The sequence below is a fragment of the Streptomyces sp. NPDC001668 genome, assembly GCF_042893155.1.
In the GTDB taxonomy this organism is placed as follows: Bacteria; Actinomycetota; Actinomycetes; order Streptomycetales; family Streptomycetaceae; genus Streptomyces.
The window spans coordinates 1,017,021-1,074,691 of the sequence record NZ_JBIAUQ010000001.1 but is presented as its reverse complement, the minus strand read 5'-3'; the positions used below and the strand labels follow the sequence as shown (position 1 = coordinate 1,074,691).

Genomic DNA, 57,671 nt, shown 5'->3' with positions numbered 1-57,671 from the left:
GGTCATGGCGGCGTAGTCCCTCAGGGTCTCGGGATCGACGGCCGAGCTGAGCACCGTGTGGTGCGGGGCGCCGGCCAGCAGCCAGCTCTCCGCGGACTCCGCGAGGGAGGGCCGCGGCTTCCACACGGCCCGGGCGACGGGGAGCTGGGGCAGCGGCTCGGCGGGGCCGACGACGTCGACCTCGTTGGCGGTGAGCCGGAAGCGGTCCCCGAGGTCGGAGAGGCCGACGACCACGGCGGGGCCGGGGGCGGCGTCGAAGACCAGCCGCACGGGGTCCTCGCGCCCGCCGATGGAGAGGGGGTGGATCTCGCAGCTGGGGCGGGCGGCGGCCACCGAGGGGCAGACCTCCAGCATGTGCGCGCCGAGGACACGCGGGGTGCCGGGGCCCAGGTGGTAGGTGTAGTCCTCCATGAAGGTGGTGCCGCCGGGCCGGCCCTGGCCCATCACCTTCAGCACCCGCAGCAGCGCGGAGGTCTTCCAGTCGCCCTCGCCGCCGAAGCCGTAGCCGTCGGCCATCAGCCGCTGCACGGCCAGGCCCGGGAGCTGGCGCAGGCCGCCCAGGTCCTCGAAGTTGGTGGTGAACGCGGTGAAGCCGCCCTCGGTCAGGAAGGTACGCAGGCCCAGTTCCTGGCGGGCCGCGTAGAGGAGGGAGTCGTGGCGGATGCCGCCGGGGCGCAGGGACGGGACGACGTCGTACAACGCGCAGTACTCGGCGGCGAGTTCGGCCGCCGCCTTGTCCTCGACCGCGTCGACGACGGCGACCAGGTCGTTGACCCCGTAGGTGTTCACGGAGAACCCGAACCGCATCTGGGCCTCGACCTTGTCGCCCTCGGTCACCGCGACATCGCGCATGTTGTCGCCGAAGCGGGCCAGGCGCAGGGTGCGCGAGGCGTGCCGGCCGACGGCGGCTCGCGCCCAGGCGGAGACACGTCGTACGACTCTGGGGTCGGTGGCGTGACCGGCGACAATCTTGCGGTCGACGCCGACCCGGGACTCGATGTGGCCGAACTCGCGGTCCCCGTGCGCGGCCTGGTTGAGGTTCATGAAGTCCATGTCGATGCTGGGCCAGGGCAACGACAGGTTGTACTGGGTGTGCAGATGCAGCAGCGGCACGTCGAGGACGCTGAGTCCGGCGATCCACATCTTGGCCGGGGAGAAGGTGTGCATCCACACGATCACGCCCACGCAGGTGTCGGACGCGGACGCCTCCTGGCACATCCGCCGGATCGACTCGGCGTCGGTCAGGACCGGCTTCCACACGATCCGCACCGGGACCTTCCCGGGCCTGCCCAGGGTCTCCGAGATGCTCCGCGACTGGTCGGCGACCTGGCGCAGCACATCCTCTCCGTAAAGACCCTGACTGCCTGTCAGGAACCAGATCTCGTGGTCGGGGTGGACGGGGGTGCTGGTGTCCATGGGGGTGGTTCCTTTCAGGAGGAGGCTTCGGCGCGGAGGCGGCGCAGGCGGTGCATGACGTCGTTGGTGCCGCGGCCGAAGTAGTCGTGCAGCAGCCGGTATTCGGCGTACAGCCGGTCGTAGGCGGCCGCCCGCTCGGGGTCCGGTTGATAGACGCCGCGGTCCGCCTTGCCCATGGACCGGGCGGCGGCCTGGATGTCGTCGTACGCCCCGGCCGCCACCGCCGCGTGCATCGCCGCACCGAGGGCGGGGCCCTGGGTGGAGCCGATGACGCCGAGGGGACGGCGGGTGACGTCGGCGTAGATCTGCATCAGCAGGGCGTTCTTCGTCAGGCCGCCCGCGATGATCAGTTCGCCGACCGGCACGCCGGCCGTCTCGAACGCCTCGATGATGGTGCGGGTGCCGAAGGCGGTGGCCTCGAGGAGTGCCCGGTAGATGTCCTCGGGGCGGGTGGACAGGGTCTGGCCGACGATCAGGCCGCTGAGGTCGTGGTCGACCAGTACCGAGCGGTTGCCGCTGTGCCAGTCCAGGGCGATCAGCCCGTGCTCGCCCACCCGTTGCCCGGCCGCGAGAGCCGTCAGGTACTCGTGCGCGGTCTGCCCGGCCGCCGCGGCCTTCTCGGCGTACTCGGCGGGGAATCCGGTGCGCACGAACCAGGCGAAGATGTCGCCGACGCCGCTCTGTCCGGCCTCGTAGCCCCACAGCCCGGGCAGGATGCCGCCGTCGACCACACCGCACATGCCCGGCACCGTCCCGTCGCGGTCGGAGCTCATCACATGGCAGGTCGAGGTGCCCATGATGGCCACCATCTGTCCCGGCTCCACCGCGCCCGCCGCGGGTGCCGTCACATGGGCGTCGACGTTGCCCACGCACACCGCGATGCCCTCGGGCAGTCCGGTCCAGGCCGCCGCCTCGGCCGTCAACCCGCCCGCGCGGGAGCCGAGTTGGCCGATCGGGTGCTCCAGCTTCTTGGTCACGAAGTCGGCGAAGCCGGGGTTCAGCGCCTCCAGGTAGGCGCGGGAGGGATACGCGCCGTCCTGGAGCTGCCCCTTGTATCCGGCGGTGCAGGCGTTGCGGACGTACGTCCCGCACAGCCGCCACACGATCCAGTCCGCCGCCTCCACCCACCGCTCGGTGCGGTGGTAGATCTCGGGGTCCTCCTCCAGCAGTTGCAGGGCCTTGGCGAACTCCCACTCGGACGAGATCTTCCCGCCGTACCGCGGCAGCCACGTCTCCTTCCGCTCGGCGGCCAGCGCGTTGATCCGGTCGGCCTGCGCCTGCGCCGCGTGGTGGCGCCACAGCTTGACGTAGGCGTGCGGGCGGTCGCTCAGACCGGGCAGCTCGCACAGCGGGGTGCCGTCGGCCAGCACCGGCAGCACCGTGCAGGCGGTGAAGTCCGTGCCGATACCGATGACTTGCTCCGGCCGGACACCGGAGCGCGCGAGTGCCTCGGGTACGGCCGTACGCAGCACGTCGAGGTAGTCGGAGGGCACCTGAAGGGCCCAGTCGGGCGGCAACCCGGTGCCGTCCGGCAGCTCCCGGTCCAGGACCGCGTGCCGGTACGCGTGCTCGGCCGTGCCCAACTCCGCGCCGTCCCGCACGCGGACCACCACGGCCCGGCCGGACAGCGTCCCGAAATCGACTCCTACGACGCAGGGTTCCGGGTGCGCGGCTGTCTCGTGTCCGGCGTTCACCGGCGCCTCCTCACAGTGCGGTGTTCGACATGTCGGTCTACGTTCAGAACAGCGGACCTGCGTTTCAGCTCCGGCTCCTGCCGAAGTACCGGGCGCGTGCCCGGTCGAGCAGGATCGCGACGCCGAGGACCGCTCCCTGGACGACCTGCTGGTCGTAGGGGCTGACCTTGAGGGCGAGCAGGCCGTTGGTGATGAACTCCAGCAGGATCGCGCCCGCCGCGATGCCCGCGATACGGCCCTCGCCGCCCGACAGCGACATTCCGCCGACCACCGCGGCGGCGATCGCGGTCAGTTCCCAGCCCGCGCCGACGGAGGGGTCGGCCACGTTCATACGGCCGATCACGAGGATGCCGACCAGGCCGGCGAGGGCGGAGCTGGCGATGTAGGTGGCGGTGACGCGGCGGGCGGTCGGGATGCCGGCGAGGCGGGCGGCCTCCTTGTTGCCGCCGACCGCGTAGATCTGGCGGCCCACGTAGGTGCGCTCCAGGACGAACCAGGCGACGGCGGCCGCGCCGACGAAGAACAGGGCGGGAACCGGGACTTGGCCGATGTAGTACTGGCTGAGGTTGCTGAACATCGGATCCAGGTTGTTGATGGGCGAGCCGCTGGTGATCGCGAGGGCGGTGCCCTGGGCGACGGTGTAGGTGACCAGGGTGATCACGAAGGGCGGCACGTTGAGGCGGGTGACCATGACGCCGTGCCACAGGCCGACGCCGGCCGTGATCACCAGCGTGAGCAGGATCGCGAGGGGCGCGGGCAGGCCCTCGTTGACGTTCATCCAGCCGGCCAGGATGCCCGCCAGACCGGCGAGGGCGCCCACCGACAGGTCGATGCCGCCGGTCAGGATGACCAGTGACTCGCCGATCGCGAGGATGCCGACCTGGGAGAGGTCGCGGCCCATCACCTGGAGGTTGCCCACCGCCGTGTACGTCTCGGCGTTGGCGGCGATCGCCGCGAACACCACCACGCAGGCGATGATCACGCCGGCCTCCGGGGAGGCGGCGAGTCTGCGGGCGAGGGTCTTCACGGCCGAACGGGACGGCGGCGCGACCTCGTTCGGGGCGAGCGTGGTCTGCGCGCTCATGCTGTGGCTCCGTTCGTCACTCGGTGTTCCTCAAGAGGCGCGGTGCCGGCCGCGGCCGTCATGATCCGCTCCTTGGTGGCGTCGGCCCGGTCGATGACCGTGGCCACCCGGCCGTGGTTCATCACCGCGACGCGGTGGCAGATCCACAGCAGTTCCTCCAGTTCGGAGGAGGCGACCACGATCCCCATGCCCTGCTCGGCCGCCTGGTCGATCAGCTTGTAGATCTCCGCCTTGGCGCCCACGTCCACGCCACGGGTCGGCTCGTCGAGCAGCAGCAGGCGGGGTTCGGCGGCGAACGCCCGGCCGAAGATGGCGCGTTGCTGGTTGCCGCCGGACAGCGAGCCGATCGGCTGCTCCACCGACCGCATCCGCACGTTGACGTTCTCGGTGATCTTCCGCGCCTCGGCGCGCTCCCGGCCCGGTCCGAGCAGGCCCCGCGTGCTGATCCGCTTCAGCACCGAGACGACGACGTTGGAACGGATCGAGGCGAACAGCACCAGCGACTGTTCCTTGCGGTCCTCGGGGATCAGCGCGATCCCGGCCGCCACCCCGTCCCCCGCGCCGCGCGGCCGGTAGGGCTCGCCGCCCAGCAGCATCCGGCCGCCGGTCGAGGGCTGTGCCCCGGCGATCGTGTGGACCAGGCGGCTGCGGCCCGACCCCATCAGCCCGGCCACGCCGAGGATCTCGCCCTCGCGCACCTCCAGGTCGACCGGTCCGAGGCCGTCGGCGGTCAGGCCCTCGGCGCGGAGCAGGACCGGGCTGGTGGCGGGCGGTGCCTTCGGTGCACCCTGGGCGACCTCGCCGCCGACCATCTCCCGGATCAGCCGTTCCTCGGTGGCCTCGGCCGGTTCGAGGTCGGCCACCAGCCTGCCGTTGCGCAGCACGAGCACCCGGTCGCTGATGTCCCGCACCTCGTCGAGGCGGTGGCCGATGAACAGCACCGTGCCGCCGCGTTCGGCGAGTTGACGGGCCAGGCCCAGCACCATCCGAGCCTCGACCGGCCCCAGCGAGGAGGTCGGCTCGTCCAGGATGAGCAGCTTGGGTTCACGGCCCCAGGCCTTGGCGATCTCGATCATCTGCCGGGTCGGCACCGGAAGAGTGCGCACCTCCCGGTTCACCGGGATCGTCTCGGCGGACAGCCCGATCTCCGCGAGCATCGCCTCGGCTTCGGCCCGCTGTGCCGTACGGTCCACCAGGAGCCGCCGCTTCGACTCGCGCGGACGGCGGCCGAGGAGCAGGTTCTCGGCCACCGAGAGCTGTCCGACCAGCGGGAACTCCTGGGAGACCATGGCGATGCCGAGCTGTCCCGCGGCCTCGGTGGATCCGGGGGCGAGCGGCTCGCCGTCGATCAGGATCTCGCCGCCGTCCCGGTGGACGGAGCCGGCCAGCGTGCCCATCAGGGTGGACTTCCCGGCACCGTTCTCGCCGACGACGCCGATCACCTGGCCGGCGTAGAGGTCGAGTTCGGGCAGGTCGAGGACGCGTACGGGACCGTACGACTTGTGGACTCCCCGCAGCCGCGCGGTGACCGCGCGGTCCGGGGCGGTCTTCTTGGCCGCCTTCGTGGAGGTCATGCTCAGCCGATTCCGAGCTGCGACTCGAGGGACTGGTAGGCGCCCAGGTCGGACTTGGTGACCAGGCCGACGCCGGAGCTCAGGGTCGAACCGTCCTTCTCCAGGTACGGCTTGACGAGCGCCATCGTCTTGTCCTTGCCGAGCACCTTCTCCGCGGCCAGGATGTACGCCCCGGTGTAGCCCTGCTGGTACGGCATCTGCACGACGGTCCCGGAGATCACGCCGGACTTGATGAACTTCAGCGTCTGGGCGTCGGAGTCGTCGGACACGATGTGCACGGATGCCGTCTTGCCGGCCGAGGTGACGGCCTGGGCCAGGGCGGGACCGTCGTAGGAGTAGACCCCGTAGAGGCCGTTGACGTCGGGGTTGTTGGCGAGGATGGTCTCCGCGTCCGAAGTGGCCGTGCTGGCCTGGAGGTTGTCGTTGACCTTCTGGGCGACGGTGATCTGGGTGCCCTTGAGCGCGGCCTCGAAGCCGGCGATCCGCTGGGTGGCGTTGGACGCGGTGAGCGAGCCGACCAGGATGGCCACCTTGCCCTTTCCGCCGAGGACCTGCTTCATCGCGGTGCCCGCCTGGAAGCCCGCGGTGTAGTTGGGGGTGCCGAGGTAGAGCGAGGCGGCGTCGGTGCCGGGCAGCGGGGAGTCGATCGCGAGGACGCCGATGCCCTTCTGGACGTCGGTGTGGATGGTGCCGGCGGCCGAGGTCGGGTCGATCGCGGAGATCGAGTAACCGGTGACGCCCTGCGAACGCAGCGTCTCCAGCTCGGAGTTCTGCTCGGTCAGCTTGCCGTTGGGCGGGGCGAAGTAGGTGCACTTGCTCTTCGCGATGCCGAGGTCGGAGCAGCCCTTGAGGAAGCCGACCTGGCCGGCCTTCCAGTAGTCGGCGGCCACGTTCACGACCATCGCGATGTCGACCTTGGACAGGTCCTTGCCGGCCAGCGCGGACTTCAGCGCCGCGTCGAGCTTGGCGAGGTTGGCCTGGTTGAAGGTGACCGAACCGGCCAGCGCGACGGGGGCGGCGGCCTTGGTGCCGCTGCCAGAGCCGGCGGTGTCGGAGCCGCCCGCGTTCTTGGAGCAGCCGGCGGCCGCGAGGGAGAGGAGGACGGCGGTCGCGACGGCTATGGTGCGGGACCTTCTGGTACGAGACATGGGTGATCAACGCCCTTCGGTTCATGGCGAGTTGAGGGTTGAGGAAGACGGGGATCGTGAGGGGCGCACGTCGGTTCACGGGCATGCCGGTGCGCGAGGGGGCGCAGCGGGGTGAGCGTGGCGAGGGCGCGAGGCTGCCTGACAGCAGACCTGGACGGAAAAGACGCCGACCTCTCGAAGCGAGGTCCGGGATGGAGATTAGGGCCACGTCATGGCACGTGGCTCACAAAGGGCCCCGTGGGTCAGGGCGTTGCTGTTCCGAGGTGCTCCGAGGTACTCCGAGGTGCTACCGGGGGTCGGTCATGTCGGGCTCTCTGTTCTCTGTCGCGGGCGGGTCGCCGAGGTCCGCACGACAAGGCTGGGCGGTATGACGATGTGGGGTCTGTCGCCGGACGCCGGGATCCCGGCGTCCGGATCACCGACGATCTCGATCAGCGCGCGCAGGGCGCGGCGGCCGAGTTCGTCGAAGTCCTGGCGGACGGTGGTCAGCGCCGGGCCGAAGTACTCCGCCTCCGGCATGTCGTCGAAGCCGACGACACTGATGTCCTCGGGCACCCGGCGCCCGTCCTGTTGCAGGGCCCGCAGCAGGCCGAGCGCCATGTGGTCGTTGGCGCAGAACACCGCGGTGACCTCGGGGTCGGCGGCGATCCGGCGGCCGTGCTCGTATCCGGTGCGGGCGGTCCAGTCGGCGCCTGCCAGCGGTTCGGGCACGGGCGCCCCCCGCTTCTCCAGGGTGGCACGCCAGCCGGTCTCGCGTTCCTGCGCGTCGAGCCAGGAGCGCGGCCCGGCGAGGTGGTGCACCGTGCGGTGGCCGAGGTCGAGCAGGTAGGAGGTGGCGAGTTCGGCGCCCGCCTCGTTGTCCACGGCGACCGAGACCAGCGCGGTGTGGGTGCCGCAGCCGACCGCGACCAGGGGCACGTCCGCCGGCACGTTGGCGAGCGCGCCCACCGCGGCGGTCTGCGGTGCGATGACGACGATCCCGGCCACGCCCTGGTTGCGCAGCCGCTCGACGGCGTCAAGGACCGAACTCCGGTCGAGGGTGCCGACGGCGGCAACGGTGACGACGTACTCGTGTTCTCTGGCGGCCTGCTCGATGCCGTAGAGCATGCAAGCGGGGCCGTACAGCGTGGTGTTGAAGCTGATCACACCCAGGGTGCGGGTGCGGCGGGTGGCCAGGGTGCGGGCGGCTGCGTTGGGCCGGTAGCCGAGTTCGCGTACGGCGGCGAGGACCCGTTCCCGGGTGCGGGGACGGACGTTGGGATGGTCGTTGAGAACCCGGGAGACGGTCTGGTGCGAGACGCCGGCGATCCGGGCCACGTCCGCCATCACCGGCGCGCGATCCGCGTCCATGGTCCGCCTCCTCACACACCGTCGTGTTGTGTACGTCGGGACGAATTGTTAGCGCACACATTCTTCAAGGGTCAAGGCTCGTCGGGCCCCTGGCACACGCTCTGCCCGACCATGCCGCTTTTGGCAAAGCCCTTCTGATCAGGCGTTACCTGTTCCTCGATGGCCTCTTCCGGCACAGCGGGGCGCCCGAGTAAACAGCGGGCACAGCTTTTGTTTCCGCACTCTTGACTGTTCGCCCGTGTTGACCCGGCATTCATCCAGCCGTAAAAAGACGGAGCCGCGAGAGCGACCGCTGGCCCTGACCGACTGCGCGGCCACCGCAAGCGCCCCAGGTCAGCGCTCCCTCCACCCCCCCACCCCCCACCCCCTGCTCCCCCACTCTCCCCCGCGCCTCGCATCACTGATGCCTCGTGAGGGCCCGAAATGTTAGCGCCCACATTTTTGCCCCCGGCTTCTCCCAGGCTCCTCCCAGGCTTCTCCCCGGCTACTCCCCGGCTTCTCCCCGACGGAAAGGGTCCACCGTGAAAGGTCCAGTGTCAGGCCGACGTTCGAGAGGGCTCCTGCTGACGGTCAGCGCGGTCCTCACCCTCCTCGCAGGCATCCTGGCCGGGATCGTCGGCACCGCCGGCACGGCCGCGGCCGCCTCGTCCCTGCCCTGCGACATCTACGCCTCCGCGGGAACACCGTGCGCCGCGGCGCACAGCACCACGCGGGCGCTCTACGCCTCGTACAACGGCGCCCTCTACCAGGTGAAGCGCGCGTCGGACGGCGCGACCACGAACATCGGCGTGCTCAGCGCGGGCGGCTACGCCAACGCGGCGGCGCAGGACTCCTTCTGCTCCGGCACGACCTGCACCATCACGAAGATCTACGACCAGAGCGCGAACCACAACGACCTGACGATCGAGGGGCCCGGCGGCAACGGCGGCCAGGACGTCGGCGCGATCGCCGACGCCCTCCCGGTCACGGTCGGCGGCCACGCGGCGTACGGCGTCTTCGTGTCGGCGGGTGTCGGCTACCGCGACAACAGCACCACGGGCATCGCCACCGGCAGCTCCCCCGAGGGCGCGTACATGGTGACCAGCGGCCACCACGTGAACAACCGCTGCTGCTTCGACTACGGCAACGCCGAGACCTCCGGCAACGACACCGGCAACGGTCACATGGATGCCATCAACTTCGGTACGGAGTGCTGGTTCTCGTGCACCGGCTCGGGTCCGTGGGTCGAGGCGGACCTGGAGAACGGCCTGTTCTTCGGCGCGAACGGCTCGTACTCCGGCAACACGGGCATCTCCAGCGAGTACGTCACCGCCCTGGAGAAGAACAACGGCACCACGACGTACGCGATCAAGGGAGGCAACGCCCAATCGGGCTCCCTCAGCACCTTCTACAACGGGGCGCTGCCCACGACCAGCGGATACGCCCCGATGCACAAGGAGGGCGCCATCGTCCTCGGCACCGGTGGTGACAACAGCAACGGCTCCGACGGCTCCTTCTTCGAGGGCGTCATGACCTCCGGCTACCCGACCGACGCCGCCGACAACGCCGTACAGGCCAACATCACGTCTGTCGGCTACACGACCCCGACGCAGACCTTCCCGGTCACCGGCACCGCGTACCGCCTCACCAACGCCAACTCCGGCAAGGTGCTGGACGCGGTCAACTGCGGTACCGCCAACGGCACTTCGATCGACATCTGGGCCTCGCTCGGCAACACCTGCCAGCAGTGGAAGTTCGCGAGCGCGGGCAACGGCCACTACACGATCACCAACGTCAACAGCGGCACGGTCCTCGACGACAAGAACTGCGGCCAGTCCAACGGCACGGCCGTCCAGCTGTGGGCGTCGCTCGGCAACACGTGCCAGCAGTGGGACGTCACCAAGTTCGGCAGCCACTACACGATCACCAACGTCAACACCGGTATGGCGCTGGACGTGGCGAACTGCGGTACGGCCAACGGGACGGCGGTCCGGCAGTGGCAGCAGCTGGACAACAGCTGCCAGCAGTGGAACATCGCGCCCTGATTTGACGGTCATCGCGGCAGCGCGGGCCCGTCGGGCCTCCCCGCCGACGGGCCCGCGCTGTGGTCCCGCCCTGGCCCCTCCCCCTCATTCGTATCCTCCGAGCAAAGGAACCGCGCATGCCCTCAGAAGCCGGACCGTCCCGCAGGACAGTCCTGTCCGCACTCGGTGTCGCGTCCCTGGCCGGGACCTTCGCCGGGTCCGTGCCCGCCGTCGCCGCCCCCACGACCGGGACCGCTCCCGCGCCCCTCCCCGCCGCGGCCGCGCACTGGAGCTTCGACGAGGGCTCCGGCACCACCGCCGCCGACTCGTCCGGCAATGCCCACACCGCCACCCTCCAGGGCGCGGCCGGCTGGGACACCGGCAAGGTGGGCGCGCACAGCCTGAACCTCACGGCGGGCGGCAACGCCACCGCGTCGGGACCGGTGGTGGACACCTCCAAGGCGTTCTCGGTGTCCGCCTGGGTCAACCTCGCCCAACTGGGCGGCTACCAGACCGCCGTGAGCATCGACGGCAAGGTGGTCAGCGCCTTCTACCTGGGCCTGCGCGACGACACGGGCACCTTCGCCTTCGCCCGCCTGGCGTCCGACGCCACACAGGGAGCCGCGGTGGCGGCGGCCGCCTCCGCCCCGACGGCCGGCACGTGGACCCACCTGGTCGGCGTCAGCGATCCCGCGGCCGGTGTCACCCGCCTGTACGTGAACGGCGTACTGGAAGGGGAGACGGCGTACACCGCGGGCTGGGCGGGCACGGGGGCCACGGCGATCGGCCGCGCCCTGTACGGCGGCGGACAGGTCGACCAGTGGCACGGCCTGATCGACGACGTACAACTGTTCCCGACCGCCCTGACCTCCGACCAGGTGGCCACCCTGGCCGGCGTCCCGGTGGAGTCCACGACACCGCTGCTGAGCGTGGATGTGGCGAATCCCGCCCATACGGTCTCCCCCATCCTCCCGGGCCTGATGTTCGAGGACATCAACCACTCCGGCGAGGGCGGCATCTACGCCGAACTGGTCCAGAACCGCTCGATGATGGCGAGCGACACGGATCCTGTGCACTGGTCGGCGGTAGGTGGATCGACCCTGGCACTGGACACGACGGCGCCGTTGAACGAGGCGCTGAACCGCTCGCTGAAGGTGGTGCTGCCGAGCGGCACGGGACCGGGACCTTCGGGCCGGGCCGGTGTCGCGAACGACGGCTTCTGGGGCATCCCGGTACGCCCCCGAACGACGTACACGGCCCGCCTGTTCGCGAAGGCGTCCCGCCGGGTGGGACCGCTGACGGTGGCGATCGAGTCGGCGGACGGGAGGACGGTGTACGCGTCGGCGCGTCTGCCGCACATCGGCACGGAGTTCGGTGACCGCCCCTACGAACTGACCCTGCGCACAGGGGCGGACGCCCCGGTGACGGGCGACGCTCGACTGACCGTCACCACCACCGACCCGTCCGCCTCCGGCGAGACGCTGTGGCTGCAACACGTGTCCCTCTTCCCCCCGACCTACAACAACCGCCCGAACGGCCTGCGCATAGACCTGATGGAGAAGTTGGTAGCCCTGAAGCCGAAGTTCCTGCGCTTCCCGGGCGGCAACTTCCTGGAGGGCAACACGATCGCCACCCGCTTCAACTGGAAGAACACGATCGGCCCGGTCTGGGAACGCCCCGGCCACATGGACGACGCGTGGGGCTACTGGTCGACGGATGGGCTGGGCCTTTTGGAATACCTCCAGTGGGTGGAGGACATGAAGGCCCAGCCGGTCCTGGCGGTCTTCGCCGGCTACACGCTGAAGGGCGACCACGTCACGGGCGACGCGCTCCAGCCCTTCGTCCAGGACGCGTTGGACGAGATCGAGTACGTGACGGGCCCGGTCACCAGCACGTGGGGCGCCCGGCGCGCGGCGGACGGCCACCCGGAGCCGTTCCCGCTCGAGTACGTCGAAATCGGCAACGAGGACTGGTTCGACGGTTCGGGCTCGTACGACTCCCGCTTCACGGCGTTCCACGACGCGATCAAGGCGAAGTACCCGCACCTGAAGCTGATCGCGACGACAACGGTCACGAGCCGCACCCCGGACCTGATCGACGAGCACTACTACCTGGCCCCGTCGGCAGCCCAGGCGGCAACGCACAAATACGACAACAGGGACCGCGCGTCGACGAAGGTCTTCGTGGGCGAGTGGGCGGCACAGGAGGGCCGCCCGACCCCCGACCTGAATGCGGCGCTGGGCGACGCGTCGTGGCTGGCGGGCCTGATCCGCAACTCGGACCAGGTGTTGATGGAGTGCTACGCGCCCTTGTTCTCCCACGTGAAGAACAACGTCTGGGCGACGAACCTGATCGCCTACGACAACCTCACGAGCTACGTCTCGCCGAGCTACTGGGCGCAGCAGATGCTGACGAGCAAGCTGGGCGAGAGGGTGCTCCCGGCAACGGCACGGGCGTTGCCGGGACTGGCGACGGTGGCGACGCGCACCGGCAAGCACGTGTACCTGGCGGTGGTGAACTACGGGACGGAGACGTTGGATGTGCCGGTGGAGCTCCAGGGGCTGGCGAAGGGGGTCCGGAGGAGCGCGACGGCCACGATCCTGACGGGCCCGTCACCGACGGCGACGAACACGCTGACCGAGCCGACGACGCTGGTGCCGAGGACCAGGGCGGTGACGGGAGCGGGGCAGACCTTCACGACGACGCTGCCGGCGCTGTCGGTCACGGTCTTGGAACTCACCTTGATCTGACAACGGCCACGGGAGGGCTCCAGGATGACCATCCTGGAGCCCTTCGATGCGGTGCGTACCACCGTCACCAGCAGGCGAAGCGCCGCTTCACAAAGGGGGCTTGACCCCGGGCACCCACTCGAAGCCGAAGCCGTACGCCCGGTCGATGAGCTGCTGGTTCGACGACGGAGGCCTGGCGGTGAACCAACGCACCTCGCGCCGCAGGTCGAGGGTGTCTTTCCCCGGCGTCAGCAGGGCAATGGCGCACGACGTGGCTCCGGCCGGGGAGTCGTCGAGGTGGATCCGCCACGTTCCGCTCGGCGCACTGATGGTGACGATGCCTCCCAGCGTCCGGAAGTCGGCCGCTCCCTCGTAGATGTACACATAGACAAGGAGCTTGGTGAACTGACGCCGATGCTCCAGGCTGATCCGCAGCGTCTCTCCGTCCGAGGTCTCCCCCGTCCGGTCGTCCTGGTCGAGACTGACGTACGGCCAGGCGTCAAGAGCGCCGAACTCCGCACCCAGAGGCTGCACGGCAGCACCCATGCCGTCACGGGTGAGGACCATGCAGCCCAGATCGAGATCAGCCTCGGAGGCGACCGACCAGTTGAGGTTGACCTGGAGGACGCCCCGGCCTGTGATGCCGGCACGTGGTGTCTGCCGGGTGAGTTCCACCGTTCGGGAGGCCGGTTCTCGCGCCGTCCGACTCGCGGACTCGATGGGAGCCCCGCCTCCGCCCAGCTGGATGACACCCCGTCGCCTGTCGTCACCGCTCAAGAAAGCCCCCTGGTTCAGCATTTCGCATGACCGCTTCATGCCACGCCGTCCGCCGATGAGATCGTCGTCTATTATGGCGCGACTGGTGAAGAAGATGTAAAAGTCTCCATCAGTTCGTTCTGCGCAGCAGGGGGCATGCGCCGCTGGTCTCAGTCGACCGTCGCTGCGCGCGGAGATGCGAGAACGTCCCGGCGTGACCGGGCAGGGGTGGGAATGTTCGCGGGGATACAACTCGACCAAGGCGTGACGGCACGTCACCTCGAAGACCTGGCGCGGGACCCCGCGCTCGCACCGCGCGCCGAGGAGCTGCGCGCACTGGCACAGGCGCTCCTCTCCACTGACACGCAGGCCCTCGACGCTTGGGCCGACCTCGACCTGATGGCACACTTCGCCCGGCCCGAGAGCGTCGCCGAGTCAGTGGTCGACAGCCGAGGTACGAAATTCAACTCGGCACTGGACTGGGTTCTGGGGGCCTTGGTCTTCCTGCCTCTGCTGTTCACCTGGTTCGGCCTGTGGCAGGCCTCCAGTGCCTACGGGGCGCTCACGGGCGACGATCCCAAGGCCGCCGGCCGGCCGTTCCTTCAGTTGTGGCAGTCCGGGTTCGACGGACATCTGGGCGAGGTCTTCCGGTTCGGGCACGTCGCCGTGTTCGGTTGTCTGACCCTCGCGATGCTCTTCGTTCTCACCGCGGTGCACGGCTACCGGCGTACCGCTGCCGAACGCCACGAGGAGCAGGCTCGCGGACGCAGCCGTGCGACCCTCGCCCGCCTGACCCCGGTCCTCACCCGGGCCCAACTCTCCCTCAACGCACATCGGTTCGCGTCTCCGCAACGCTTCGCCGCAGAGCTCAACTCGGCGGCGGGCCGACTGCAACGCATGCAGACCAAGGCCATCGCCACGCAGGAGGAGCTCACGCGGGCCGCCGAGGTGGTGGGCGAAGCCATGGACAAGGCAGAACAGCGTCTGGCCCAGGCAGAGTCGTATGTGCGGCCGATCGAGCAGGTGGTGCTGCGCATCGAGGAGACCGTGCGGGACAGCGGAACGGCCATCCGGACCGCCGTACAGAGCCTGGACGACCCGGTGACACAGGCCGGCCGGCGGCTGGCCGACGCGGTCGGCGGACAGACCAGCGTGCTCGACAAGGCGCTGGAAGAACTGCGGGCAGCCGGGGACGGGACGCGCGATCTCCTCGCCCGGACCGCAGACCGGCTGGAGGCAGCGGTCGGCGCCAACGGCAGCAGCGTCCACAAGGCGCTGTCGGACGCGGCGCAGCAGGTCGAGGACTCGCTGACCGTGCTGGCGGCCTCGCAACGCGGGTTCACCACCGGCGTCGAGGTCGTCGCGGACGTCAACGGCCGACTGCTCAACGACCTCGGCACGGTGGCCGAGCGCACCGGTGAGGCCGCGGAGGTCTCGCGCGAGGCCCTGCTCGGCATCGAGGCCCGCAGCCTCGCCCTCCACGAAGCGGCCGACCGCTTCACCGGCGTCACCGAGGCCCTGTTGCGGGCACTGCGCGAGACCGAGACGGTCCGCGCCGAGACCGAGACGGCGCGGACCGAGGCGGAGGCGGCGCGAGCCGGAGCCGAGGCGGCGCAGAAGCGGGCCGAGGAGGAACTGCGGCAGGCGAAGGAGCTGCGGGCAGGAATCGGATCGGGGCGGTGAGCCCGGTGGGAAGACGATTCCGCTTCACCCCGCTGCATCTCGCCGGGTGGCTCTTCGCCGACATGCTGCTGGTGCTCGCCCTCGTGTCCATGGGGGACCGGGGCGATCCACTGGCCGCACAGGCCGCCACCCGTCCTTCCCCGTCCCCCTCGTCCGACGCCGAGCCGTCGCCCGAACCGAGTCCGAGTCCGCAGGGCCCCCGGTCGGTGGAACGCAGGCCCGTGAAGGTCCATGTGGCGGCAGCTGTCGGTGACACGGCACGCATGGTCAAGCAACTCCGGTCGGCCACCGCCCCCTACAAGGGTCGCGCCGCCGCCTTTGTACTGACCTTCGGCCAGGCCGTGGACCCCAGTGACGGTCAGGCATACGCGCGCGAGATCAACAAATCCCTGCGCAAGGCGCGACCGGACATGTTCACCGACGCGACGACACGGGACTTCTGGAACGGCGGTGCCGCGGGCGCGGCCGACCTGGAGATCTACTTCTACACCCGTTGACGGCTGCGCCGTCACCTACGCTCAGGAGACCTCATGCAGATCCTGCCCTTCTACATGGTGTGTGACGAGTCGGGTTCCATGGCGGGAACCGGCGTGGACGCCATCAACTCGGCCCTGCCCGACCTGCACCACGAGATCAGCACCAATCCGAGTGTCGCGGACAAGACGCGTTTCGCCCTGATCGGGTTCTCCACCCAGGCGTCCGTGCTGCAACCGCTCGCGGACTTGAGCGAGTTGACGCAGCTGCCGTCTCTGTCGGCGGGAGGCGTGACGTCCTTCGGGGCTGCCTTCACCCTGCTGAAGGACACCATCGAGAAGGACGTCGCGGCGTTGAAGGCCGACGGCCACGACGTGTACCGCCCTGTGGTGTTCTTCCTGTCCGACGGCATCCCTACGGACGACGGTTGGCGCACCACCCTCAAGGAGTTGAACGGGTTCCGCTACGCCCCGAAGATCATCGCCTTCGGGATCAGCGACGCCGACGCCGCCATCATCACCGAGGTGGCCAACTTCAAGGCGTTCATCCAGCAGGACGCGTCCATCACTCCGGCCGTCGCGCTACGTGAGTTCGCCTCCAGTCTCACCCGGTCCATCGTGAGTTCGGCGACCAGCATGGCCTCGCAGGGCGGCGATGGATTCCAGCTGCAGGTCGACGAGCAGGTGCCCGGCTTCACGAGCCTTTCCCTGGACAAGCTGTGAGCGGCCCGGTGAACTACGACGAATCCCGCGGCGCCCACAACGATCCGGGGCATGGCCACCGTGGCGGAACGGGCACCCCCGATCCTGAGAGCTTCGACGCGCACATCGCCGGCCTGCCGTACGGAGTCATGACCCGCGAGACGGTCGGTCGGTTCCCGGAGGCGGAGGCAGAGGTGCCGCCCATACCGTCGGCTCCTCTGCCACCCGAGAACCCCGTGCCGTCCACGGAGCCCAGGACGGAGCTCCCGCGGGGAGTGCCGCCGCACGTGGGCAACCGTCCTCCCAGCTATCCGCCCCACCCCCTGGGGCGCCCCTCCGTGCGAGAGGCGGACGCGTTCGCTCCCTTCTCCCCCGTCGTGCTGCTGGACGGTGCCCAGGTCGGGCGGTTGACGGTGCGTGCCGCCTCCATGCGGGGCGACTCGCACAACTGGGAGGGCAGTTGCCGTCAGGACGCCATGACGGTGACGCGGATCGGCCCGCCGGAGGCGGAGATGCTCCTGCTGGCGGTCGCCGACGGGGTGGGCTCCGCCGTGTACTCGCATATAGGCTCGTACGAGTTCGCACGCCGGGCAGCCGTCTTCCTGGACCGGGAGGCGGAGGGCATCCACGCGGCGGCGTGCGCGCGCGACGAGAACGAACTTCGCGTCCTGGCCACCAAAGCGGTCGCCGGCGCAGCCGCCGAACTGCGCTCCGAGTGGGCACTGGCCGCACAGCACAAGCCCCGCCCCTACGCCGACCAGGACTACGCCACCACGCTGCACGTCCTCCTGATCCCCACGGACCCGCGCATCCGCGAGCGGGTTCTGTGCAGCGTCGGCGACGGTGGTCTGTTCGTGCTGCGTGAGGGCGGCTGGGTACACGGGGACCCGGACGACGGCGAAGGACTGCTCGACCCCCGCACCGAGGCTCTCCCCCACGCCTACCGCAGCGTCAAGGCCACGTTGCTGTGCACCGTGCCGGGTGAGGTTCTCCTGCTGGGCACCGACGGCATCACCAACCCCCTCACCCAGAAGGATCCGGAGTTCGCGCGCCGCCTTGCCGACGCATGGGGCGGGCCCGATGTGCCGTCCCTCTCCGACTTCCTGTGGCAGGCGCAGATGCGTGCGAAGTCCTACGACGACGACCGGACCGTCATCTGCGTGTGGGAGGACCAGGCATGAGCGCGGAGGATGGCGCCGATGTCACCCGCCCCTCGCTCACCCTGGGAGACCGGGCGGGCAGCGGCGGCCAAGGCGAAGTGCACACCGTCGGCGACGGGTCGCTGCTCTACAAGGAGTACAAGAACCCGTCCACGGTCAACGGTCATGCGCTCGCGGACCTGGTCACGTTCCGGCAGCGACTCGGCGAGGCCGACCGGACCCGCCTGGACACCCTTGCCGCGTGGCCGCTGTGCCGAGTGGTCGAGGGCAGCCGGACACTCGGTTTCCTCATGCGGCGCGCACCATCCTCCATGACCTGGCGCACCACGACCGGGGCGACGAAGCTCCTCGAGTTGCAGTATCTGATCAGGCCTCCGAAAGTGGCCTGGCAGGAGGTGCCGCAGCCGTCTCCTGAGCAGCGCAGGGCTCTCGCGTTGGCATGCGTCGAGGCCATCGGCTGGTTCCATGACGCCGGACTGGTGATCGGGGACATCTCGCAGGCCAATATCCTGTGGTCCCTCACACCGGGACCCGCCATCCACTTCCTGGACTGCGACGGCTTCCGCCGGGTGGGAAGGGCCGCCGTCCAGACCCAGGCCGCCACTCCCGACTGGAACGACCCGCTCGCCCCCTCCTCCGAGGCGAGCGTCGACACGGACGCGTACAAGACGGCCCTCACCGCGGGGCGCATCCTCGCGCAGGATCCGTACGCCCGGCCGGACCAGCAACTGCGGCCCGTCGCCGGCTGCCTGAACGAGCGTCAAGCCACCGCGTCGGGCAGGCTCTTCGCCCAGGCCGCCGGCGAGCGCGGTACCCGGCCCCGCCCGGGCGAGTGGCGGACCGCGCTGAGCGACCGCGGCACGATCACCCTCACCGCGGCCGCGCCCAGACCCCGGCCCGCCATCGACCACACGGTCCTGGACGGGTTGCGCGACCGTACGCCGATCAACCTGCGGGCACCAGGGCAGTAGCGAGAGGTCCGGCTCGGCCTGCGGCGAGTGGCTGTCCGGCCTTCTGCGACTACGCGAGGACTACGCGAGCCGATACACGGCCTGATCCGGTGCCGGCCTCACGATCAGACCGTCCTTGGCGAGCTCGCGCAGGTTGTGGCGGGCTTCCTTGCCCGCGGCTTCGTCGTTCGCCGGCCGGTACCCGGCTACTCGTAGAGCCAGTACGGCACGTTCCGTGTCCCACGTGCCTCCCAGCGCCTGAATCACCGCTGCGAGCGCCTGCTTGTGTGTCAGCGGCTTCTCGGTCAACTCACCCTCCCCTGTCGAAAACCGCCACAGCATGACACACGGCAGCAGGGCTCCTCCTGGCCGGGAACAGCTCAGAAGCCGAGCCAAACCACGGAAGCGTGGAACGGCAGACCAGTCGGGTTGTACGTCGAAGAAGGACGCCTGTGTAAGGAGGCGCCCCCACCCTGGACGGATTCCCCGAGGCAGCGGGCCTCGCACTGGCAGGGGCAGGTGTCGATGCGGTGGCGTGCCGCCACGAGAACGTCCCGGAAGGTCGCCGGGTCGGCGAGGCGGTGCGGATAGCCGGTTCCGCCGGGGAGGGTGTCGTACACGACGAGGAAGCGACGCCGGATTTCGCTGCCGCCCGACTGGTCGGGCATGGAGGCCACGACGGCCTCCAGGTGGTCGGGGTTGCCGCCGTAGGTCTCCGCGACGCCCGCCCGCAGCAGCGCCTTGAAGGGGGACAACCGTTCCTCCACGTGGGTCGTGGCGGCGGGCAGCAGGACGCGCAGGGCCTCGGTGTGCAGTTCGTGGGCGAGCAGAAGGGAGACGTCGCCGTCCGGGCGGCCCCGGCCCCGGCCCCGGAATCGAGGGCACCAGGGCCGGTGGTGGGACCGGTCCGGGCGGCGGGCGAGGGACGGGCTCAGGGCGTCCGGGGACTGGTCGGGCGCGGGGCGTCCCTTCGCCGTGGCGCCCCCCCCTCACTGGGTGCGGCTGAAGTCCAGCCGAAGGTGTCCTGTTGGTGCCGCCACGCGGACTCGATGTCCTCGGTGGGGATGTCGACGGCGGTGACGACGGTGTGCGTGAGCCTCTCGCGGTCGTCGGACTCGCCCTGACCCGGGCGTCGTCGCGCCGGTCCGGGAGGTGACACGGGTGGGCTGCAGTACCCGGTGCAGACAGCCGCGGTCACCGATGGCGCTGCCGTGACAGCGCGGGCAGGCAGTCGTGTCGTCCTCGGCCCCGTGTGCATGGACGTAGCCGCAGTTGGGGCACACCCGCCACACCAGCCACTTGGGGCGTTCGGCACTGCCTACGTCCAGGCCGGAGACCCGGTGCTTGTACCCCTTGAAGTAGAAGAGGTTCCCGGGGGCGTAGTCCGTGAGTGCCGGCCGGGCCGCCCGCTCGTGGCTGACGACCTTGCTGCCGTAGGTGGTGTTTCCGTCCTCGATCTCCTCGGTCCAGGACGTGCTCGCGGGCGGGACACCGGAGCCTGGGAGCAGGCGGGGTCGGGGGCGGAAACGCACGCCACAGGCCCGCGAAGAGGCGCCGCTGCCCCCTACTCCCACCCCGTCGCCGGCACCGGTCGCGCAGACCGCTCCGGTTGCGGCCGGGGCCAAGCGGCCGGAGGTGCCGGAGGTGCCGGAGGTGCCGGAGGGTCAGGAAACGCGGTTCTGACACCTTGGACCTGCACCTACTGGGGTCGACCGACCTGCATCTTCACTCCAGCGACCCTTGGGCATCACGGTTTCATTACATTCGGCGAGAGACATAAAGAGCCTCTGCCTGGAATTCATAGGGCCGATAAACGTCACTTCTCGGTAGATTTCGGAACCGGATTGTCACCCAAATCAGACATCGCGTCATGCCGACTTGGTCTGGACCGAGTTGGGTCGAAACTGCGAGTTGTCGCGTACGCGCCATGCGTGTCGGTTCGTCAACTCGCCTTGCTGACAGTGGACTTTGTGAAGATTCCCCAGGCCGGACGCGCTTTGCCGGCATGAACAGGGGAGGGGTCGCTGATGCGACACGAATTCAGACCCGGGCGTAAGCGCGGGTGCAGGCCAACGCGCACCACAGCCGTCACTGCGGCGATGCTGGTGCTGACCCTGACTGGTGGTGTTCTGTCATCTGTCGGCCAGGCGGCGGCCGACGACACGCCTTCTGACTCCACCGCTTCGGCTGCGGCCGAGCAGCGGGACTTCGGTCTGGCGGAGGCCGAGGACGAGAGCACGGCCCGTGTGCTGGCCCAGGCCGAGAACCGCCGCATCGAGATCCTCTCGGAGCGTACTGAGACGGGCTCGACGTACGCCAATCCCGACGGCACGCTCACGGCGGAGGCGTTCGCCGCGCAGATCCGGGTGAAGGAGAACGGCAAGTGGGAGGACATCGACACCACGCTGTCCGACACCGGTGCCGACCTCACGCCTGAGACGGCCGCTGCGGACATCACGGTCTCCGACGGCGGTGACACCGATCTGGCTTCAGTGTCGGACGACGGCAAGAGCTTCGGGCTCGGCTGGCAGGACAAACTGCCCACACCCACGGTGGACGGCGACACCGCCTCGTACGCACTGAACGGGGGCGAGACACTCCAGGTGACCGCGCTGCCCCAGGGCTTCTCCCAGAACGTGCTCCTCGACCGGGCACCGGACGGACCGGTGTCGTACCGGATCCCCCTGGAACTGCACGGGCTGCGCCTCTCCGAGGCCGACTCGGGGCACCTGCTGCTCAAGGACTCCTCCGGTGACCTGGTGGCCGAGGCGCCCGCACCGATGATGTGGGACTCCAGCAAGGACGAGCTGTCCGGCGAGCCGGAGAACCAGGCCCGGGTGGACGCCGACATCGATACCGCTGCAGATGGGTCGCAGACCCTGGTCCTCACCCCGGACGCGGACTTCCTGGCCACGGCCACCTACCCGGTGACGGTGGATCCGACCTCCACCCTCGCGGTGACCACGGACACCTGGGTGGCCACCAACTACACCGACTCACAGATCTCGTCGACCGAGTTGAAGTCGGGAACGTACAACGCGGGTTCCACCAAGGCCCGTTCGTACCTGAAGTTCGACGTCTCGGACTTCGCGGGCAAGCACATCACCGACACCGACCTGGCCCTGTACTCGTACTGGTCCTCCTCGTGCTCGACATCGGGCGCGGGCACCCAGGTGCGGCGGATCACCTCGTCCTGGTCATCGTCAAGCGTCACCTGGGACGACCAGCCTTCGACGACCACCACGGGCGCGGTGACCAACACCGCGGCCAAGGGCTACTCGGACGACTGCCCGGCCGGCACGATGAACTTCGACATCGACGACATCGTCCAGTCCTGGGCCGATGGATCCACGAACTACGGCATCCAGGTGCGCGGCGCGAGCGAGACCGACTCGCTGACCTGGCGCCGCTTCCGTTCCGCGAACTATGCCTCGGGTGACTCGGCCACCGAGCCGCACCTCACCGTCACCTACAACTCGTACCCGAGCACCGCCGTTCAGTTCTTCCCGCTCAGCGGAGTCGTTACTGCCGACGCCACCCCCACCTTGTGGGCCAGGGCGACGGACGCCGACTCCGACCAGCTCCGCTACACCTTCGAAGTCTGGGACAGCGGCCTGACGACCCGTAAGACCACCGGCAACTCCAAGTACGTACTGTCCGGACGGATGGGCACCTGGACCTCGGGCACGCTGTCCGCGGGAACGTACAAGTGGCGGGTCATGGCGTACGACACGACCGACCTGTCGAAGGCGTGGTCGGCCTGGCGCACCCTGACCGTCGACCCGACGGCTCCGGCCACACCCGCCATCACCAGCAGCAGCCACGGCTCGCCCGCCAATTGGTACGCGTCGAACCACTTCACCGGCACGCTCACCGCCGACGACACCAGCGGCATCAACGGGTACGCGGTCAAGGTCGACAAGAGCCCGGCCACCAGCGCCGGCACCACGGTCACCCAGACCTCCACCGCCGTGTCCGCCACGGACCGGACCGACGGCACCTGGTACGTCCACGCGGCGGCCCGGAACGCGGCCGGCCTGTGGTCACCGACCCAGACCTTCCCCTTCAACGTCGACACGACGGCCCCGGGCGCGGCGACCGTCACCTCGTCCACGCACCCGCTGAGCGCGTCCACGTATGCGAGCCGGACGGCCGCCTTCGCCTGGACCGCACCCAGCGACACCTCCGGTGTGTCCGCGTACGCGGTCACCGTGGACCAGAGCAGCACGACTCTGCCCAGCAGCACCGGCACCACGCAGAGCGCCGCGTCCTACACCACCACGGTGAGTGCCGACGGCATCTGGTATCTGCACGTCCGGGCCAGGGACAAGGCGGGCAACTGGTCCGCGTCCGCCGCCCACTACGCCTTCACGGTCGACTCCACCCTGGGTCTGCTGCCGACGGTCGCCTCCTCCACCCACCCCGACCAGACGGCCGCCTACAAGGCGACCGCCTTCAAGGCGACGTGGACGACCAGCGCCACAGCAACCGGCTACAGCTACACCGTGGACTCCAGTGCCACCACGGTCCCCGACACCACGGCCGACTCCACGACCGCCGGCTACGGCGGCGCCGTCGCACAGGGCACCTGGTACCTGCACGTCCGCGCCGTCAACTCAGCCGGAACCTGGGGACCAGCGGCCCACTACCGCTTCACCGTCGACACCACCGCGCCCGCCGCGCCCGCGGTCTCCTCACCGGACTTCCCGGACGACGCCTGGGCCGGTGACGCGGGCGACACCGGGACGTTCACGCTGACGTCCGCGGACAAGGGCCTGGACACCTTCACCTACGCCCTCGATGGCGGTACGGCCACCACGGTCGCCGCGTCTGCCGCGGCCGCCGCGATCGACCTGACCCCGGCGAGCGAGGGCAGCCACAGGCTGACCGTCACGGCCACCGACAAGGCCGGCAACACCTCCGCCGCGACCGTCTACACCTTCCACGTCGGCGCCGCCGGCCTCACCACACCACTGTCCGGAGAGGAGGTCGGCCACTCGGTCACCCTCACCGCGGCAGGACCCGCGGACCTGACCGGGGCCACGTTCCAGTACCGGCGCGCCGACAGCGACAGCTGGTCGGACATCCCGGTTTCCGCCGTCACCCTCGCCTCCGACGGCACCGCCGTCACCTGGCCGGTCACCATGACCGCCGGTGTCACCCCGGCGCTCACCTGGACCACCGACGCCGTCACCGACGACGGAGACCTCCAGCTGCGAGCGACCTTCACGGGTGCCAACACCCCGGCACCCTCCGCGTCCGTCGCCGTCCTGCTGAACCGGGTCGAGGTCACCGACGATGGTACCGACCTCGACAGCCTGGCCTCACCGACCTCCGTCGAGTCGTACGCGCTGGAGACGGCCGAGGACCGAGCCGAGGCGTCTCCCGACACCCTCGCACCGCCCTACCTCGACCAGGACACCGGCAAGATCGTCGCCCCGGTCACGGACAGCGGCGCGCAGGCCGATGCCACCGCGACGATCTCCCTGACCGACGTACCGGTCGACGAGGGCGGCGACGACACCACGGTGGACGACGCGGACGAGGCCGCCGACGGTACGACCACGACCGAGGACGACGTGGCCGCCGCGGTCACCACTACCGACGCCACCGTGGTTCCCACGACCAAGGTCGTCGATCACAGCCAGGCCGAACTCGACTCCATCGCCGACGAGGTTCTGCTGCTCGACGACGATGACCTGTCCGGTGCCTCCGCGCTCGCCAGTGCGGAGGTCGACGCCGAGACCAACAAGGTCGTCGTCGAGATCGTCGCGGACAACCCCGAACTCGCCGACGGGCTCGGCCGGCGATACGGCACCGACACCGTCACCGTCCGCGTCAACCCCGGCGTCACCCAGCTCCAGGAGACCTCGACCCGCTGGACTGACAAGAACCCCTACAAGGGAGGAGCCGGCTACGAGTCCCACTGGGCCGCGGGCGACGCGGCGGGGAAGATCAAGGCATGCACTACCGGCTTCGCCTGGACGTACAACGGCAATCCGTACATCGTCAGCGCCGGGCACTGCACCTATGCCGACGGATACATGGACAGCTGGGACAACAGCGGGACCGACAACTCGGTCACCGTCGGCTTCGTCAACGTCGACAACTACGCCAACGGCAGGGGCTCGGTGAAACTCCGCGGCCAGAACTACTATTCGGGAGACCTTTCGCTGATCAAGGTCCTCGAGAACAGGTACAACGTGTCCGCACGTATCTACCAGCACGACAGCGTGATGCGGCGGGTGGACAACCGGTTCACCACGCGGTCGTCGAAGGGACAGAAGTTCTGCACCGGGGGTGGCCGCTCCAGTGAGGTGTGCGGCTGGAAGGTGACGGAGACCAAGAAGCGGTTCAAGTACAGCGGCGGGGACGTGGTGCACAACATGACCGTGGGCCAGAAGAACTCGGGATCCTGCGTGATCTCCGGTGACTCCGGCGGCCCCGTCTACACCGTGAAGTCCAATGGCCACGTCAACGCGAAGGGCATCATCTCGGGCGCGGGCTGCGACTCGGTGAGTGACGACGGCGAGTGCAGCGACGGGTGGGACGGCAAGTGCACGGTCTTCTTCACGGACATCGCTCTGGCAGAGAAGGCACTCCCGGGAGGGGTAAAGAAGTGGTGACACGAACGGTGAGGCTCGGGGTCCTCGCGATGATGTCCGTCGTGGCGGTGACCGCGTCGGCGTGCAGCAGCTCCAAGCCGTGCGCCGGCGTCGGCGTCACCTCGCAGATCGGAGTGATGTTCCTCCAGCAGGGCTACACCGACCTCGCGGGCGCCTCCTACGAACTGTGCGCAGGGGGCAAATGCGTCAAGGACAAGCTCGAACAGGAAGACATCACCCGAATCAACCTGCCTCTCCCCGACGACGTGGACGCCGACCTCGGCACGGTCCGCTTTCGCGTCACCCCGAAGGGAAGTGGCAGTCCCGAGATCGACGCTTCCTCCGACGTGAAGCTCACCCGCCAGTCCGACGGCTGCGGTGGCGGCGCCTACAGTCAGGGCCTCGCGTTCACCAAGAAAGGCGGGCTGACCACGAAGATCCCGTCAAGTGTGACCGCTGCCTGGCGCGATCACCTCAAGTCGCTGGCCTCACCCTCCGAATCCTCCTGACACACACGCCCCTCCACCGCCGGGATCCGGCGGTGGAGGGGCGCTGCTCAGGTCAACGCCCCACCGCGCCACACACTCTGGGTACCGAGCACCATCGGGCTCGGGTCGCTTTTCCGACGCGCCATTTCCCGCACCTGCCGACGCAGCAAGTCGTGAATGGCCTGGTCGATGCCCTCGGCACGCCAGGTGTAGAAGTGGTACTTCACGCTCAGGGTGGCGGAAAGTCGTGTGGGGCTGCTCCCACTGGCGACAGGTCCGACCCTGGGGATGCGCGTCCTCCACACGGCGATCACAGGTTCGGCTTGCGCTCGTTCAAGGTGCCCGGACCCAAATGCCCATGGCCGCCTACCGGCCGGGAAGCCGGCGCCAGGCTTCAGGGTCGCCGTCCTCGATCGCTTCCACTTCCGGGGACATCGTCATCACGAGGGTCAGGGCCAAAAGCGATCGAGTGGCTTCTGCCGGAACTACGGAAACGGGCATCTCCCAATCCGCGGTGAGATAGCGTGCCGGATCGCTCAGCAGCCGGCCGACCAGATGTCCTAGCGCGAACAACAGGTCGAGGTCGGGGGCGACTGAGAGACGAAAGCTGCTCGCGTCGGGAGGGGGTGCCGAGCTCCGGAGACAGATCAGGTGAGTGGCTAGCTGTATGACCTGCGTAAACATGCACTCTGGAGCCCTTCATGGCTACGCTGACGGCTACTTAACGGCGCTCTGAAGAGCTGCGGGGCTGATGGACGCTCGGGGCCGGTAGTGGGTTGCGTTTCCAACCCGAAACGTCACATCCACGATCAGGCAGCTGCCGATCCGGACGGCGGTCCATCGTGCCTGAGCAGATCCGCGGCTCGATAGGCAATCTCGTCTGCATCGGCAGGAAGGAACCGGCTGGCCCTGCCGCTCCACGTGACGACGAGCTCATCGCGCGCACGAGTGGCGGCGACGAACACGAGGGAACGAGCCTTCTGCTCCTCCTGCTTGTAGCGATCGGGGTTGGTGACCCGGTACTGCTCGATGCGCTGGTGAGGCACCTGGCCGTCGCCCACGGAGGTCAGGAATACGCGCTGGAACTCAAGCCCTTTGAACCGATGCATGGTTCCGATACGCACCCCCTCGACGTCGGACCGCACCCCTGCCTTGCCAAGTTCCACGGCCGGAAGGTGAAACTCCTTGACGAGGACGTTGGCGAACTCAAGGACCGAGTCACGGTCGGGGGCGCTGACCGCCATCGCCGAGTAGGGCGTCCCGTGGCTGTCGTGACGCTCCTTGATGAGAGTGGCCACAGCACGCATTTCGGTCAGCCGGTCGGGTGCGCGCCAGAACTGGGGCGCTAGCCCGGTCAGCACCGACCGGTAGCCGTCGAGAGTGTCGGTGCCGGCGTCGAGGTCATCGAAGGGGGCTCCCTCGATCAAGCGGTTGGCGCTGCCCAGGATCTGCCTGGTGGTGCGGTAGTTGAGAGTCAGGCGGCGGGAAGCGCGGCCCCGGATCTCGATGCCCTGGTGGCCGAGAACGACCCGGCTGCCGTAGATGCGCTGGTGGGCGTCTCCGACGAGGAAGATGTCGTTCGGTCCTCTGCGCACCATGGCACGCAGCATCCGCCAGTGCGAGGCGGACAGGTCCTGCGCCTCGTCCACCACGATGTGCTGGTAGCGCGGCTTGAGCCACATGCCGCTGCCTGCCTCCCGGTGGACGAGGTCCCGGCCGCCCTGTTCATCCTTGTAGCGTGCCTGTTCCTCGACGCGGGCCATGCGCCGCTGTTCGAGTTCGGCCGCCTGGTCGGCGATGAGCGCGTACGTCGTTCGTCGCGGCGGTGTGTCCAGGTGGTTTTTGTAGGCCTGCACGAGTTGCCATACGTCGTGCTTCTGGGCGTTGCCGAGACGCGGCCGCCCCGGTCGGCCGACGCGCCGGTAGGTCTCCCAGGAGCCACACCGGTTCGCGAGAATCACGTGCTTGAACTCGCTGTCCAGGAAGTCGGTGTCGTACTGCGGCAGGTTCAATTCGGTGCGTACGAGATACCACAGGTCCATGGCCGCGTCGTCGCCGAGCGGCCGTCCCACGTCCAGGCGGGACTCCTGGACGATCTCGTGGGCGAGTGCGTCGACGGACTTGACATCGACGCGGCGCAGCAGTTCGTCGCCGCCCAGCAGACGCAGCCGCTCCTTGAGGTCGAGAGCAAGGTTGGTGTTGTAGGTGGTGAGCAGCACCGGGCGGGAGTGGCCGGGTGGCAGCCGGTCGACGAGGTGGCGTACGCGATGCAGGGCGACGACGGTCTTGCCGGTGCCGGGGCCTCCGGTCACCTTCGCCGAGCCCTTGAAGTCAGCTACGGCAAGGCGTTGTTGCTCGGGATGGAGGAACAGCCGCCAGGCGTCGAAGCTGCGGCCCAGCGCGCCGAGGACGGCGTCGTCGTCCGTCTCCGCCTGGGAGACGGGTCGCCTGGCCGCCCGCGCCCAGTCGTGGGTGTCGACGTCGTCGTCGGCACGCCACTCGTCGGTGATGTGCCGTTGTACGTCCTCGGGTTCGACGTGGTCGCGCAGGGCGAGCAGGACGTCGCGGGTGAGTTCGGGGAGATTGTGCGTGAGGAGCTTCGCGAACTGTTCGTCCGTGGTGACCTTGCGAACGGCCGGCAGCAGCGAGTGGATTACGCCGAGGTCGATCAGGGTCTGGTCGTCGTACGCGGCGAAGAGAGGGGTGGCCCGGTCCGGCAGAGCGACGACGTTCTCACTGACCTCGCTCTGGTCGACGACCTCGACGGCCCCGGAGACGGCATTGATCTCCACGGTGAGACGGGCGAGTTCGTCACGGGCCCGTACTCCGTCCCGTACCGCGAGGACCCGCATCTCGTCGCCACCGTCGGTCGACAGGAGGAGCACCATGCAGTGCGTGTCGGGATGCGCGAGAAACAGGTCTCCGTTGTCACCCGCCTTGCGCAGGAAAGCCAGGCGCAGGGCTCGGTTGTTCCGGTTGTCGCGAAGCCGCTGGACGAAGTCACCCACCGCGTCCGCCACGGCCGCGTCCCGGTGTTCCAGGTCTCCGTGCGCCTGACGGTTGACCTGGACCCGTGTCCTGACCCGACTCCCCGGACGACCCGCTCCTGCCCCGTAGCTCATCCCACGCCCCCCTCCTCGCCCACCAGACGGGCGAGTTCCTCCACGTCCCAGCCCTGCGGCGCGCGCACCTGCCAGCCGGCCGCCGAGCACCGGGCCATGTAATCCGCGTCCTCGGCATCCTCCGTCAGGACGATTCCGATCTTAGGGCCGGGCCAGGCGAGTTCCACCGTGCGTGACACACCTTCGACGTCCCAGCTCGCCTTTCCCGCCGGGACGTCTCCACGGCCGGCCAGGGCTTCACCGAGCGCTGCGACTTCCGGGTCGCCCCACTTTTTCAGTTCCTCAAGGACGAGTTCCCAGGCAGTTCGCTCCAACGGGGTCATCTCATCCACCTGTTCGGGTGCCGGCTCCGGTTCCCGAGCCCGGTCCTCGGGCAGATCAGGTCCGTCCTCGGGCAGGTCCAGGCCCGCATGCGGAGCGTCGTCGCGCAGGGCGGCCAGCAGCCCACTGACCGGTCCGGCCGTGGCGGCGAGCAGTGCCGCGTCGAAGGTGTCGAGCGTGGTGCGGGCCAGGGCGATGCCGTCGGCCTGACCTGTTCCGGTGGGATCGAGGAACTGGATGAGGTTGCCCCAGCACAGCCACGCCTTCCACCGTCGGCGATGATCGTCCCGGTCGCCCTCTACGGCCTCGGGCCGGTCGTCGAGAACGGCGAGGGCGCTCCACCGCAGCCCCTTGCCGTCCGGGCGCCGGGCTCCGGCGAAGACGAGCGGCAGCCCAGAACCGTCCCGGAAAGGAAGGAGTTTGAGCCCCTTGCCCGAGACGGCGGGAGTGGGCTCGTCGCGCAGGGCGGCCTCGATCCAGGCGACGGCCGTGACCGGGTCCGCGTCGACCAGGTCGCGCCTGCGCTGGGCGGCGGGCGCGCTGACGGCGAGCGTCGCCAGCTGCTGCCACTTGTTCAGCCGGGGGTCGCGCAGGAATCCCAGCAGGGAGGGGATCGCCCCGGCGAACAGGAGCTCGTCGATCTCAGCTGGGTCGCGCCGTACGGTGCGCCATTGCTCGCGCACCATCGCGCCGGGGCCAGCGACCGAGGTCACGTCGTACGGCGGCCAGGCGGCGTCGGCGGCACGGCCCGCGATGACGGCGTCGAGGGCATCGGCCGGTGCGTCCGGGTCACGTGCCGCCTCGCCCTTCAAGGTACGGTCCCAGGTCGCCACGTCGTCCCAGGTGATCTGCCAGACGAGTATCCCGTCGGCGCGCAACCGGGCCCGCTTCGCCGCGTCGGAGGCGATCCGGTTGGTGCGGGACGAGGCGTGCCAGCGGTATCCGTCGAGATAGATGGCGATGGGCAGGGGCGGGGCCCCGTCACTGCTGGTGTCTCCGGCGACGGGCCGGAACAGCAGGTCCGGGCGGGTGCGGTAGCCGTGCAGGTCCTTCTGGGCGACGACCTCCCAGTGGACGGGGCTGCCGTCGGGTCGGGTGAGGGTGAACTGCTTGCCGTTCCGTCCGGTCGGTGTCGAGGTGTGGCCCGCCTCGGCCGCGTTGCCCGGGATCGCGAGCCAGCGGTCGAGGCATTCGATGAACCTCCGCTCCAGGTCACTTTCGGCCTGGTCGGCGAAGCGGAGTTCGGCGTCGGCCGCGTCCTTGCGGACATCCCATCCGCTGCTGCCGTCGGCGCCCAGAAGACTGTCCAGCATCCACAGGGCTTCTTGCCGGTTGAGGTCCTTGTACTCCCGCTCGGGGCCATAGCCCAGCAGACAGCGGTGGCAGGCGGGGCGGCTCGGGGTGTCCTTGCAGGGGCAGGCCCGCAACTCCTGCTGGGCGGCCGCCAATACGGCCCGGAACTCCTCCCCGTCGCGGTCGACGAGGCGCTGTAGGTAGCCGGTGCCCCCGGGCAACGCGTCGTACAGGACGAGGTAGTTGCGGGTGAGGTCGCTCTCGCGGTCGGGCTCGGTGGCGGGGGCGGAGCGGATGTGGGCGGGGTCCCCGCCGTAGCGCAGGGCCAGGCCCAGGTGGAGGGCGGCGGAGAAGGAGGCCAGACGCTCCGGGACGTTCAGCGTGGCGGCCGGCAGCAGGATGCGCAGGGCTTCCGTTCTGTGCTCGGTGGCGGTGATGACCGGTACGTCCTCTGGCCTGGCCTGCTTGTCGCGGCGTCGGGTGGCGCACCACGGCCGGTGGTGGGCGAGTTCGGCCCGGCCGAGCAGGGACTGGCTGAGCGTGTCCTGGGCGGGCCCTTGGCCGGACTCTCGGTCGGTTGCGCCGCCGCACCGCGGGCACACGGTGAACCCTGTGATGGCCACCTCGGTGCCGGCGAAATAGGTGTCGTTGCGCCTGCCGTGGCGGCTCTTGCCGAGGTTGAAGCGGCGGATGACCGCTTCGCGGACATGGTCCACGCCGAAGGTGGTCTTCTGGTGCCGCCAGGTCTGCTTGATGTCGGCCGGGTCGATGTCGACGGCGGTGACGGTCGTGTACTGGGTTCGTGTGCGGCTTTCGTGGTCGTCGACGATGCGTGCGTCGTCCCGCTTGTCGTGGGCGGTGACCTTGCGCGGGACCACCACCCGGAACAGGGCCGTACGCCCGCCGATCCCGGGTCCGCCGCAGCGGGGGCAGGGTGAGGTGTCCTCCTCGGCGCGGTCGCCGGTGCGGACGTGACCGCACTCCTTGCACACCCGCCAGGTCCGGAGCCCGACGGGCATGCCGTCTGGCGAGTCCTGGGGGACGGGGCCGAGTTCGAAGCCGTCGACGACGTGCCGGTAGCCGCGGACGTAGTAGGCGTTGCCCGGGGCGAGTTCGGTGAGGGCGGCTTCGGCAGGGCGGTCGTACGTGCGCGGGTCGTTGCTCCAACGGGCCTTGGGTGCCTCACCCGCCCCCGCCTCACCTGCCGGACGCGCCTTCCGCGCGGGCTGCTTGTAGCTGAGCTGGGCCTCCAGTCGTACGCCGTCCTCGACGAGGCTGTAGTTGGGCAGCAGCCCGTGCTCGACGAGGAACCCCTGAGCGTCCGACTGCGCCATCCTCTGAAGGATCTTGGACACGCCGGCCGCTTCGCGGTTCAGGTTGCGCTTCTCGCGGGCCTCGTCCTCCACATGCTCCTGGAGTGAATCGGCCGCGTCATTGATCAGGCCGCGGCGCCGGACGAGTTCGGCGCGCTCCTCCTCCCACGCGTCCCTGGCCCGGTCCAGTTCGTCGGCCAGCTTGTACTCGGCGTAGCGCCGCAGCGTCTTGCGGGCGTCTCGGGAGACACCGGAGCCTGGCACCCCGTCGATCTCGGGAAACAGGCTCAGGAACTCGTCCGCGAGGTCCACGCGCCCCTTCGTGGCATCGCGGAACGTCTTCAACCACCCTTCCCTGCCGACCAGTTGGGTGGTCCGGTCGGGCAGGGGGATGACCCCCGGCAGAGCGCCCCGGGCCGCCCGGTCGATCAGGAACGCGGTGTACTGGCGGCACAGCAGCTCCCCCGCGGACAGGAAGCAGCCGGGGGGCAGGATGGGGCCGGCGATGAGGTGCTGCGGTTCTGCGAGGTGGTACAGCGCGCGGGGGCTGGTGTCGGCCAGGGTGACCATGAAGGCGTTGCCGGTGGCGCGGCCCGCGCGGCCGACCCGCTGCACGTAGCCCGCGGTGGACGGCGGCAGCGAGGCGAGGATGACCGCTTCCAACTGGCCGATGTCGATGCCGAGTTCGAGGGTGGGAGTGCAGGACAGCACATTGGGGTCGGTGTGCCGCAGCCCCAGCCGGAAGCCCTTCTCGACCTCCTCGCGTTCCTTGCGTGCCAGGACACCGGTGTGCTCGGCCGCGACGACGCTGTACGGCTCGGCCTCCCGGTACAGCCGCCGGTAGTAGTCGGAGCGGTAGTCACGAGCCGCACGACCGCCCGCCTCCTCCGAGGGCCGGGCGAGGGTCCCTTCGCAGCGCTTGAGCGGGCAGTGTGTGCCCTGCCAGACTGACGCACGCTCGGGCGGCACGGTCTGGGTCCAACCGCACTCGGGGCAGGTGAGCGCGGCGAGCGCGGTCTGTTCGTCGTCGAGCGGCCGCACCCTGATGTGCCCCGGTGTCAGTCCGTAGACGCCGTGGCCCTGCTGTCTGTCCGCCTGGTCGGTCCGCCGTCGGGCCAGGGCACCGATGTCGTCACGGGCGAGTTCCTGGAAGAGTTCCGCCAGGTACCCTCCTGCCGCCTCCCGGTCCAGGCCGAGGCACCGCCGGGTGAAGTCGGCGTACCAGCTGTCCCTGCTGTCCACGCGCTCGAAGTCGGTACGACCGCTACCGGCGCCGACGAGTACGAATGCCGGGGCCTCGAAGTCACGGCGGTGGCCGAACGAGGGCATGCCGGGAGCACGACCCGTGGAGACCCAGTGGCGGTTGCGGCCCTCTTCGTCTATGAACTCCTTCAGCCACTTGTGGTTGATGCCGCCGATCTGGCGGATGTGTTCCAGGAGGCCGCGCACGTACCCCTCGAAGTAGCGCAGCCGCTCCGCGCCGCCCTCGGCCGGCACGAGCGCCTTCTCGCCCTCCTCCAGGTCCGCGGCCAACGGCAGTTGCCTGGCCCGCTGCCTCTCCAGATGGACGCGGTACAGGGCTTCCGCCGCCTTGGCCGCCGCCTCCGGGTCGGGCAGGTGGACCTCGGCGGCGACCGTGCGGGTGAGCTCCAGGGTGCGGCCGAGGCGGGAGTAGAGGCCGAACTCCAGCAGGGTGTTGAAGGCGAGCCGCTCACCGACGAGTTCCCAGGTGGACTCGGGGATGCGCTTCTTGCCCGCGAGCAGCCGCTTGACCGGGTCCACGTCGTGCAGGTCGGGCGGTACGACGGAGGCGAGCAGCCGCTGCCCCGGGGCAGCGGCGCGGCCGACCATGGAGGCGATCAGTTCGTTGAGCGGGACGCCGTCGGACGCGAACTGCGTCTCGGCAGCGGTGCGTTCGGTCAGTTGCTCATGGATGAGGGAACGCAGGGAGAACTTCCAGGACCGGCTGGCGACGAAGCCGGCACGGTGGGCGGCATCCTGCACCGAGTCGTTGAAGATCAGTGTCTTGCGTCGATCGCGCTTGTGCTCGTCCTCGCTCGGCAGCTCTCCGCCGGTGAACAGCTGGGTGACGACCACGGAGGCGAGCGGGGCGACACCGGCACCGAGGAAGCGGATGCCTTGGGCCTGGCCGCAGGCCGGGCAGCGGTCCTGCTTGGCATAGTCGCTCTGTTCCTGGTTGTCGAACCAGGTCCACACATAGACGCCGTTCTCCGGCGCCGGGGCGATCTGTTCATCGTCGAGCAGGACCTCGTCCGGATCGAGCCTGCGCAATGCCTTGCCGTTGTCCTCCAGAACCAGCAGGGTCGCGTCGTGCGCGGCGCCCCGGCGGGCCCGGCGGGCCGCCCGGCGCGCCCGGATGGCACGGGCTTGTTCGGCGGCCTCGGCCGGAGTGGCGGCGATCATCGCCCGGACCCGGCCCTTGGCGGCCCCGCCGGCCACGCTGGCGCGGTAGATCTCGTCCGGCGCGTGCACCAGGTTCTGCGGATTGCGGTCGGGGCAGATCGCCGACCAGCCGGAGCGCCCGCAGTGCCGGCAGTAGGCGGCGGGCAACCGCCCGGACCGCTGGACCCGGCACCGCCGCTCGACCTGGGCGGCCATGCTCAGTGCACGCCGCTCGGCGTTCGCGCGGTCGGCATCGGCAGCCGCTCCGGCGGTCTCGGTGAGGGCGGCCTGGTCGGCGTCGGACCAGGAGAACACCGGCTGGGGTGCGACGAACCGCAGTACGCGCGAGAGCGACCGCAGCCACAGGTGTGTCTCCACGAGGAGCAGGGGCCGCTCGGTGTCGGCGGGCGCCTTGGGGTCGCGGGCCACCGAGATGAGCGCGACGAAACGGGCCAGGGCGGTGGCGGCGGTCTCCGGGTCCTGCTCGGCCGCCGCGCGCCAGGCCGAGGCGTCGGGGAACGCCTGGAGCGCCGCGCCCGCCGTCAGGGGCGCGTCCTTCGAACGCAGCAGTGCATGGGTGAGGGGATGGGCCAGCAGCCGTCGCCCCAGCTCACGCGGATCGGCGGTGTCGCATCCGACGGTCGTGCGGGCGACGGTGTCCAGGCCGTCCGGTGTCCTCGCGGGGTCGGGCAGAGCGGCGAGTGCCTCGGGAGACGGCAGGGGCAGGGAGTGATCGACGCCGGACAGGAACTCCTCGACGTCCCGCCGGTCCTCCCCCACCACCGCGTCGTCCGGAAAGCGCGTCCCGAACACCTGGGAGGCCACGTTCAGCATGGCGCGAGGCCCGCCTGCCGCGGTCCCGGAACCGAGGGTCGCGGAGGTTGCCACGGGACAGATCGACCCCAGCGGCCGCCCGTCCTCGGCGGCACCGACGACGGCCGCGAGCCGCCGCAGCAGCATCGCCACGTCCGTGCCCTGCGCACCGTCATAGGTGTGGAACTCGTCGATCACGACATACGCGAGGTCCGCGTCCCGCCACAGGGGGGCGTCCTGCTGCCGCTGGAGCAACAGGTCCAGCATCTTGTAGTTGGTGATCAGGATGTCCGGCGGGTTGCGGCGGATCTCGGCCCGGTCGACCATGACCCGTTTGTACGGAGCACTCCCCCGCGCCGAGGCCTCGCCGATGTACAGCCCGGCCGTGACCTCCCGCAGACGGCCGTCCTCCAACTGGTCGCCGAGACGGTCCGCCTGGTCGCCGGCGAGCGCGTTCATCGGATACAGCAGGATCGCCTTGATGCCCGCCTTTCCGGCTTCCCTCTCCCGACGGCAGTGATCGAGTACGGGGATGAGGAAGGACTCCGTCTTGCCGGACCCGGTACCGGTGGTCACGAGCGTCGGCTGGGGCCGGTGCCCGTCCTTACTGCTGAGCCGGGCGAACGCCTCCGCCTGATGGGCGTACGGCGGTGGGAAGTCGGCCGGATACCAGTCCAGATGCCGCTGCCACCCGTCCGCGGCGGGCCGGAACGGCCGCCGGATCCGCAGATACGGCCCCCGGAAGAGCCCGTCGGCCGGATCGGTCAGGAAGTCCTCCAGGGCCTCCTGGGTGTCGGGCTCGGCCAGCGCGAAGGTCGTGGTCAGATACTCGACCGTCGTGTCGCGCAGTGTCTGCGCCGCGAGTGTGGGTCGCATGGCGTGCCCCGGCCCCCTGTCTACCGATGTCGCCCCGCTGATCGGAATCGATCACGTCCCACTCTACGAGGAGGGACTGACAGATCGCCTGGAGATGCCGACCAAGAACCACACTTCCTTCTGTACTGAATCCTGTACAGAATTCTGCCCTGATTCTGGGTAGAGTGAGGTTATGCGCGTACCCGAGATCGTCACCGTGAGCGACGCCCGCAGCGGCCTGTCGCGGATACTGGCCGAGCTGGCCGAGGCCGGCCCGGAGGCGGAGCCCGTGCTGATCGGGGCCCACCGCAAGGCACAGGGTGTACTCCTCTCGATCGAGGCGTACGAGAGCCTCACGGGCCGCGCCGCCCGCAGGGAGGCGGTCGAATCCGCCACGGGTTCCCTGGCCGCCGAGAGCCTCCGACCGACAGCCGCGTCCGATCAGGACGCCGAAGCCTACGTACGCGGCTCTTTGTCGGCCGAGGAGATGGTCGACCGCGCCCTGGCCCGGCACCATCCCAAGACCCGTCGGGAAGCTGGATGACCGACCCGTACGTCCTGCCGAACGGCGTCCTGCGCAACCGCCTCGACATCGCCGACGCCGTCACGCTCGCCGCTGCCGAGGCCGACATCACGCGCGCGCGGCTTCTCCAGGTCAGCGAACAGGCCCCACCCGGGGAGTTCGACCTGGCGCACTTATGCCGCTTCCACGCCAAGATCTTCGGCGACCTGTACGACTGGGCGGGCGAGCTGCGCACGGTGGACATCTCGAAGGACACGCCGTTCTGCCCGGTCCAGAACCTCACCACGTACGCGGCGGAGGTCTTCGGCCGACTCGCCGCAGCCGACCGCTTTCGTGGTCTGGCCCGCGGTGATTTCGTCCGTGGGGTCGCCGAACTCTACGGCGACATCAACGCGTTGCACCCCTTCCGCGAGGGCAACGGCCGTACCCAGCGTGCGTTCCTGGCCGAACTGAGCAGGCAGGCGGGCTGGTTGATCAACTGGGCCGCGCTGGGCGCCGAAGAGAACCGGGAAGCATCGATCAAGAGCTTCCGGGGTGACAACCAGCCGCTGGAGCGGATGCTGGACCGGCTGGTCAGTCACGAGCCGAGCTGACAAGGGCCGGCGGGCTCGGAAGCTCGTACTCGGCCCAGACCGTCTTCCCGGGCCCCTCCGCGCGCGGGTGCCAGTCCCAGCGGGTGGCCAGACGCGATACGAGGAGCAGCCCGCGGCCGCTCTCTTTCGTGCCGTCGGCTTCCGGGGCGGTGGCGTGGCGGCGGGGCAGGCGTTCAGCGCGGGTGTCGGTGACCTCGATGCGGACGGTACGGCCGTCGGCCAGGACGTGCACGCGGAGGTGGAAGTCCCGGCCGGGGACATGGCCGTGCCGTACGGCGTTCGCGGTGAGCTCGGCGACGATCAGCACGAGGGTGTCGTGTGGGTCGGTGCCGTACGGGATGCCCCATGCGTCCAGGCGGAGGGCTGTGAGGCGGCGGGCGAGGCGGGCGCCCCGGGGTGTGGAGGTGAAGGGCATCTCGAAGGTGCGGGTGACGGGCCCAGGAGTCAATGGCCGGGTGGGGGTGGCGGGTTGAGTGATGCTCGTGGGGCCCGCGGGTTTGGTCGTCATACCGACAACGGTGTCGCCGGTCGCGTAGCGTGACCAGTGGTGACGCACCGACGCGGACCGGCTGTACGCGCGGTGTCGGTACGGGTACGAGGCGCGCGGCGTTACGGCGTCCGGTTGGCGGGCGTTGGGCCGGGGAGGCGGTGGTCGATGACCGAGGGTACGACGGGTGTCATGGCGGAGGGCGGGGTGCTTCCGGGCGCCGGTGGTGAGGCGGGCGGGGTCATGAGCCTCGGGGACGGGTGGGAGAACGACGACGGGGGCGGGCGGCGACCGGAGGATGGGGCCGGGAAGGGGCTCGTCGTCGCGTTCGGGCTGACCATGAAGACGCTGCGGGTGCGGGCGGGAATGGACCGGGAGGAGTTCGGGCGGCGGATCGGGTACTCGGCGTCGACGGTCGCGTCGTTCGAGCAGGGGCGGAGGATTCCGTCGCCGAGGACGATCGACGTGGCCGATGAAGTGCTCGGGGCGGATGGGATGTTGCGCGTGTGGAAGGAGGAGGTGGAGAAGGCTCAGTATCCGGTGTTCTTTCAGGGGATGGCGGCGTTGGAGAAGGAGTGCCTTGAGCTGCTGTCGTACAGCGCGCTGGTGTTCAACGGTCTGGTCCAGACCGAGGAGTACATGAGAGCGCTGCTTGCCATGCGGCGTCCCGCCCTGGACCAGGAGACCATCGAACAGCGGGTTACGGCTCGCCTTGCCCGTCAGGACATCTTCGACCGCTCACCCGGGCCGCTGCTGAGCTTTGTGATCACAGAGGCGGTGCTGCGGCACCGATACGGGGGCAAGGGCGTTCTGCGGGGGCAGCTGGAACATCTGCTCCTGATCGGTCAGAAGCGGGATGTAGAGATCCAGGTCATGCCGACCGACTGCGAGGACAACGCAGGCGTGAACGGGCCGTTTACAGTCGTTACGCGGAAAGATGGCAAGAAGTTCGTCTACGCCGAGACTCACGCAACCAGCACTCTGGAGACCGACCCCGAACAGACAGCTCTCGCCGCTGCCCGCTATGGGATCATCCGATCACAGGCTCTCACTCCGCGAGAGTCACTCGAGTTCATCGAAGGATTGCTGGGAGCGCTATGAACAACGCTGAACCCTCGACCGTCGCCTCCGGCCTCGCCTGGTTCAAGAGCAGCTACAGCGGAACCGAGGGCGGCGAATGTGTAGAGGTCGCGGCCGGTATGGCAGTTGTGCACGTCCGGGACTCCAAGGCCGAGGCCGCCGGGCCCATGCTGACGGTGTCGCGTGAGGCGTGGGCTGGGTTCGTCGGGCTGGTCTGACGTTCGTACGGTCGCGAGAGCCCTGCCGGTTCCTGTGGGACGGCAGGGCTCTCGTGCGGGTGGGATGTCCGGTCAGCCAGCCCCGTTCAGGCGGCGGGTGAACTCGGCGTGAGCGGCGCGCATTTCCTTCTTGCGGTGGGCTCGGTAGAGGGGGCCGGTGTAGCCGGGCGGGACGTTGGCCTTCTCCGGGAAGTACTCGTGTGAACTCAGCTCCTTCCAGGCGTCCTTGGGCTGGCCATAGCCGTGCTGCTGGTGCGCCTTCGCGATACGGCGGCCCGTAGCGTCGAACCACATGTTCTCCTCGTACTGCTGAAGTACGGGGAACCGGGCGTCGTACATCGCCACGAGCTCGTCAGCGCTGATGCCGAGCCAGACAGCGACGAGGGCGTCGATCTCGACGAGGGCCGCGCGGCGGGCGAACTCCGTGCGGAGGGGGGTGTCGCCGGTCCAGGCAGGGGTTACGCCTACAACAAGCGAGGGTGCGGTGTCGGGCCAGGCTGCGGCCCAGGTGTCCTGGTCATAAGTGGAGTCGTACAGGTCCTTCCAGAGGGGAGCGTAGGCGTTGGTTTGGCAGTTGAGGCGGAGAGTGCGGAGGAGCAGAGCATGCTCCAGAGGGTGCCCCTCGTTGGGTCCGGGCATGACCTTAGTGTCGGAGGTGTCGAGGTGTCCGCGCCCTGAGCTGCGGAGGAAGTAGTCGAGCGGCAGTGATGCGAAGAACCCGGCCATGAGCGCGGTGAGTCGCAGTGACGGCATCGCTGCGCTCCGCACAGCATGGATGTGGGTGGCGCCTGGCGGGAATAGCGCAGCGAACAGGCTCCGCTCGGTGTTGGTGGCGATCATCTCGCGCCATGCCACCCGGTAAAATTCCGAGTACGGCCGCATACTCGCCGCCTGCAGCAGCGCATCGACAGCCTTGTCGATGTCGTCGTCCTCCAGCGCAGCACCCTTCGCCTGGACGTCAGCTTTCGCAGCCGCGACCGCTGCGGGATCGCCCCAGAGCTGCGCGAGCCGGTCGTGGTCCACCCAGCGGTCCTGCGCACCAACGAACCGCGAATGCGCGCCTGCAGGGCGGTAGTTCGTGCGCGGCACTGCGTCCACCGCCAGGTTCAGGTAGTCCCAGGGCTCGTAATCGCGCATGCTCTTCGAGCCACCCTCAGGCGGCTGCTTGTGGTAGGGCGTGGCGATGTTGATCAACGGTCCCTGAAGGATGACATCCTGCCAGGTGTCGACAGCGCCGGGAGTCCAGGTGAAGTAGCCCGCTGTGCGGTCGTTCTTCTCATCGAACCCCCGGCTGATGCGCCTATCCAGCGCGGCGAGTCGATTTGGCCACTTCGATAGGGCCACGATGGCCGACTCCTCCGACCTAGTCACGGGGTACAGGAGCTTGACCTGCTCGACCGGCGGCGGATTCTCCTCGCCCGCTAGAGCACGCCACTCGGCGAGACGCGCCTCATCTACAGTGATAATTCTGTCCTGGTGCGGACGCAGATCCCACTTACCTCTATCCTTCACACCCGGCACCGGGCCTTCCCCATCGTGCCGAACGGACTTGACCAGCACGCTCGGATGTAGGAGCCAGCTCATGTGCTGGAACTGGATGTCCTTGTCCCTGCCATACACATTGACGCTGAAGTGGCTGCTGTTGCCCACCGGGTTGGCGAAGATGAGCAGCTCGTTGGTGAAGTCTGCATGGAACCGCAAGTGCCGGTATGCCGCGCCGCGCAGCACCCCCTCCTTCGCCCCCGTCAGATGCGTAGACGGATGAATCAGCCCAGCCGTCCCCCGCTCCCCCACAGCCCGCCACCCCAACAACATGAACGCCCGATACAGATCCGGCTGCGTCCCGACCAGCTCGGGATACGTATCCACCGACGCCAGGAACCCGGACATCGCCGCATGGTCCGCCAGCTCCCCCATGAAAGCTGGCCGAGCCCCCGGCCACCCCATCACCTCTGCCTTGCGCTCGTCCCAAGCCTCATTGCTCGGCTTCTCCGCCAGCTCGAACCACGGCTCGAACTCGGCGAGGACCCCGCTCTCCTTCCACTCCTGCTTGACCCACGGCGGATTCCCCACCATCAAGTCGAACCCGCCCTCGCTGAAAACGTGCGCGAAGTCCAACTCCCAGTGGAAGAACCCCCGTTCCTCAGCGATCCGCACGACCGCCCCATACCAGGGAAATGTCGACCCCAGGTCCGTCGGCCGCGCCCACGCCAGTGTCTCGATCATCTTCTGGTCGAGTTCACGCTCCTTGTCATCCAACTCCTCCAGACTTTCGACGCCTTCGAAGGTCAGGAACGACCCCTGCTCCCCCTCCCCCGTGTCGACGTCCACCCGCCCGACGACGGCCTCGGCGAACTCCAACCAGTCCTCCAGGGACCGCAGCGGCACCGTACGCCGGGGGTCGTCCTTCCTCAGCGCGGTGCGGTCCTCACCACCCGGCCGGTACTGAAACTCGTCGGAGCCGTCGAGCAGTCCGATCTCCTCCAGCGGCCAGAACCACAGCGCACACCACGCGTCCATGACCTGCTTGAGCCGCCAGTAGGGCGTGCCCTTGCGATGCAGCGCCTCCAGGACCGCGTCCCGGTCCATCGACCCACGGCCACCCTGACCGTCCCGCGGAACCGCCGCGCCCCAGACATCGACATGCCGTGAGATCTCCTGCTCGGACAGCGTCAACCGCATCACGACGAGGTCCCACAGGTACTCGACCCGCCGAGCGAGCTTGATCAACCGCCCGGTCTGTGTCGTCTCCTTGGGATCCCAGTCCTCGTCCGCCGAAGCCACGGCCCGCGCCGATCCCGATCCAGAACCCGAACCCGAACCGCCGACGACCTCCCCCAGGGACGCCTGCTCCCAGATCCCCAGCCCGAGATCGAACGCCCCCTGCCCCAACTCGGCGTCCTTGTCGGCCAGTTCCTCCGGCGTGGGCGCGGCCTTCTGCTTCGGGGCGTTGTCCTTCTTTGGCGGGCCCCCCTTCGGATTCCTCCGCATGGCCGACCGCCACTTGCGCATGGCCTCGACCAGCTCCGGCTCCAGCCAGTCGACGACATCCCCGTCGACAACCGCCTTCACCGTCTCCTCCGGCGTCCCCTTCTTCAGGGTCCGGACGCCGACCTTCTCCCCGATCGACCCCCATCCCATCGCGGGCAGCAGGAACTGATGGACCTCCCGCGCCTTCAGCTTCTCGCCGAGCGGGGCATGCCGGGGCCGCTGCGGGTCCTTGGTCGTCAGCCAGCCGCCCTTGCTCAGCGACTGACCGGGATACACCTTCCGGGCCGCACCGATCAGCGAGTTGCCGCGGTGGAGGTGAAGGCCGTACCAGGGTGCTTTCATGCCCTGGTACATGGTGTTCAACCACAGGGAGATCTCGGCGAGTTCGACGGCGGTCTCGTTCAGGTCGACGCCGTACGCGTTGTGCAGCGCGATGTACGCCTTCACCTTCTGCAACTCGCGCTGGTAGTCCTCGGGATCGATCTCGACGCCCCGCTCGCGCTGGGCGAGCCGCAGATACAGCTCGGCGAGCTGGTTGACGGCCTCGTTGAGGAACGCCCCGGACCCGAGGGCGGGTTCACACACCCGCCAGCGCAGCACGTCCGCCGCGTTGACCCACGCGCTCTCCGGTTCCTTCGGGTCGACCTCGCCCTTCTCGTCGAGCCGGAACCGCAGGGTCTGCTCGACCGTGGCCTGGGTCAGGGACTCCGGCGTGTAGTAGGAGGCGCTGGTCTGGCGGTCGCGGCCGGCCAGCCGGTACACGTACGTGCCGACCTTGCGCGGCACCGGAACCCTCTCGTTCGTCTGCGGATTCAGCTCCGTGGCGACGAACACGCTGTCGTCCGGGCCGTCCGGATAGCGGCCCGAGGCGACCTGACTGGCCTTGATCAGCCACGAACCCCCGCTGGGGTCACCGCCCTTGGCGACCTCGTACAACGGCTCGTCGGCGACAAAACCCGTGTACGACATCAGGCCCTCGTACACCGCGCCGAGGTGGTTGATGCTCAGGTTGGCGTAGGAGATGAAGCCGCCGCGTCCGCCCCGCCCTCGGCCCTCCACGACGGTCAGGTTGCGCAGCACCTGGTGCAGGACCTTGTTGCGCAGCCGCAGGTCGAGGCAGCGGGTGGGGTCATCGGGGTGGGTGATCACCTGGTCGACGAGCTTTATCGACTTCGGGTCGAAGAGCCGGGACTTCAGGGCCTCGATGCGTACGCCCTCGTAACCGTCGTCTTCGGCGAGTTCGGCGCCCTCACGCTCGGTCAGGTCCTGCCGCGGTGCCTCGCGCGAAGTGATCGTGTCCGCCACCGGGTGGCCGGTGAACACCTTCTCGAAGAGCAGCGCCAACGAGTCGTGGAAGTGATGGCGGTCCCGGGAAGCGCTGGACAGCTTCTCCTGGACCACCAGCTCCCGCAGCCGGGCCACGCTGTACCCCTCGACGTACTCCTCGCTCTTCATGGGGAGGATGTCCAGTTCGGGGCGGGCCTCGGCGTAGAGGAGGAAGAGGACGCGATAGAGATAGCGCAGCGACTCCTTGGTGAGCACGCGCGGCAGGACGTCCGGGTCGGTGAGCGTCTCCGGCAGCCACTCCTGGAGGTCGTCGGGGTGGACACCCTTGTCGCGGGCGAGTTCCAGGACCTCGTTGGCGATCAGCTGGACGGACTTCTTCAGGCCCTCGCGCAGGTCGTTGGTCACACCGACGGAGTGGTCGCGGGACTCCGCCACCAGGCGGGCGATGTCGTCGTCCCCGCCGTCCGCCGCCGGGCGCAGCGACGGGGCGCCGAACAGGGCGGCGATCACTTCGAGTTCGCCCGCGCTCGCGCCCTTGACGCCCTTGCGGGGCAGGGCGACCTCCAGGCTTACCGCGAGATGGCGTCCGCGGGCGTAGTTCTCACGGTCGGCGAGGACCATCACCCCGCCGAACAGGAGCAGCGCGTAGCGCGGCGCGGCCGGGTCGGCGAGCAGCCAGGCCGCGAGGTCCGTGACGGTGGTGAGGGTCTTGCCCGAGGCGACCCGGACGGGCGCGGGCAGCCGGTTGGCGGAGCCGTCGGCGCGGGCGTCGGCGATGTCGTCGGCGAAGCCCCCCGTCAGGACGGCGACACCCGGCTCGTGGTGGGCCACCGGGACGGCGACGGGGCCGGCAGCACCGTGCACGGTGAGATGGCCGGGGTTCGGTGTGAAGCCGAGGGCCCGCAGGACGCGTACGTGCCAGGCGTCCAGGCCCGCGCGCCACACCTCCTCCGGGCTGCCGCCGTACGCGCGAGGACCGGAGGACTGGAAGCCGGGGAGCTCCTCGGCACCGCTGTGCGCCTTGAGCGCCTCGGCCGCGGTCTGCTGGGCGGCGACGGCCCCCGGGTCGGGCAGCACGTTGAACTTCTCCGCCTCGCCGCCCAGGGTGAGCCGTACGTCGAGATAGGGCCCGGTGAGGTCGCGCAGCCCCTGCCGGGGCGTGGGGCGCCCCTGGCGTTCCTCGGCCGCCCATTCCTTCAGGCGGCCCGACTTGAGCTGCTTGGGCAGGATCTCGTCCAGGTAGAAGGACGGGAAGTACTCACCCTCGTTGATCAGCGCGTCGAACTTCACGCTTGCCGCTCCTGCCGGATCGCTTCAGACGTGGGACCAGAAGTAGGTGTGGTGACGGCGGTCATGAGCTCGGCTCCAGAACCGCCAGGACCCGCACCATCGGGGCACCGGTCGTGCGCAGCCTGGCCGCCGCCTCTTCGAGATTCTCGGCGGCCTTCTCGCGGGCTGTGCGTCCGCCGGTGAAGCCGGGCAGTGGCTGCTCCAGCCAGTGGCCGACCTTCTTCTCGTAGTCGCGCAGCGGACGGTTGATGTGCTCCTCCACCTCGGTCCTGCGGCGGCCCATCTCGCTGCGCGTGGCGAGCACGGCCTCCGGCACGAGCCGTTGGAGTGCTGCCGGATCGCCCTGCGCGAAGTGGTCCGGCATGTTCGGCCCCAGGCCCAGGTCGGCGAGGAGCGGACGGGTCAACTCCCGTACCCGGGGCTCCTCCCCGGGCTTCCCGAGGCGGTCGACGGCCAGCCAGGCCACGACCGTCGGGCGGCCGTCCTTGTTGGACCACACGCCCTGGGTGAGGAAGACCGGCTCCGGTACGCGGGTGCGGTCCACCTGGATCACGGGCGCCTGCTGGCGGCCGAGCTGGACCAGGACCTTGTCGGTGATCCACTCAAGGACGGGATGCAGCTCACCCACGTAATGCGCGTCCGGCCACAGTGACGGGGAGTCGGCGTCCTCCCGGGCCCGGCGCAGGGAATCGGCCGCGTCCTCCCGGCTGAAGGTGAGCTTCATGCGGCTGGTGATGCCGTGATCACGCAGGTAGCCGGTGGGCAGGACGTCGAGGCGGTCGGCTAGGTCCTCGGGGGTGTCGAAGCTGAGGTCGGTACCGCTGACGGTGGTGTCCAGCCGGAAAGCCTCCAGGTCCGCCAACTCCTCCAGGCCCGCGAGGACATAGTCCCGGCGATCCGTGAACAGGCGCAGCTCCTCGACGACATGGAGGGGGGCATGAGCCTCGGAGTCGGTCGCCGGGGCCCCGGCGGAAGCCTGCGCCACGGAGGCTTCCGGAGTCTCGTCGAAGTCGAACCCCGGGTCCGCCCCGAAGTCGTCGTCGAAGTCGAAGTCGCCGCTGAACTCCGAGTCGTCGTACGGGTCGCCGTCCGCGCCGAACTCGGCGTTCAATTGCTGGGCGATGTCGAGCCCGCCGCCGTCCGAGGCGTCCAGGGAGTCCAGGGACACGGACTGGAGGTCGTCCACGGCCCGGTCGGGGGCCTCCCCCTTGAAGAGCGCCTCCATCACGCGCTTCTCCTCCAGCGCACCGTCGTTCTCCTTCGTCGCCGCCTCCACGGCGCCGAGGATCGCGTGCACCTTCTCCTCACGGGCGAGCACCTTCTCGGCGATGTCCGTGTCGTCGAGCGCTCCCTCGACGGCCGACCGGAGGATCAGCGCGCGGAACTCCGGCGGCCGGGTCTGTCCGTACCGGTCGATGCGGCCGTTGCGCTGCTCGACCCTGATCAGGCTCCAGGGCAGGTCCCAGTGGATGAGGTGATGGCACTGGCGGTGCAGGTTGACGCCCTCGGAGGCACCGTCGCCCGTCAGCAGCAGCCGTACGTCGCTGCCCGCGCGGGCGAACTCGTCGACGTACTCCTGCTGCACCTTGTCGGAGATGCCGGCGCCGCTGTACATGACCTTCACGGCGGCCCTGGCGTCGTCCTCGTCCTTCCACCCGAGCAGTGGCGGGAGGAACGCGCCGAGCCAGTCGAGGGTCTCGCGGCGCTCGGAGAAGACGACGGCGCGGACGGGGCTGCCCGCCTTCACACCGATCCGGCCCAGCTCCTCTACCAGGCCCGCCAGCTTGGACGTGGCGGTGAGTCCGTCGTTTCCGGCGGCGGCGCGCTCGATCGCGCGGGCCAGCTCCATGAGTCGCAGGAGGGAAGCGCCCTCGGGGGTGGTCGTCCGGACGGAGGGCGGCTCGTCGGTGATCTTGTGCCGAGGGGGAAGCGTGTGCCCGGTCTTCGCGAGCCGCTGCCGGACCGTCGCGAACAGCGCGCGGTGCGAGGACAGGAAGGACTTGAGAAGGACGTACGGGAAGAGGTGGTCCTCGGTCCCCGCCTGCTTGTCGGCCTGCCGGTCGGGCTTCGTCAGCCAGTGTTCGGCCAGTTCCTGGAAGACCTGCTCCTCCAGGTCGCCCGCCCGGCAGGGCACGGGGTGCGAACCGCCGCGCGGTGCCCAGTGGTCCTTGAGCTGAGCCGCCACCTCGGCGCTGACCTTGGTCCGGCGCAGCATCAGGTGTTCCAGCTCCGCCGCCTTCGGGTTGTTCGGGTCCTTGACCGCCATGGGGTCGAGGAGGCGGATCAGGCCGGTGAAGGCAGGCATGTTGCCGTTGTGCGGGGTCGCGCTCGCCAGGATCAGCGCGTCGGTGCGTTCGGCCAGCAGGTCGGCTAGAGCACGGCGGTCGCTGCCCTGGTTGATGAGGTTGTGGGACTCGTCGATGACCACGGCGTCCCAGTGGAGGTGCTCCAGCCACGGGCGGTAGCGCTTGGGGTTCTTGAGCGTGTCCATGGAGATGATCACGCGCTTGTAGTACGTGAACGGGTTGCGGCCGGCCGGGATCTTCCGCTCGATACGGGCGATCCCAGCACTGTCCAGCCGGACCAGCGGCAGGGAGAAGCGCGTCCACATCTCGTGCTGGAACTGTTCGAGGACGGGCGCGGGTGTCACGACGAGGATGCGTTCGCCCCGGCCGCGCCGGATCAGCTCGCCGAGCAGTACACCGATCTCCAGGGTCTTGCCGAGACCCACGACGTCACCGATGAGGAGGCGGGGTCGGAGCGGGTTCGCCAGGGCTTTCGCGGCGGGCCTCAGCTGGTAGTCCATGCGATCGAGGAGAAAGCCGTCGGTCAGCGCCAGGCGCCGTTCCCGCTGGGGCAGAGGGGTCTTGCGCAGGACCGCCTCCACGAAGAGGCGGCTGCGGCGGAAGTGGGGTGAGTCGTCGGGGACGAGCCGGGTGTCCTCGGGGCGCAGGATGCGGGGCTCGTCCATCGTGGGGGCGAGGAAGCGGGCGCGCTGGCCGCGGACCAGGTCGGAGGCGCCGACGGCTTCGATCAGGTATTCGCCGGGGCGTAGCTGCTTACTGTTGCGGACCATCCATTCCTCGTCTCGCACCTCGATGACGGTGCCGGGGGGCGGGGGGCCGTCGGATGCGGGCATGGAGGGTCCTTTCGAGTGGTGCGGAGCGGTGTCGAGGGTAGCGCCGCGAGGCGTTGCGAGATGGGGTGTCCGGGAGTTCGTCGTGGCTGGTCGCGCCCACGTGGTGGAGCAGCACATGTAACAGCCTCGCGCCCCGGAGGGAGATGGAGTCATCCCGTGCTTTACAGGTTCCCTTGGTGTGCGTAGCGCTCGCGCAGGTCGGCTGCGACCTTCTGTGCGGCTCGCGGGGGTGCCTGCAGCGCGGAAGGCTGTGGCTCCTGCGGGGGGCGCGGGGGCGGCAGGGGATAGCTCGTGGGAGTCGGCTGCGGGGTGGGGGCGGGCGGCTCGGGTGCGGGCTCGGCCTCGTCCACCGCCAGTTCGATCTCGTCGGTGTCGACGATGCCGTAGAACCCGGGGTCCACGTCCGGGAGGTCGGCGTCGATCGCCTTGCGGGCCAGGTTCTGGACTTCCGGATCGACCGGGGCGGCCAAGGCACCGGCAGGCGGCTCGGGTGCCAGGGCCGCGGACTCAACGAGTTCCCTGAGCTGCTGTGCCGCCACGTGGGGCGGCAGATCCGCGTCGGCGAGCAGGGTGAGCAGGCTGTTCTCGACCGCGTCGAGGTCCGGACGCTGTGACGGCGTACTGACCAGTGTCTTGGCCAGCAGGGGAAGGAAAGGCACGTCGACGCCGTCCCACTTGGGGTCCAACACCGACGGGCCGTGCGGGTACGGCGATCTGCCGGTCAGAGCGAAGAACAGCGTGGCGCCGAGCGAGTAGACGTCGGCAGGCTTGCTCGCGTGCTTGGCGTCCTTGTACTGCTCGAGCGGCATGTAGGAGAGGGTGCCCATCCTGGTGTTGGTCTTCGTGAGTGCCTGGCTGGACGACCGCTCGATCAGGACGGCCAGTCCGAAGTCCAGCACCACCGGTCCGTCCGGGCCCAGGACGACGTTGTCCGGCTTGAGGTCCCGGTGCAGCAGGTTCGCTCCGTGGATCGCCCGCAGGGCATCCACGAGGGCCAGGCCGAGGGCCGCGTACGGACCGATGCCGAAAGGGCCGGATTTCTTGATCATGGTGGCCAGAGACGGCCCCGCGACGTAGTCCATCGCGAACCACGGCCGCTCGGCCGCCGGATCCTCCTCGAACGCGATCAGTGCGGGGACCCGGTCGCTGACCACGGCTCGCACAGCGTCGATCTCTCTGCCGAACCGCTCGCGGTAGTGCGGATCGCCGTCCAGCAGTTTCGGCTGGATCAGCTTGACGACGACGAGCCGGGGCTCCCCGGCCACGTCCCCGTCGGGTTCCATCAGGTTGTAGGCCGCGGCCAGCTCGTCCGAGAGGCCGTCCAGAGGGATCCTTCGCGCCAGGTAGGCGACGCCCATGCCTCCCTCGCCGAGGCGGGCCAGCAGTTCGAAAGGCCCCACCACGCGCGGGTCGACAGCGGTGTCCAACGGCTTCATCGGCGCTCTCGTACCCCCGTGATCTCGTCCCCGCCGGCACACCGGCCACAGCTTCCTCGATCAGTTTACGGGCCACCCCCGGACGTGCACCGACTGTTCGAACGAGCACACCAAACAGGTCAAGTAGCCTCTTTCTGACGGCAGTTGAGCACGCTTGCTATAAGGTCGCTCACACATGATCACGCATCGTGTGCGCACGGTGCTCGGGAAGTGCTCACGGGGAGGCACGGCATGCGGGCCTGGGTAGTGCGGGCGGGCGAGCAAGGAGAGCGGGAACGGGCCGCTCTAGACGAGGGCCTTCTCCTCACCGGGTGGGACAGGCTCAGCATGGGCGATCTCTCCGCCACCGCCACCCGTGACAGCATCAGAGCCGCCCTGGCCGCCGCCTATCCCGACGAGGGCCCGTACACGATCGGCAACTGGACCGGTCAGCTCTACCGCTTCGCCCACGAGATGCAGCGCGGCGATCTGGTGGTTCTCCCTCTGAAGTCATGGCTGGTGGCCATCGGCCGGGTTATCGGCGACTACGAGTACCGAGCGGATGCCCCGGACGGGCACCGGCACGTCCGCCGCGTGGAGTGGCTGGTCACCGATATCGACCGGCAGACCATCCAGTCCGACCTTCTGGACAGCATGGGCTCCCTCCTCACCGTCTTCGAGCTCAGCCGGTTCGGAGCGGCGGAGCGTGTGGCCGCCCTGGCCGAGGGCAAGCCGGACCCGGGACGCCCGGACGCCGACGAGTTCGCCGCCTCCCTCACCGAGCCCACGAAGCTGTACGAGGAGGTCCGCGGCCGGAGCGCCGACCAGCCGCTCACCTTGTCCATCCGGGACTTCCTCGGCGTCTGGGGCGCCCAGCGGCGCTACCCGGCGGTCATCGAACAGATCAAGAACGACTTGGCGGCACGGGGCCTGGTCACCGTCCCGCCGTTCACCGACGGGACTCTGGACAGCCAGATCGCCGTGCTGGCAGGAGGGGCCGAGCCGGACGAGTCGGGCGCGAGCGCGGTGACCAGGCTCTCCGGCAGCACCGACCCGTCGGCCGCCGTGCAGATCGCCGCGCACGCCGCTGGCCTCCTGCCGGACGAGGACGCCGGGGGCGACACCATCGCGTACCGGGTGAGCAACCTCGACTCGGCAAACCGCATGCCCGAGTCGGTCCGCGTCGGCGACAGCCTCGACACCGCCATGACGATCATGGTGCTGCGCGGCTACAGCCAACTCCCCGTCCTCGACCCGGACGGGCGTCTGCGTGGCGTCGTCAGCTGGGAATCGATCGGGCGGGCCCGCATGGCCGATCCCGCCGCCAGCCTGCAGGCAGCCACCGTACGCGGTCAGGAAGCGGACCGCTCCGACGATCTGCTCGACTGGATCGGAACCATCCAGCAATCCGGGTATGTCATCGTCCGCGACCACGACCACAAAGTCTGTGGTCTGATCACGGCCTCCGATCTGACGGTTCAGTTTGGCACTCGCGTGAGACCGTTCGTTCTCGTGGAGGAGATCGAGCAGCGCATGCGCCGCGTGGTTGACCGGTGCATTCCGCTCGACCGCATCAGGGCCGTCGTCCCCCGGGGTCGAGCCTCGCGGGTGAACTCCGCCGCCAACCTCACCTTTGGGGCGTATGGACGTCTGCTCATAGTGCCCGAGAACTGGGCCGCGCTGGGGTGGGCCATCGACCAGGAGTACTTCCTGACGGCACTGGAGGAATGCAGGAACTTCCGCAACAGCCTGATGCACTTCAGCCCCGACCCCATCACCGACGAACAACTGCTTCCCGCGCAGGGATTGCTGGAACTACTGCGTTCCGTGGATCCGCAGACGTGAGGCCATCGACCAGAGGGGCAGCGCTCTCTCGCGAGCGAGGCATCGTGTTAGGCGTACAGATCATGGAGCAGGTCGCGTCCGTCGGCCCGTCTGCGGGGTGCCGTCCGGCGCGAGGCCGAGGTGTGGGGCATTAAGACGCGTAAGCGGCAGACGAGTCGGGCTGTACGCCGGGTTCTGTCGCCCGGTCGCCTCGCGGCGGCCGGGGAGACGGCCATCCATCTAGGGCCGATGTTGCCATCGACCTCGTGCGGTCTACCCGGGGACTCGGGCGGGCAGCCCTCGAACGTCCCCGCAGAGCGCTTTTCACGGCGCTCCTTTTGACCTTGCTCCGGGTGGGGTTTACCTAGCTGCTCAGGTCGCCCTGGGCACTGGTGGTCTCTTACACCGCCGTTTCACCCTTACCCGGTGCCGAAGCGCCGGGCGGTTTGTTTTCTGTGGCACTTTCCCGCGGGTCACCCCGGGTGGCCGTTAGCCATCACCCTGCCCTGTGGAGCCCGGACGTTCCTCGGGGAGCCCTCCAAGAGGGGACTCCACGCGGCCGTCCGCCCGGCTCGTCTGCCGTGGGGACCATGTTACCGGGGACTCGGGGCACGATGGTTCCGCGGTGACCTTGACCGGGCCCGCCGTAGCCAGGACCGAGCCCGCGAGGATCAGGGTGAAGGCCACTGCGATGCCTACGGTGAAGGGCTCGCCCAGGAACAGGGCCCCTGCCGCTACCGCCACCGCCGGATTGACGTAGGTGAAGACCGTGGCCCGGGTGGGGCCCACCTCCTTGATCAGTTCCAGGAACGCCACGAAGGCCAGCGCCGTGCAGATCACTCCCAGGCCGGCGAGAGCCGCGAGGACCGAGGCGGAGGGCATCGAGGAGGGCCGGGTCAGCGCGGCCGCGGGGGCGTAGACCAGCGCTGCCAGGGCCAGGCAGGGGGCTGTGAGCTGCAGGGACGGGATGTCCTTCAGCCACCGTGCCGCTATCAGCGGTGCCGTCGCGTACCCCACCACCGTCACCAGCACCTCCGCCATGGACTTCGCGTCGCCCCCGGTGAGGTGCGGAACCGTCAGCACCCCTACCCCCGCCAGGCCCAGTCCCAGGCCCACCCCCCGTCGCGCGCCCAGCCTCTCCGTGTCGCCGAAGAAGCGGGCCAGGAGCACGCCGACTATCGGTACGCCGGCGATCAGGAGGCCCGCCGTGGAGCTGGACAGATGGCGTTCCGCATCCGTCAGCGTGTACCAGGGGCCCATGATCTCTATGACCGCGAAGGCCAGCATGGGGCGCCAGTGCCGTCGTACGGTCGAGGGCAGGCCGCCCTGGCGGACAGCGAACGGCAGCAGGAGCAGTGCGCCCAGGGCGCAGCGGACGAACACCACCGTCGCCGCCGACAGCGGGGCGTCCACCGCCACTTTGATCATCAGGTAGGGGATGCCCCAGACCACTCCCATCAGGGAGAACAGGAACCAGCCGCGTGCAGTCATGCGGACATCGTCGGTGTCCTCAACGGTTCTCGTCTTGAACGCTGTTGCGGTACGCCGCCGGGGTCACGCCCAGGACGCGGCGGAACCAGCGGGTCAGGTGGGCCTGGTCCGCGAAGCCGACCTGGGCGGCCACCTCGGAGGGGCGGCCGCCGGACTCCAGCAGGGCTCGGGCCCGGCCGACCCGGTACTGGGCCAGCCAGGCGTACGGCGGCACCCCCATCGTCGTACGGAAGGCTCGGAGGAGTTGGTAGCGGGACAGGCCCAGGTCCGCGGCCAAGTCGGCGAGGGACGGGGGTTCCAGCAGTTCGTCGGCCAGGCGGTCGCGGACCACGCGAGCCACCGCGTCCGCGCCCGGGATCACGCAGTCCGCCACGCGGGCCGTGGAGTGGCGGCAGGACAAGGCCGTCAGGAGCCACGGGAGGCGGGACTCGGTCTCCAACGGGTCGGGGCAGGCGCTGAGTTCGGTGTGGGCGGAGAGGAGGGCTGCGGCCAGTTCGGGGTCGTCGAGGAGTGGTTCGCGGAAGTGGGGGAGGTCCCCGCCCTCGGTGAGCAGGGCGGGCGCCGCGTACAGGGCTCGGTACGCGTAGCCGTCCGTGGTGTTTCCCGGGCCGCCCGTGTGCATCTCGCCCGGGGCCAGGACGACGATCGATCCGGGGCCCGTGCGGATGTGGCCGCCCCGGTAGTCGATGACCTCCGAGCCGCCGACGCAGACGCCGATCGTGTACTCGTCGTGGGCGTGCGGGGCGTAGATGTGCTTGTCGAAGCGGGCGGTCAGGAGGTCGAGCGGGGGGCCGCAGCGGCCCAGTCTTGCCCTTGTCCACAGAGCCTGTTCCATGACGCCGCCCCCTGTTCTCGCCCTCGGTGTGGAACAACGCCGAAGGTCACGGAGAAAGTCCGCTGTCCGCAGATCGAAGGCGAAGGGGGCGGGTCGGCTCCCGCAACAAGCGCAGATGTCGGGGGACGCATGCGCAGTCGTCCCTTGACCCTGCCGCGACGTCAACGTCTCTACTGGGGGCATGCGGATCGGAGAACTCGCCGCCACCGTCGGCGTCACCACGCGGGCCGTGCGGCACTACCACCATCTGGGGCTGCTGGCGGAGCCGGAGCGGCTGGGAAACGGTTATCGGGACTACTCGTTGCGGCACGCCGTCGCGCTCGCGCGGATCCGGCGGCTGACCGAGTTGGGGCTCGGGCTGGCCGAGATCAAGGATGTGCTCGCCGAGGACGCCGGCAAGGATCTGGTCGAGGTGCTCGGTGAGCTGGACGCGGATCTCGCTCGGCAGGAGGCCTCGATCCGTGAGCGGCGGCAGCGGCTGCGGAGCCTGCTGGACGCGGGGGAACTGCCCGCACAGGGGCCCGTGTCGCCCGAACTGGCAGCCCTGTTCCGTCAGTTCGAGCCGTTGTCCGACTCCCCCATGGCCGTCAAGGACCGTGAGGTGCTCGCGCTCATCGAGACCGCCGCTGCCCCCGAGGAACGGGCACGGATCATGGCGACGGTCGGAGCTTTCGCCGGGTCCCCCGAGGCCGTCGCTGGGGCCAAGGAGGCTTACGCCCTTCTCGACGCCCTCGCCGACGCGCCCCTGGACGAACCCCGTATCGACGAAGCCGCGGGCCGGCTCGCCGACCTCATCCCACCCGAACTCCTTCCCGAGGCAGAGGACTTCGACCACGACCACAGCCTCCTGCGCGCCCTCTACGCCGATTTCACCCCGGCCCAGGCAGAGGCGATCCGCCGTGCGCTGCGGATCCTCACGAAAGTGCAGCAGTCGTGAGGACCGCGCACATGCTGTTCCGGCACGAAGTGCGGCTGTTCGTCAGCCTCGCGCTGTGGGTGTCCCGCAGGACACACGGCACGGCGGGCCGCTCCGCCTTCGGGTACGCCCGCGGACAGGGCGCCGTCATGTTCGGGTTCGCGTTCGTGTGCGCGGTCGAGACGTTGACCATGTCCGTGCTGCTGCGGGACCTGCCCGCCGTGCACCACCCGATCCTCTTCCTGGACGTCTACACCGTCGTGTTCGTCATCGGGCTGCACGCCGCCGACGTGGTGCGGCCCCATGTGCTGGACGAGGACTCACTGCGGATCCGCCGTGCCGTGCACGTCGATCTGCGGATCCCCCTCCACCACATCGCAGACGTACGGCGTGAGTTGCGCACCACCCATCTGCCCTCCGACGGCGAACTCGACGTCCCCATCGGCTCCCAGACCACCCTCACTCTCCAACTGGATCCGCCCGTCGCCCACTTCACGTTCGTCGGCCGCCGCCGGGACATCCACACCGTCCGCTTCCACGCCGACGACCCCGACCTCCTCGTACACACCATCAAGCAGGCACGAACCGCACCTTGGACGTCCCCGGATCGGACCGGACGACCCGCACCCGCAGCCGCTCCCCCAGCGACAGTCCCTCCCCATCCCCGTCGATCCGGCCGATGACCGCCGGGGACTCCAGCTGCACGGTGCCCACGTCCGGCCGGTGCTCCTCCACCTCCACCACGCAGCCGTCGAACACCTCTCCCACCCGGTCCTTCAGCAGCGCCGCCTCGACGAGGTCTACGCAGGCCCGTTCGGCCTTCGCGGCGAGACGGCCGCCCTCGGACATCTCGCGAGGCAGCGCCTCGAAGGCGGCGAGCACCCACTCCGGTACGGCCGTCCCCGCCGAGGCCGCCAGGCAGATCTCCGACGCGTACCGGTCGGCCAGGCGCCGCAGCGGGGCCGTGCAGTGGGCGTACGGGGCGGCCACTGCCGCGTGCGTCGTGATGGGCGGCAGGATTCCGTCGCGGAAGACCGTGTAGCCGGCGCCGCGCAGCAGCGTCGTGCACTCCTGGAGGAACGCCGCGTGGTGCGGGATCCGGGGGTCCAGGGAACGGACCAGCGCCGCGTACGAGACGTGGTGCGGCCAGTCGATGTGCAGGGCGTGGGCGGTTCGGCGCAACCTGCCCACCGCGCCGTCCGGGGCCGCCGGGAGCGTGCGGAGCACTCCCGTGCCGTACGCCAGCATCAGGTCCGCCGCGGCCATGCCCGTGAGCAGGGAGATCTGGGCGTTCCAGCCGTCGGCGGGCAGCGGGGCGCGGTAGGTCGGTTCGTAGGTCCCCTCCCGCTCGACGATCTCCTGCTCGGGGACCCGCAACGAGATCCCGCCCCGCTCGGCCTCCAGCGTCTCCCGCAACCGGCCCACCTCGGCCAGCAGCGCCAGCGGCTCCTCGGCCGTGCCCGCGTCGATCGCCCGCTGCACGCCCTCGTAGTCGAGCTTGGCCCGGCTGCGGACCAACGCCCGGCGGACGTCGGCTCCCGTCGTACGGCCCTCCGCGTCGAGGTCGATCGTCCACAGGGCGGCCGGGCGGACCTGGTCCGGGAGCAGGCTGGCGGCGCCCTCGCTGAGCAGCGCGGGGTGGAGGGGGACCCGTGAGTCGGGGAAGTACAGGGTCATCACGCGGCGGTGGGTCTCCGCGTCCAGGGCCGATCCGGGTACGACGAAGGCGGCGACGTCGGCGATGGCGTACCGGAGGCGGTAGCCGGTGCCTCGCCGGGACAGGTGCATGGCCTGGTCGAGGTCGGTGGAGGCGGGCGGGTCGATGGTGAAGAGGGGAACGTCGGTGTCGTCCTCGTACCCCTTGAGCGCGGGCGCCCGTTCCGCCTCCGCCGTCACCTCGGGCGGGAAGTCCGACGGCACGCCGAGTTCGGTGCGCAGGGCGGCGAAGGCGGCCCGTAGCGGGACGTCGGTCACACGTATGCGGCGGCGAGGCATACAGCGAGGGTATGCAGATCGGGCCCCGTACGCTGTCCGGAGCTCAACAGAAGGAGATCTTCCGTGCTGGTCCTGCTCCCGCCCTCCGAAGGCAAGGCGTCCTCCGGCCGTGGCGCCCCGCTGAAGCTGGAGTCGCTGTCGCTGCCGGGGCTCAACGAGAGCCGCGAAGCCGTCCTCGACGCGCTCGTCGAGCTGTGCGCCGGGGACGAGGAGAAGGCACGCGAGGTGCTCGGGCTGAGCGAGGGACTGCGGGGCGAGGTCGCGAAGAACGTCGAGCTCAGGACGGCCGGGGCGCGGCCCGCCGGGGAGATCTACACGGGTGTGCTCTACGACGCCCTCGACCTGGCCTCGCTCGACACGGCCGCGAAGAGGCGGGCGGGGCGTTCGCTGCTCGTGTTCTCGGGGCTCTGGGGCGCCGTCCGGGTGACCGACCGGATTCCGTCGTACCGGTGCTCGATGGGGGTGAAGCTGCCCGGGCTCGGGGCGCTGGGCGGGCACTGGCGGGCGCCGATGGCCTCCGTGCTCGCCGAGGCCGCCGGGGACGGGCTCGTGCTCGATCTGCGGTCCTCCGCGTACGCGGCCGCGTGGAAGCCGAAGGGTGAGGTCGCGGGGCGGACGGCGACCGTGCGGGTGCTGCACGCGCCGACCCGGAAGGTCGTCAGCCACTTCAACAAGGCGACGAAGGGGCGGATGGTGCGCAGTCTGCTGTCGGCGGGGGCCGCGCCGGCGGGGCCCGCCGAGCTGGCGGAGGTGCTGCGCGAACTCGGGTACGTGGTGGAGGCGTCGAAGCCTGCGAAGGCCGGGCAGGCGTGGGCTCTGGATGTGCTGGTGGAGGAGATCCACTAGGGCTTCATTGCGGAGGGCGCAACGGCCTTTGCGCACTCCGCACCGCTTCGGCAGGATGATGCCATGGCCTCCTCCGCGCATGCCTCCGCGCATGCCTCCGCGTCTGCCTCCCCGCACGCCTCGCTGCTCGACCTCGCCCCCGTCGTCCCCGTCGTGGTGCTCCAGGACGCCGCCGACGCCGTACCGCTCGCCCGGGCGCTGGTCGCCGGTGGGCTGCCGGCGATCGAGGTGACCTTGCGGACGCCTGCCGCGCTGGACGCCGTCCGGGCGATCTCGGAAGGGGTGCCGGACGCGGTCGTCGGGGCCGGGACCGTCATCACGCCCGAGCAGGTCACGGAGTCGGTGGCGGCCGGCGCACGCTTCCTGGTCAGCCCGGGCTGGACGGACGTACTGCTGGAGGCCATGCGGGGGGCCGGGGTGCCGTTCCTGCCGGGGGTGTCGACCACGTCGGAGGTCGTGGCGCTGCTGGAGCGGGGGGTGCGGGAGATGAAGTTCTTCCCGGCCGAGGCGGCCGGGGGTACGGCGTATCTGAAGTCGCTGTCCGGGCCGTTGCCGCAGGCGCGGTTCTGTCCGACGGGTGGGATCGGGGCCCGGAACGCCCCCGAGTACCTGGCCCTCCCCAACGTCGGCTGCGTGGGCGGTACTTGGATGCTGCCCGCGGACGCGATCGCCGCGCGGGACTGGGGGCGGGTCGAGCAGCTGGCCCGGGAGGCTGCCCGGCTAAGGCCGCAGGTGTGACGTGTCGTTGAGGAGCCGTACGCTCGCGTTGCCGTCGGCGTAGTACGCGACCGCGGAGATCGAGGCCG

At 69.7% G+C, this 57,671-nt stretch carries 37 protein-coding genes, 1 other RNA gene and 1 pseudogene (2 of these 39 cut by a window edge); 18 read left to right on the top strand and 21 right to left on the bottom strand.

From position 1 onward, the window contains the following. The 6 genes from araA to ACFYZ8_RS04740 all read right to left on the bottom strand — a co-directional run. Positions 1-1,416 carry the 5' portion of an L-arabinose isomerase gene (gene araA, locus ACFYZ8_RS04765; RefSeq protein WP_388535328.1) on the bottom strand. 102 nt of this gene lie to the left of the window's left edge, so only the first 1,416 of its 1,518 coding nucleotides appear in the window; the start codon lies at positions 1,414-1,416; its stop codon lies beyond the left edge, outside the window. Positions 1,417-1,430: 14 nt separating this feature from the next. Beyond that, on the bottom strand, positions 1,431-3,110 hold the full coding sequence (gene araB / locus ACFYZ8_RS04760; RefSeq protein WP_388535330.1) for a ribulokinase: 1,680 nt from the start codon (positions 3,108-3,110) through the stop codon (positions 1,431-1,433). A gap of 64 nt (positions 3,111-3,174) precedes the next feature. Beyond that, positions 3,175-4,194, bottom strand: coding sequence for an ABC transporter permease (locus ACFYZ8_RS04755; protein ID WP_388535333.1), 1,020 nt, complete (start codon positions 4,192-4,194; stop codon positions 3,175-3,177). After that, positions 4,191-5,768, bottom strand: a complete 1,578-nt coding sequence (locus ACFYZ8_RS04750) for a sugar ABC transporter ATP-binding protein (RefSeq protein ID WP_359032401.1) — start codon at positions 5,766-5,768, stop codon at positions 4,191-4,193. Before ACFYZ8_RS04750 ends, ACFYZ8_RS04755 begins: the two co-directional genes overlap by 4 nt. A 2-nt stretch (positions 5,769-5,770) precedes the next feature. Further along, positions 5,771-6,916 (bottom strand): substrate-binding domain-containing protein, encoded by a 1,146-nt coding sequence (locus tag ACFYZ8_RS04745; protein WP_388535335.1) that lies wholly within the window; start codon positions 6,914-6,916, stop codon positions 5,771-5,773. Positions 6,917-7,216: 300 nt separating this feature from the next. Beyond that, entirely contained in the window at positions 7,217-8,266 is a 1,050-nt protein-coding gene (locus ACFYZ8_RS04740; protein WP_388535336.1) for a substrate-binding domain-containing protein, read from the bottom strand. Between the two features lie 533 nt (positions 8,267-8,799). Between ACFYZ8_RS04740 and ACFYZ8_RS04735 the strand changes: the two genes are divergently transcribed. Both ACFYZ8_RS04735 and ACFYZ8_RS04730 read left to right on the top strand, forming a co-directional pair. Further along, entirely contained in the window at positions 8,800-10,290 is a 1,491-nt protein-coding gene (locus ACFYZ8_RS04735) for an arabinofuranosidase catalytic domain-containing protein (RefSeq protein ID WP_388535339.1), read from the top strand. 116 nt (positions 10,291-10,406) lie between these two features. Beyond that, a complete protein-coding gene (locus ACFYZ8_RS04730) occupies positions 10,407-13,019 on the top strand; it encodes a LamG-like jellyroll fold domain-containing protein (protein WP_388535341.1) in 2,613 nt (870 codons plus the stop codon). A gap of 87 nt (positions 13,020-13,106) precedes the next feature. Here ACFYZ8_RS04730 and ACFYZ8_RS04725 read toward each other — a convergent pair whose 3' ends face one another. Further along, positions 13,107-13,673, bottom strand: a complete 567-nt coding sequence (locus ACFYZ8_RS04725) for a tellurium resistance protein (RefSeq protein ID WP_388535343.1) — start codon at positions 13,671-13,673, stop codon at positions 13,107-13,109. A gap of 315 nt (positions 13,674-13,988) precedes the next feature. On the opposite strand from ACFYZ8_RS04725, the gene ACFYZ8_RS04720 reads away from it, so the two are divergent. The 5 genes from ACFYZ8_RS04720 (at position 13,989) to ACFYZ8_RS04700 (ending at position 18,743) form a co-directional block, all read left to right on the top strand. Then, the gene (locus tag ACFYZ8_RS04720) at positions 13,989-15,437 is read left to right on the top strand and encodes a hypothetical protein (RefSeq protein ID WP_389049735.1); all 1,449 of its coding nucleotides are present in this window, start codon (positions 13,989-13,991) and stop codon (positions 15,435-15,437) included. Then, positions 15,434-15,934: a hypothetical protein gene (locus ACFYZ8_RS04715; RefSeq protein ID WP_388535345.1), complete on the top strand. Its 501-nt coding sequence runs from the start codon at positions 15,434-15,436 to the stop codon at positions 15,932-15,934. The genes ACFYZ8_RS04720 and ACFYZ8_RS04715 overlap by 4 nt, the downstream gene beginning before the upstream one ends. A 33-nt stretch (positions 15,935-15,967) precedes the next feature. Further along, complete coding sequence (locus tag ACFYZ8_RS04710) at positions 15,968-16,633, top strand: VWA domain-containing protein (protein WP_359032416.1); 666 nt, start codon at positions 15,968-15,970, stop codon at positions 16,631-16,633. A 266-nt stretch (positions 16,634-16,899) separates the two neighbouring features. Then, the gene (locus ACFYZ8_RS04705; protein ID WP_388535347.1) at positions 16,900-17,793 is read left to right on the top strand and encodes a protein phosphatase 2C domain-containing protein; all 894 of its coding nucleotides are present in this window, start codon (positions 16,900-16,902) and stop codon (positions 17,791-17,793) included. Continuing rightward, positions 17,790-18,743, top strand: a complete 954-nt coding sequence (locus ACFYZ8_RS04700; RefSeq protein WP_388535350.1) for a hypothetical protein — start codon at positions 17,790-17,792, stop codon at positions 18,741-18,743. The genes ACFYZ8_RS04705 and ACFYZ8_RS04700 overlap by 4 nt, the downstream gene beginning before the upstream one ends. A gap of 60 nt (positions 18,744-18,803) precedes the next feature. Here ACFYZ8_RS04700 and ACFYZ8_RS04695 read toward each other — a convergent pair whose 3' ends face one another. Next, the gene (locus ACFYZ8_RS04695) at positions 18,804-19,031 is read right to left on the bottom strand and encodes a hypothetical protein (protein ID WP_388535353.1); all 228 of its coding nucleotides are present in this window, start codon (positions 19,029-19,031) and stop codon (positions 18,804-18,806) included. Positions 19,032-19,102: 71 nt separating this feature from the next. Beyond that, on the bottom strand, positions 19,103-19,477 hold the full coding sequence (locus ACFYZ8_RS04690; protein WP_388535355.1) for a DUF1998 domain-containing protein: 375 nt from the start codon (positions 19,475-19,477) through the stop codon (positions 19,103-19,105). A gap of 1,344 nt (positions 19,478-20,821) precedes the next feature. Between ACFYZ8_RS04690 and ACFYZ8_RS04685 the strand changes: the two genes are divergently transcribed. After that, the gene (locus tag ACFYZ8_RS04685; RefSeq protein ID WP_388535358.1) at positions 20,822-25,348 is read left to right on the top strand and encodes a DNRLRE domain-containing protein; all 4,527 of its coding nucleotides are present in this window, start codon (positions 20,822-20,824) and stop codon (positions 25,346-25,348) included. After that, positions 25,345-25,836 carry a hypothetical protein gene (locus tag ACFYZ8_RS04680; protein ID WP_389049733.1) on the top strand — a complete coding sequence of 164 codons (492 nt, stop codon included), beginning with the start codon at positions 25,345-25,347 and terminating at the stop codon, positions 25,834-25,836. The genes ACFYZ8_RS04685 and ACFYZ8_RS04680 overlap by 4 nt, the downstream gene beginning before the upstream one ends. A gap of 47 nt (positions 25,837-25,883) precedes the next feature. On the opposite strand, the gene ACFYZ8_RS04675 is transcribed toward ACFYZ8_RS04680, so the two are convergent. The 3 genes from ACFYZ8_RS04675 to ACFYZ8_RS04665 form a co-directional block, all read right to left on the bottom strand. Continuing rightward, positions 25,884-26,042, bottom strand: coding sequence for a hypothetical protein (locus ACFYZ8_RS04675; RefSeq protein WP_359032431.1), 159 nt, complete (start codon positions 26,040-26,042; stop codon positions 25,884-25,886). Positions 26,043-26,624: 582 nt separating this feature from the next. Beyond that, positions 26,625-28,937, bottom strand: a complete 2,313-nt coding sequence (locus ACFYZ8_RS04670) for a UvrD-helicase domain-containing protein (RefSeq protein WP_359032433.1) — start codon at positions 28,935-28,937, stop codon at positions 26,625-26,627. Continuing rightward, on the bottom strand, positions 28,934-35,956 hold the full coding sequence (locus ACFYZ8_RS04665; RefSeq protein WP_388535364.1) for a DEAD/DEAH box helicase: 7,023 nt from the start codon (positions 35,954-35,956) through the stop codon (positions 28,934-28,936). The genes ACFYZ8_RS04670 and ACFYZ8_RS04665 overlap by 4 nt, the downstream gene beginning before the upstream one ends. Positions 35,957-36,128: 172 nt before the next feature. Here ACFYZ8_RS04665 and ACFYZ8_RS04660 point away from each other — a divergent pair, with 172 nt between their 5' ends. Together ACFYZ8_RS04660 and ACFYZ8_RS04655 are read left to right on the top strand one after the other, a co-directional pair. Then, entirely contained in the window at positions 36,129-36,479 is a 351-nt protein-coding gene (locus tag ACFYZ8_RS04660) for a type II toxin-antitoxin system Phd/YefM family antitoxin (protein ID WP_388535367.1), read from the top strand. Beyond that, positions 36,476-37,051, top strand: a complete 576-nt coding sequence (locus ACFYZ8_RS04655; RefSeq protein ID WP_388535370.1) for a Fic/DOC family protein — start codon at positions 36,476-36,478, stop codon at positions 37,049-37,051. Before ACFYZ8_RS04660 ends, ACFYZ8_RS04655 begins: the two co-directional genes overlap by 4 nt. On the opposite strand, the gene ACFYZ8_RS04650 is transcribed toward ACFYZ8_RS04655, so the two are convergent. After that, positions 37,032-37,559, bottom strand: a complete 528-nt coding sequence (locus tag ACFYZ8_RS04650; RefSeq protein ID WP_388535373.1) for an ATP-binding protein — start codon at positions 37,557-37,559, stop codon at positions 37,032-37,034. The genes ACFYZ8_RS04655 and ACFYZ8_RS04650 overlap by 20 nt on opposite strands. Before the next feature lie 147 nt (positions 37,560-37,706). Here ACFYZ8_RS04650 and ACFYZ8_RS04645 point away from each other — a divergent pair, with 147 nt between their 5' ends. Further along, positions 37,707-38,639 (top strand): helix-turn-helix domain-containing protein, encoded by a 933-nt coding sequence (locus tag ACFYZ8_RS04645; RefSeq protein WP_388535376.1) that lies wholly within the window; start codon positions 37,707-37,709, stop codon positions 38,637-38,639. After that, entirely contained in the window at positions 38,636-38,836 is a 201-nt protein-coding gene (locus tag ACFYZ8_RS04640; protein ID WP_388535379.1) for a DUF397 domain-containing protein, read from the top strand. Before ACFYZ8_RS04645 ends, ACFYZ8_RS04640 begins: the two co-directional genes overlap by 4 nt. A gap of 72 nt (positions 38,837-38,908) precedes the next feature. Here the strand turns inward: ACFYZ8_RS04640 and ACFYZ8_RS04635 are convergent, their stop codons facing one another. From ACFYZ8_RS04635 to ACFYZ8_RS04625, 3 genes are all read right to left on the bottom strand, one after another. Further along, positions 38,909-44,404, bottom strand: coding sequence for an Eco57I restriction-modification methylase domain-containing protein (locus tag ACFYZ8_RS04635; RefSeq protein WP_388535381.1), 5,496 nt, complete (start codon positions 44,402-44,404; stop codon positions 38,909-38,911). Between the two features lie 61 nt (positions 44,405-44,465). Continuing rightward, complete coding sequence (locus ACFYZ8_RS04630; protein ID WP_388535384.1) at positions 44,466-47,543, bottom strand: SNF2-related protein; 3,078 nt, start codon at positions 47,541-47,543, stop codon at positions 44,466-44,468. Positions 47,544-47,704: 161 nt separating this feature from the next. Further along, positions 47,705-48,979 (bottom strand): serine/threonine-protein kinase, encoded by a 1,275-nt coding sequence (locus ACFYZ8_RS04625; protein ID WP_388535387.1) that lies wholly within the window; start codon positions 48,977-48,979, stop codon positions 47,705-47,707. A 231-nt stretch (positions 48,980-49,210) separates the two neighbouring features. Between ACFYZ8_RS04625 and ACFYZ8_RS04620 the strand changes: the two genes are divergently transcribed. Beyond that, entirely contained in the window at positions 49,211-50,803 is a 1,593-nt protein-coding gene (locus ACFYZ8_RS04620) for a CBS domain-containing protein (protein ID WP_388535390.1), read from the top strand. Positions 50,804-50,950: 147 nt separating this feature from the next. Here the strand turns inward: ACFYZ8_RS04620 and rnpB are convergent. The 3 genes and pseudogenes from rnpB to ACFYZ8_RS04605 form a co-directional block, all read right to left on the bottom strand. Continuing rightward, an RNA gene (gene rnpB, locus ACFYZ8_RS04615) (RNase P RNA component class A) lies at positions 50,951-51,357 on the bottom strand. A gap of 133 nt (positions 51,358-51,490) precedes the next feature. Beyond that, positions 51,491-52,210, bottom strand: a pseudogene (locus tag ACFYZ8_RS04610) (DMT family transporter); the annotation flags it as partial. An 82-nt stretch (positions 52,211-52,292) separates the two neighbouring features. Then, a complete protein-coding gene (locus ACFYZ8_RS04605) occupies positions 52,293-53,108 on the bottom strand; it encodes an AraC family transcriptional regulator (protein ID WP_359032453.1) in 816 nt (271 codons plus the stop codon). A gap of 181 nt (positions 53,109-53,289) precedes the next feature. On the opposite strand from ACFYZ8_RS04605, the gene ACFYZ8_RS04600 reads away from it, so the two are divergent. Both ACFYZ8_RS04600 and ACFYZ8_RS04595 read left to right on the top strand, forming a co-directional pair. Further along, positions 53,290-54,045, top strand: coding sequence for a MerR family transcriptional regulator (locus ACFYZ8_RS04600; protein WP_388535695.1), 756 nt, complete (start codon positions 53,290-53,292; stop codon positions 54,043-54,045). A gap of 11 nt (positions 54,046-54,056) precedes the next feature. Continuing rightward, a complete protein-coding gene (locus ACFYZ8_RS04595; protein ID WP_388536326.1) occupies positions 54,057-54,707 on the top strand; it encodes a hypothetical protein in 651 nt (216 codons plus the stop codon). On the opposite strand, the gene ACFYZ8_RS04590 is transcribed toward ACFYZ8_RS04595, so the two are convergent. Continuing rightward, complete coding sequence (locus tag ACFYZ8_RS04590) at positions 54,595-56,019, bottom strand: RNB domain-containing ribonuclease (RefSeq protein WP_388535697.1); 1,425 nt, start codon at positions 56,017-56,019, stop codon at positions 54,595-54,597. The two genes, ACFYZ8_RS04595 and ACFYZ8_RS04590, sit on opposite strands and share 113 nt — an antisense overlap. 63 nt (positions 56,020-56,082) lie before the next feature. On the opposite strand from ACFYZ8_RS04590, the gene yaaA reads away from it, so the two are divergent. After that, positions 56,083-56,865, top strand: a complete 783-nt coding sequence (gene yaaA / locus ACFYZ8_RS04585; protein ID WP_388535698.1) for a peroxide stress protein YaaA — start codon at positions 56,083-56,085, stop codon at positions 56,863-56,865. Positions 56,866-56,928: 63 nt separating this feature from the next. Further along, the gene (eda, locus tag ACFYZ8_RS04580; RefSeq protein ID WP_388535700.1) at positions 56,929-57,603 is read left to right on the top strand and encodes a bifunctional 4-hydroxy-2-oxoglutarate aldolase/2-dehydro-3-deoxy-phosphogluconate aldolase; all 675 of its coding nucleotides are present in this window, start codon (positions 56,929-56,931) and stop codon (positions 57,601-57,603) included. On the opposite strand, the gene ACFYZ8_RS04575 is transcribed toward eda, so the two are convergent. Further along, positions 57,586-57,671: the end of a bifunctional RNase H/acid phosphatase gene (locus tag ACFYZ8_RS04575; RefSeq protein WP_388535702.1), read on the bottom strand. 1,045 nt of this gene lie beyond the right edge of the window; the window shows 86 of its 1,131 coding nt (coding positions 1,046-1,131); the start codon falls outside the window, past its right edge; the stop codon is at positions 57,586-57,588. The genes eda and ACFYZ8_RS04575 overlap by 18 nt on opposite strands.

Bases quoted from the DNA above. Each gene is read 5' to 3' on its own strand.
- ACFYZ8_RS04600 (WP_388535695.1), top strand. From the start codon at position 53,290: ATGCGGATCGGAGAACTCGCCGCCACCGTCGGCGTCACCACGCGGGCC.
- ACFYZ8_RS04650 (WP_388535373.1), bottom strand. From the start codon at position 37,559: ATGACGACCAAACCCGCGGGCCCCACGAGCATCACTCAACCCGCCACC.
- eda (WP_388535700.1), top strand. From the start codon at position 56,929: ATGGCCTCCTCCGCGCATGCCTCCGCGCATGCCTCCGCGTCTGCCTCC.
- ACFYZ8_RS04595 (WP_388536326.1), top strand. From the start codon at position 54,057: ATGCTGTTCCGGCACGAAGTGCGGCTGTTCGTCAGCCTCGCGCTGTGG.
- ACFYZ8_RS04730 (WP_388535341.1), top strand. From the start codon at position 10,407: ATGCCCTCAGAAGCCGGACCGTCCCGCAGGACAGTCCTGTCCGCACTC.
- ACFYZ8_RS04665 (WP_388535364.1), bottom strand. From the start codon at position 35,956: ATGCGACCCACACTCGCGGCGCAGACACTGCGCGACACGACGGTCGAG.
- ACFYZ8_RS04710 (WP_359032416.1), top strand. From the start codon at position 15,968: ATGCAGATCCTGCCCTTCTACATGGTGTGTGACGAGTCGGGTTCCATG.
- ACFYZ8_RS04740 (WP_388535336.1), bottom strand. From the start codon at position 8,266: ATGGACGCGGATCGCGCGCCGGTGATGGCGGACGTGGCCCGGATCGCC.
- ACFYZ8_RS04660 (WP_388535367.1), top strand. From the start codon at position 36,129: ATGCGCGTACCCGAGATCGTCACCGTGAGCGACGCCCGCAGCGGCCTG.
- ACFYZ8_RS04630 (WP_388535384.1), bottom strand. From the start codon at position 47,543: ATGCCCGCATCCGACGGCCCCCCGCCCCCCGGCACCGTCATCGAGGTG.
- ACFYZ8_RS04720 (WP_389049735.1), top strand. From the start codon at position 13,989: ATGTTCGCGGGGATACAACTCGACCAAGGCGTGACGGCACGTCACCTC.
- ACFYZ8_RS04645 (WP_388535376.1), top strand. From the start codon at position 37,707: ATGACCGAGGGTACGACGGGTGTCATGGCGGAGGGCGGGGTGCTTCCG.
- ACFYZ8_RS04685 (WP_388535358.1), top strand. From the start codon at position 20,822: ATGCTGGTGCTGACCCTGACTGGTGGTGTTCTGTCATCTGTCGGCCAG.
- ACFYZ8_RS04620 (WP_388535390.1), top strand. From the start codon at position 49,211: ATGCGGGCCTGGGTAGTGCGGGCGGGCGAGCAAGGAGAGCGGGAACGG.
- ACFYZ8_RS04750 (WP_359032401.1), bottom strand. From the start codon at position 5,768: ATGACCTCCACGAAGGCGGCCAAGAAGACCGCCCCGGACCGCGCGGTC.
- ACFYZ8_RS04700 (WP_388535350.1), top strand. From the start codon at position 17,790: ATGAGCGCGGAGGATGGCGCCGATGTCACCCGCCCCTCGCTCACCCTG.
- ACFYZ8_RS04625 (WP_388535387.1), bottom strand. From the start codon at position 48,979: ATGAAGCCGTTGGACACCGCTGTCGACCCGCGCGTGGTGGGGCCTTTC.
- ACFYZ8_RS04655 (WP_388535370.1), top strand. From the start codon at position 36,476: ATGACCGACCCGTACGTCCTGCCGAACGGCGTCCTGCGCAACCGCCTC.
- ACFYZ8_RS04755 (WP_388535333.1), bottom strand. From the start codon at position 4,194: ATGAGCGCGCAGACCACGCTCGCCCCGAACGAGGTCGCGCCGCCGTCC.
- ACFYZ8_RS04590 (WP_388535697.1), bottom strand. From the start codon at position 56,019: ATGCCTCGCCGCCGCATACGTGTGACCGACGTCCCGCTACGGGCCGCC.
- ACFYZ8_RS04745 (WP_388535335.1), bottom strand. From the start codon at position 6,916: ATGTCTCGTACCAGAAGGTCCCGCACCATAGCCGTCGCGACCGCCGTC.
- ACFYZ8_RS04670 (WP_359032433.1), bottom strand. From the start codon at position 28,937: ATGAGCTACGGGGCAGGAGCGGGTCGTCCGGGGAGTCGGGTCAGGACA.
- ACFYZ8_RS04640 (WP_388535379.1), top strand. From the start codon at position 38,636: ATGAACAACGCTGAACCCTCGACCGTCGCCTCCGGCCTCGCCTGGTTC.
- ACFYZ8_RS04605 (WP_359032453.1), bottom strand. From the start codon at position 53,108: ATGGAACAGGCTCTGTGGACAAGGGCAAGACTGGGCCGCTGCGGCCCC.